The sequence below is a fragment of the Nocardioides sp. YIM 152588 genome (assembly GCF_040191335.1).
GTDB lineage: Bacteria > Actinomycetota > Actinomycetes > Propionibacteriales > Nocardioidaceae > Nocardioides.
This window is the reverse complement of record NZ_JBEGDJ010000019.1, coordinates 1-55,712: the sequence shown is the minus strand read 5'-3', so window position 1 is coordinate 55,712 and position 55,712 is coordinate 1. Positions and strand designations below refer to the sequence as shown.

The 55,712-nt window shown below is 72.2% G+C and carries 55 protein-coding genes, 1 tRNA gene and 1 pseudogene (1 of these 57 running past the window's edge); 12 read left to right on the top strand and 45 right to left on the bottom strand.

What is annotated here, in order from left to right; translation table 11 throughout:
• The 6 genes from ABLM29_RS11445 to ABLM29_RS11420 form a co-directional block, all read left to right on the top strand.
• Positions 1 to 873: the 3' portion of a lipase family protein gene (locus ABLM29_RS11445; RefSeq protein WP_349714234.1), read on the top strand. 525 nt of this gene lie to the left of the window's left edge; 873 of the gene's 1,398 nt are visible here — the last part of the coding sequence; the start codon falls outside the window, past its left edge; its stop codon occupies positions 871 to 873.
• Between the two features lie 150 nt (positions 874 to 1,023).
• Positions 1,024 to 2,466: a hypothetical protein gene (locus tag ABLM29_RS11440; protein WP_349714233.1), complete on the top strand. Its 1,443-nt coding sequence runs from the start codon at positions 1,024 to 1,026 to the stop codon at positions 2,464 to 2,466.
• Positions 2,466 to 3,860, top strand: coding sequence for a lipase family protein (locus tag ABLM29_RS11435; protein WP_349714232.1), 1,395 nt, complete (start codon positions 2,466 to 2,468; stop codon positions 3,858 to 3,860). Before ABLM29_RS11440 ends, ABLM29_RS11435 begins: the two co-directional genes overlap by 1 nt.
• A 175-nt stretch (positions 3,861 to 4,035) precedes the next feature.
• Complete coding sequence (locus tag ABLM29_RS11430) at positions 4,036 to 4,824, top strand: ABC transporter substrate-binding protein (protein ID WP_349714231.1); 789 nt, start codon at positions 4,036 to 4,038, stop codon at positions 4,822 to 4,824.
• Positions 4,825 to 4,828: 4 nt separating this feature from the next.
• The gene (locus tag ABLM29_RS11425) at positions 4,829 to 5,635 is read left to right on the top strand and encodes an amino acid ABC transporter permease (RefSeq protein ID WP_349714230.1); all 807 of its coding nucleotides are present in this window, start codon (positions 4,829 to 4,831) and stop codon (positions 5,633 to 5,635) included.
• Between the two features lie 5 nt (positions 5,636 to 5,640).
• Positions 5,641 to 6,402: an amino acid ABC transporter ATP-binding protein gene (locus ABLM29_RS11420; protein WP_349714247.1), complete on the top strand. Its 762-nt coding sequence runs from the start codon at positions 5,641 to 5,643 to the stop codon at positions 6,400 to 6,402.
• Between the two features lie 206 nt (positions 6,403 to 6,608).
• Here ABLM29_RS11420 and ABLM29_RS11415 read toward each other — a convergent pair whose 3' ends face one another.
• The 6 genes from ABLM29_RS11415 to ABLM29_RS11390 form a co-directional block, all read right to left on the bottom strand.
• Positions 6,609 to 7,328, bottom strand: a complete 720-nt coding sequence (locus tag ABLM29_RS11415; RefSeq protein ID WP_349714229.1) for an ABC transporter ATP-binding protein — start codon at positions 7,326 to 7,328, stop codon at positions 6,609 to 6,611.
• The gene (locus ABLM29_RS11410) at positions 7,318 to 8,169 is read right to left on the bottom strand and encodes an ABC transporter ATP-binding protein (RefSeq protein ID WP_502889216.1); all 852 of its coding nucleotides are present in this window, start codon (positions 8,167 to 8,169) and stop codon (positions 7,318 to 7,320) included. Before ABLM29_RS11410 ends, ABLM29_RS11415 begins: the two co-directional genes overlap by 11 nt.
• On the bottom strand, positions 8,162 to 9,295 hold the full coding sequence (locus ABLM29_RS11405) for a branched-chain amino acid ABC transporter permease (protein ID WP_349714228.1): 1,134 nt from the start codon (positions 9,293 to 9,295) through the stop codon (positions 8,162 to 8,164). Before ABLM29_RS11405 ends, ABLM29_RS11410 begins: the two co-directional genes overlap by 8 nt.
• Positions 9,292 to 10,281: a branched-chain amino acid ABC transporter permease gene (locus ABLM29_RS11400; protein ID WP_349714227.1), complete on the bottom strand. Its 990-nt coding sequence runs from the start codon at positions 10,279 to 10,281 to the stop codon at positions 9,292 to 9,294. The genes ABLM29_RS11405 and ABLM29_RS11400 overlap by 4 nt, the downstream gene beginning before the upstream one ends.
• Before the next feature lie 92 nt (positions 10,282 to 10,373).
• The gene (locus ABLM29_RS11395) at positions 10,374 to 11,456 is read right to left on the bottom strand and encodes a branched-chain amino acid ABC transporter substrate-binding protein (protein WP_349714226.1); all 1,083 of its coding nucleotides are present in this window, start codon (positions 11,454 to 11,456) and stop codon (positions 10,374 to 10,376) included.
• Positions 11,457 to 11,722: 266 nt separating this feature from the next.
• Positions 11,723 to 12,337, bottom strand: a complete 615-nt coding sequence (locus ABLM29_RS11390; RefSeq protein ID WP_349714225.1) for an ANTAR domain-containing response regulator — start codon at positions 12,335 to 12,337, stop codon at positions 11,723 to 11,725.
• A gap of 138 nt (positions 12,338 to 12,475) precedes the next feature.
• Here ABLM29_RS11390 and ABLM29_RS11385 point away from each other — a divergent pair.
• Positions 12,476 to 12,548: transfer RNA gene (locus tag ABLM29_RS11385), tRNA-Leu, on the top strand.
• Between the two features lie 53 nt (positions 12,549 to 12,601).
• On the opposite strand, the gene pyk is transcribed toward ABLM29_RS11385, so the two are convergent.
• From pyk to trpC, 8 genes are all read right to left on the bottom strand, one after another.
• A complete protein-coding gene (gene pyk, locus ABLM29_RS11380; protein WP_349714224.1) occupies positions 12,602 to 14,062 on the bottom strand; it encodes a pyruvate kinase in 1,461 nt (486 codons plus the stop codon).
• A gap of 137 nt (positions 14,063 to 14,199) precedes the next feature.
• Entirely contained in the window at positions 14,200 to 15,669 is a 1,470-nt protein-coding gene (locus ABLM29_RS11375; protein ID WP_349714223.1) for a glutamate synthase subunit beta, read from the bottom strand.
• Positions 15,662 to 20,230: a glutamate synthase large subunit gene (gltB, locus tag ABLM29_RS11370; RefSeq protein ID WP_349714222.1), complete on the bottom strand. Its 4,569-nt coding sequence runs from the start codon at positions 20,228 to 20,230 to the stop codon at positions 15,662 to 15,664. Before gltB ends, ABLM29_RS11375 begins: the two co-directional genes overlap by 8 nt.
• Before the next feature lie 134 nt (positions 20,231 to 20,364).
• Positions 20,365 to 21,315: a prolipoprotein diacylglyceryl transferase gene (gene lgt, locus ABLM29_RS11365; protein WP_349714221.1), complete on the bottom strand. Its 951-nt coding sequence runs from the start codon at positions 21,313 to 21,315 to the stop codon at positions 20,365 to 20,367.
• Between the two features lie 3 nt (positions 21,316 to 21,318).
• Positions 21,319 to 21,978: an SCO family protein gene (locus ABLM29_RS11360; RefSeq protein ID WP_349714220.1), complete on the bottom strand. Its 660-nt coding sequence runs from the start codon at positions 21,976 to 21,978 to the stop codon at positions 21,319 to 21,321.
• The gene (gene trpA, locus ABLM29_RS11355) at positions 21,971 to 22,801 is read right to left on the bottom strand and encodes a tryptophan synthase subunit alpha (protein WP_349714219.1); all 831 of its coding nucleotides are present in this window, start codon (positions 22,799 to 22,801) and stop codon (positions 21,971 to 21,973) included. Before trpA ends, ABLM29_RS11360 begins: the two co-directional genes overlap by 8 nt.
• Positions 22,798 to 24,045 (bottom strand): tryptophan synthase subunit beta, encoded by a 1,248-nt coding sequence (gene trpB / locus ABLM29_RS11350; protein ID WP_349714218.1) that lies wholly within the window; start codon positions 24,043 to 24,045, stop codon positions 22,798 to 22,800. The genes trpA and trpB overlap by 4 nt, the downstream gene beginning before the upstream one ends.
• Positions 24,042 to 24,848, bottom strand: a complete 807-nt coding sequence (trpC, locus tag ABLM29_RS11345) for an indole-3-glycerol phosphate synthase TrpC (RefSeq protein WP_349714217.1) — start codon at positions 24,846 to 24,848, stop codon at positions 24,042 to 24,044. Before trpC ends, trpB begins: the two co-directional genes overlap by 4 nt.
• A 139-nt stretch (positions 24,849 to 24,987) precedes the next feature.
• Here trpC and ABLM29_RS11340 point away from each other — a divergent pair, with 139 nt between their 5' ends.
• The gene (locus tag ABLM29_RS11340; RefSeq protein WP_349714216.1) at positions 24,988 to 25,389 is read left to right on the top strand and encodes a DUF4190 domain-containing protein; all 402 of its coding nucleotides are present in this window, start codon (positions 24,988 to 24,990) and stop codon (positions 25,387 to 25,389) included.
• Positions 25,390 to 25,482: 93 nt separating this feature from the next.
• Here the strand turns inward: ABLM29_RS11340 and ABLM29_RS11335 are convergent, their stop codons facing one another.
• Entirely contained in the window at positions 25,483 to 27,153 is a 1,671-nt protein-coding gene (locus tag ABLM29_RS11335) for a hypothetical protein (protein ID WP_349714215.1), read from the bottom strand.
• A 40-nt stretch (positions 27,154 to 27,193) separates the two neighbouring features.
• The gene (locus tag ABLM29_RS11330; RefSeq protein ID WP_349714214.1) at positions 27,194 to 28,213 is read right to left on the bottom strand and encodes an AraC family transcriptional regulator; all 1,020 of its coding nucleotides are present in this window, start codon (positions 28,211 to 28,213) and stop codon (positions 27,194 to 27,196) included.
• A gap of 179 nt (positions 28,214 to 28,392) precedes the next feature.
• Here ABLM29_RS11330 and ABLM29_RS11325 point away from each other — a divergent pair, with 179 nt between their 5' ends.
• On the top strand, positions 28,393 to 29,181 hold the full coding sequence (locus ABLM29_RS11325) for a DUF4386 domain-containing protein (protein ID WP_349714213.1): 789 nt from the start codon (positions 28,393 to 28,395) through the stop codon (positions 29,179 to 29,181).
• A 37-nt stretch (positions 29,182 to 29,218) separates the two neighbouring features.
• Positions 29,219 to 30,490 (top strand): alpha/beta hydrolase family protein, encoded by a 1,272-nt coding sequence (locus ABLM29_RS11320; RefSeq protein WP_349714212.1) that lies wholly within the window; start codon positions 29,219 to 29,221, stop codon positions 30,488 to 30,490.
• A 47-nt stretch (positions 30,491 to 30,537) separates the two neighbouring features.
• Here the strand turns inward: ABLM29_RS11320 and ABLM29_RS11315 are convergent, their stop codons facing one another.
• From ABLM29_RS11315 to hisD, 17 genes are all read right to left on the bottom strand, one after another.
• Positions 30,538 to 30,870 (bottom strand): YciI family protein, encoded by a 333-nt coding sequence (locus tag ABLM29_RS11315; RefSeq protein WP_349714211.1) that lies wholly within the window; start codon positions 30,868 to 30,870, stop codon positions 30,538 to 30,540.
• 94 nt (positions 30,871 to 30,964) lie between these two features.
• On the bottom strand, positions 30,965 to 31,318 hold the full coding sequence (locus tag ABLM29_RS11310; protein ID WP_349714210.1) for a VOC family protein: 354 nt from the start codon (positions 31,316 to 31,318) through the stop codon (positions 30,965 to 30,967).
• Between the two features lie 52 nt (positions 31,319 to 31,370).
• Complete coding sequence (locus tag ABLM29_RS11305) at positions 31,371 to 31,802, bottom strand: DUF2752 domain-containing protein (protein WP_349714209.1); 432 nt, start codon at positions 31,800 to 31,802, stop codon at positions 31,371 to 31,373.
• Positions 31,803 to 31,824: 22 nt separating this feature from the next.
• Positions 31,825 to 32,025, bottom strand: coding sequence for an HGxxPAAW family protein (locus tag ABLM29_RS11300; protein WP_349714208.1), 201 nt, complete (start codon positions 32,023 to 32,025; stop codon positions 31,825 to 31,827).
• A gap of 54 nt (positions 32,026 to 32,079) precedes the next feature.
• Entirely contained in the window at positions 32,080 to 32,736 is a 657-nt protein-coding gene (locus ABLM29_RS11295; RefSeq protein WP_349714207.1) for a Trp biosynthesis-associated membrane protein, read from the bottom strand.
• Positions 32,729 to 33,082 (bottom strand): phosphoribosyl-AMP cyclohydrolase, encoded by a 354-nt coding sequence (gene hisI, locus ABLM29_RS11290; protein WP_349714206.1) that lies wholly within the window; start codon positions 33,080 to 33,082, stop codon positions 32,729 to 32,731. The genes ABLM29_RS11295 and hisI overlap by 8 nt, the downstream gene beginning before the upstream one ends.
• On the bottom strand, positions 33,079 to 34,917 hold the full coding sequence (locus tag ABLM29_RS11285; RefSeq protein WP_349714205.1) for an ABC transporter ATP-binding protein: 1,839 nt from the start codon (positions 34,915 to 34,917) through the stop codon (positions 33,079 to 33,081). Before ABLM29_RS11285 ends, hisI begins: the two co-directional genes overlap by 4 nt.
• Complete coding sequence (locus tag ABLM29_RS11280) at positions 34,914 to 36,776, bottom strand: ABC transporter ATP-binding protein (RefSeq protein WP_349714204.1); 1,863 nt, start codon at positions 36,774 to 36,776, stop codon at positions 34,914 to 34,916. Before ABLM29_RS11280 ends, ABLM29_RS11285 begins: the two co-directional genes overlap by 4 nt.
• Positions 36,777 to 36,884: 108 nt before the next feature.
• A complete protein-coding gene (locus tag ABLM29_RS11275) occupies positions 36,885 to 37,289 on the bottom strand; it encodes a secondary thiamine-phosphate synthase enzyme YjbQ (RefSeq protein WP_349714203.1) in 405 nt (134 codons plus the stop codon).
• 218 nt (positions 37,290 to 37,507) lie between these two features.
• The gene (locus tag ABLM29_RS11270) at positions 37,508 to 37,969 is read right to left on the bottom strand and encodes a VanZ family protein (RefSeq protein WP_349714202.1); all 462 of its coding nucleotides are present in this window, start codon (positions 37,967 to 37,969) and stop codon (positions 37,508 to 37,510) included.
• Between the two features lie 110 nt (positions 37,970 to 38,079).
• Positions 38,080 to 38,448, bottom strand: a complete 369-nt coding sequence (locus ABLM29_RS11265; RefSeq protein ID WP_349714201.1) for a hypothetical protein — start codon at positions 38,446 to 38,448, stop codon at positions 38,080 to 38,082.
• 36 nt (positions 38,449 to 38,484) lie between these two features.
• Positions 38,485 to 39,255, bottom strand: coding sequence for an imidazole glycerol phosphate synthase subunit HisF (gene hisF, locus ABLM29_RS11260; RefSeq protein ID WP_349714200.1), 771 nt, complete (start codon positions 39,253 to 39,255; stop codon positions 38,485 to 38,487).
• A 3-nt stretch (positions 39,256 to 39,258) separates the two neighbouring features.
• The gene (gene priA, locus ABLM29_RS11255) at positions 39,259 to 40,008 is read right to left on the bottom strand and encodes a bifunctional 1-(5-phosphoribosyl)-5-((5-phosphoribosylamino)methylideneamino)imidazole-4-carboxamide isomerase/phosphoribosylanthranilate isomerase PriA (RefSeq protein ID WP_349714199.1); all 750 of its coding nucleotides are present in this window, start codon (positions 40,006 to 40,008) and stop codon (positions 39,259 to 39,261) included.
• 10 nt (positions 40,009 to 40,018) lie between these two features.
• Positions 40,019 to 40,663: an imidazole glycerol phosphate synthase subunit HisH gene (gene hisH / locus ABLM29_RS11250; protein WP_349714198.1), complete on the bottom strand. Its 645-nt coding sequence runs from the start codon at positions 40,661 to 40,663 to the stop codon at positions 40,019 to 40,021.
• A gap of 112 nt (positions 40,664 to 40,775) precedes the next feature.
• Entirely contained in the window at positions 40,776 to 41,384 is a 609-nt protein-coding gene (gene hisB, locus ABLM29_RS11245; RefSeq protein WP_349714197.1) for an imidazoleglycerol-phosphate dehydratase HisB, read from the bottom strand.
• On the bottom strand, positions 41,381 to 42,535 hold the full coding sequence (locus ABLM29_RS11240; protein ID WP_349714196.1) for a histidinol-phosphate transaminase: 1,155 nt from the start codon (positions 42,533 to 42,535) through the stop codon (positions 41,381 to 41,383). The genes hisB and ABLM29_RS11240 overlap by 4 nt, the downstream gene beginning before the upstream one ends.
• On the bottom strand, positions 42,532 to 43,833 hold the full coding sequence (hisD, locus tag ABLM29_RS11235; protein ID WP_349714195.1) for a histidinol dehydrogenase: 1,302 nt from the start codon (positions 43,831 to 43,833) through the stop codon (positions 42,532 to 42,534). The genes ABLM29_RS11240 and hisD overlap by 4 nt, the downstream gene beginning before the upstream one ends.
• A gap of 98 nt (positions 43,834 to 43,931) precedes the next feature.
• Here hisD and ABLM29_RS11230 point away from each other — a divergent pair, with 98 nt between their 5' ends.
• Together ABLM29_RS11230 and ybaK are read left to right on the top strand one after the other, a co-directional pair.
• Entirely contained in the window at positions 43,932 to 44,597 is a 666-nt protein-coding gene (locus ABLM29_RS11230) for an LON peptidase substrate-binding domain-containing protein (protein ID WP_349714194.1), read from the top strand.
• A gap of 10 nt (positions 44,598 to 44,607) precedes the next feature.
• On the top strand, positions 44,608 to 45,099 hold the full coding sequence (gene ybaK / locus ABLM29_RS11225) for a Cys-tRNA(Pro) deacylase (protein ID WP_349714193.1): 492 nt from the start codon (positions 44,608 to 44,610) through the stop codon (positions 45,097 to 45,099).
• Here the strand turns inward: ybaK and ABLM29_RS11220 are convergent.
• The 12 genes and pseudogenes from ABLM29_RS11220 to ABLM29_RS11165 form a co-directional block, all read right to left on the bottom strand.
• A complete protein-coding gene (locus tag ABLM29_RS11220) occupies positions 45,062 to 45,697 on the bottom strand; it encodes a hypothetical protein (RefSeq protein ID WP_349714192.1) in 636 nt (211 codons plus the stop codon). The genes ybaK and ABLM29_RS11220 overlap by 38 nt on opposite strands.
• A gap of 14 nt (positions 45,698 to 45,711) precedes the next feature.
• Positions 45,712 to 49,284 carry a DNA polymerase III subunit alpha gene (dnaE, locus tag ABLM29_RS11215; RefSeq protein WP_349714191.1) on the bottom strand — a complete coding sequence of 1,191 codons (3,573 nt, stop codon included), beginning with the start codon at positions 49,282 to 49,284 and terminating at the stop codon, positions 45,712 to 45,714.
• 149 nt (positions 49,285 to 49,433) lie between these two features.
• Complete coding sequence (locus tag ABLM29_RS11210; RefSeq protein ID WP_349714190.1) at positions 49,434 to 49,922, bottom strand: GNAT family N-acetyltransferase; 489 nt, start codon at positions 49,920 to 49,922, stop codon at positions 49,434 to 49,436.
• On the bottom strand, positions 49,909 to 50,838 hold the full coding sequence (locus ABLM29_RS11205) for an RluA family pseudouridine synthase (RefSeq protein WP_349714189.1): 930 nt from the start codon (positions 50,836 to 50,838) through the stop codon (positions 49,909 to 49,911). The genes ABLM29_RS11210 and ABLM29_RS11205 overlap by 14 nt, the downstream gene beginning before the upstream one ends.
• Entirely contained in the window at positions 50,835 to 51,458 is a 624-nt protein-coding gene (gene lspA / locus ABLM29_RS11200; RefSeq protein ID WP_349714188.1) for a signal peptidase II, read from the bottom strand. The genes ABLM29_RS11205 and lspA overlap by 4 nt, the downstream gene beginning before the upstream one ends.
• The gene (locus ABLM29_RS11195; protein ID WP_349714187.1) at positions 51,431 to 52,180 is read right to left on the bottom strand and encodes a TraR/DksA family transcriptional regulator; all 750 of its coding nucleotides are present in this window, start codon (positions 52,178 to 52,180) and stop codon (positions 51,431 to 51,433) included. Before ABLM29_RS11195 ends, lspA begins: the two co-directional genes overlap by 28 nt.
• Before the next feature lie 146 nt (positions 52,181 to 52,326).
• Positions 52,327 to 53,076 (bottom strand): DivIVA domain-containing protein, encoded by a 750-nt coding sequence (locus ABLM29_RS11190; RefSeq protein ID WP_349714186.1) that lies wholly within the window; start codon positions 53,074 to 53,076, stop codon positions 52,327 to 52,329.
• Between the two features lie 162 nt (positions 53,077 to 53,238).
• Entirely contained in the window at positions 53,239 to 53,532 is a 294-nt protein-coding gene (locus tag ABLM29_RS11185; protein ID WP_349714185.1) for a YggT family protein, read from the bottom strand.
• A gap of 63 nt (positions 53,533 to 53,595) precedes the next feature.
• Positions 53,596 to 54,075 (bottom strand): cell division protein SepF, encoded by a 480-nt coding sequence (locus ABLM29_RS11180; RefSeq protein WP_349714184.1) that lies wholly within the window; start codon positions 54,073 to 54,075, stop codon positions 53,596 to 53,598.
• Between the two features lie 52 nt (positions 54,076 to 54,127).
• Entirely contained in the window at positions 54,128 to 54,835 is a 708-nt protein-coding gene (locus ABLM29_RS11175) for a YggS family pyridoxal phosphate-dependent enzyme (protein ID WP_349714183.1), read from the bottom strand.
• The gene (locus ABLM29_RS11170; RefSeq protein WP_349714182.1) at positions 54,832 to 55,524 is read right to left on the bottom strand and encodes a purine nucleoside phosphorylase YfiH/LACC1 family protein; all 693 of its coding nucleotides are present in this window, start codon (positions 55,522 to 55,524) and stop codon (positions 54,832 to 54,834) included. The genes ABLM29_RS11175 and ABLM29_RS11170 overlap by 4 nt, the downstream gene beginning before the upstream one ends.
• Positions 55,525 to 55,527: 3 nt before the next feature.
• A pseudogene (locus ABLM29_RS11165) lies at positions 55,528 to 55,712 on the bottom strand (hypothetical protein); the annotation flags it as partial.

Below are 55,712 nucleotides of genomic sequence, written 5' to 3'. Positions count from 1 at the left end.
GCGCTGGGCCCGCTGGCCCAGATGTTCGACGCCGGTGCCGCGGTGATGATCAGCGACGTTGGCAACGACGGCGACCCGGCGCCGCACGGCGTGTTCGGCGGCCGGTTCGCCGGCGCCGCGCTGCTGGACGGGGTGCGCGCCGCGATGCGGCTGGGCACCAAGAAGCGCGGACTCAGGTCGGACCCGCTCGACCGGAAGGCGCCGATCGGGAGCTTCGGCATCGCCGGCGGAGGCGTCGGCGCCGGCTTCGCCGCCGAGATGGCCCGGACCTACGCCCCGCGGCTGAACATCAGGGCGACCGTGCTGGAGGGGATGGTCGTCGACATGGAGAACTTCCTGCGGACCTCCGACGGGACCATCGGCTCCGGGTTCGGGTTCGCGACGCTCCTCGGCCTGGAGAAGTGGTACCCCGAGTGGGACCTCGACTCCCGGCTCAACCTCGTCGGCCGCACGATCGCGAAGGTGTGGCGGACGCAGTGCCAGACGCCGGCGTACTTCACCCTCCCGCTGGTGCCGCTGAGCCTGCTGTTCAAGGACGGCGTGGCGCCGGCCGACAACTCGCTCTTCGCCCGTGCCTTCGACGAGGCGCTGCTCGGCCGACCGGGGAAGAACCCGAGGAAGGCGGCGTCGCCGCCCCAGCGGCGCAACCGGATCCTGATCTCCTCGTGCGCCAAGGACGACTCCCCCATGTCGCTGGTCCCCGCGAAGGACGCCCGGGACCTCGCCCGCCGATACCGGCGGGCCGGCGCCCGGGTGACCTACGCGCCGACGGACTGCTCCATGGAGCGCTTCGTCACCGACCTCTACGGCTGGGGCACCGACCTGTTCGGGATGCAGACCATCCCCTGGCTCTTCGAGCGGATGCGCCGCTGACAGACCCGCCGCGCGCCGCCGCCGGCAGCCCGGCGACTCCGACAACCGAGAACCGAACGATCACTCAATTCGGGGATACCGACACCACCGCGACGCTCGTTGGCGCTGGTAGCCCCCTTCACTCCACCGCAACACGAAGGACGTGGACAGATGCGACACCGGATGGCCGTCGGCCTCGCCGCCGCCCTGACGACCGGGATGCTCAGCGTCCTGGTACCCGCCCCAGCCACCGCCTGGCCGGGCCCGATCGACTGGACCTTCCCGTCCGTCCCGTGGTTCCCGTCCGCCCCGACGACCCCGACCCCGACGCCCACGCCGGAGCCGGTCAGCTCCTCGGGCCTGTCCAGCGCCGCCGATGCCGCGCTGGACCTCCCGCTGACGAACCGCGACGCCTCGGTCGGGACCGGCGGGGTCAACCCGGCCCTGCCCACCGACTCGGCGACGCTCGGCCCCCTGCTCGACGAGGTCCGCGCCGCGGGCATCGCCCCGACCCGCTACGCGGCGCTGCTCTACCAGTACTGGCTGGCCCGCTCCACCGAGGCCGCCGGCATCAAGCTGGCCAGGTGGAACCCGCACACCACCGTCCGGGCCAACCGCAGCAACCTGGTCAAGTCCTACCGGTACTACGAGGACTTCCAGCTCGAGCACCGCGAGCTGCAGTGGGCCGGCATGGCCGGCCAGGTCGGCGCGGACTTCGGCGGCGGCCTGGAGGACTTCGAGCTCGCCACCAACCTGCTCGACTGGTCCCGCCTCTCGACGCTGGTCAACCGCCTGGTCAAGAAGGTGGCCGCGGCCGCCGGCCAGGACGCCGTCGACCAGCTGCCCGAGGGTCTTCCCGCCGTCGTCAACGGATTCAAGACGATCAGGCCGGCCGACTTCCGGTGGTTCCTCTCCCAGGTCCTGATCATGCAGAAGAACATCTTCGGCGACCTGATGCCGCTGCACACGGCGTACGTCGCGGACGGCGGCACGCTGACGTCGGTGGAGGAGATGATCGACGCCGGCCTCTACGACGACGTCGACACCTTCGCCGGCACGGGCACCGACGAGGACGAGGACGGCAACGGGGTCCACGACATGCTGGACACCTGGCGGGTCATCGCGACGGGCTGGGACGGGATCTCCGCCGCGGAGGCCGGTCCGATCGCCGCGGCGAACAAGGAGCTCCTGCGCCGCGAGCAGTACGACGTGATCAACACCCAGTGGGACGGGGCCCGCGCCTACAAGGGCGACATCGGCGAGGGGCTGACCTACCTGATGACGATCATCGCGCACCCGTCGATCGCCGGCGTCCTGCCGCCGCGCGAGGCGAACCCGGTGGTCGTGGAGAAGAAGCGCGCCGACGGCAGGACCGTCGTGGTCACCCTGCCGCTGCCGGACTGGAACTGGTCGGTGTTCGACGAGCGCTGGTCGTGGATCGAGGCACAGCTCCTGCCCAAGTACGCCGACATGGTGATCAACGACTGGGAGGCGCTCGAGGAGATCCTCGTCCGGCCCTACGACTACCAGCTCGAGTCGGGCCGCCCGCTCCTCAACCTGCCCAAGATCCTGCTCTCGATGATCCGGACCCTCGACGTGAAGGTGGTCGACTGATGGGGAAGCTCCGCACCACGCTCGCGGCGACCGCGGCCATCGCGATCGCCGGCCTGCTCGGCTCCACGGCGATCGCCCCGGCGACCGCCGCGGACGACGACACGGTCTCGGTCACCCCGGGGGTCGACGACGTCGTCAACGCGTTCGCCGTCGGCTCGCTGCTCTCGGGCACGCTCGGCAGCCCCAGCGCCAACTTCGAGGCGCTCACGAACAGCGACCCGTTCTACGACGAGACCGGCGTCGACGTGAGCGCCGAGCACGGCACGCTGCTCAAGTCCAAGAAGGTCGACGTGATGTTCCTCGGCGTCCAGCCGGGCAACATCCGGGCCTGGAAGGTCATGTACACCACCCAGGGCGAGCGCGAGGGCGCCGACGGCGTGCGCCCGAACGTGATCAGCACGGGGATCCTGATGGTCCCCGACGACGGCCGCAAGGACCGCCGCCGCAAGCTGATCGGCTACCAGATGGCCAACGACTCCCTCGGCCCGAACTGCCACCCCAGCGGGACGCTGACCGGCTCGAAGCCGATGGACGCCGCCACCTGGTCGGCCCTGGGGCCGCTGTCGATGTTCTTCGACCGCGGCGCCGCGGTGATGATCAGCGACGTCGGCAACAACGGCTCGGAGGAGACCCACGGGGTCTTCGCGGGCAAGTTCGCCGGCTCGGCGATGCTGGACGGCCTGCGCGCCGCGCTGGCCCTGTCGAAGCAGGACAGGACCGACGACCTGCGCCTCAGGAAGAACCCGCGGATCGGCCTGTTCGCGGTCGCGGGCGGCGCCGTGGGCGCCGGGTTCGCCGCCGAGCTCGGCCCGAAGTACACCCCCGAGCTCGACATCCGGGCGACCGTGCTCGAGGGCATGGTCGTCGACATGAAGACCTTCTTCGAGTACGCCGACGGCACGCTCGGCTCCGGCTTCGCGTTCGCGACCCTGCTCGGCCTGGCCGAGTGGTACCCGGAGTGGGAGATCGACCAGCGCTTCAACCTGGTCGGCCGCACGCTGGCGAAGGTCTACCGGAACGTCTGCCAGTCCCCGGCCTACTTCCTGCTGCCGTTCGTGCCGTTGAAGTCGCTGTTCAAGGACCGGATCAGCCCTGCCGACCGGCCCGAGTTCCAGGAGGCGTTCCACGACAGCCTGCTCGGCCAGCCGGAGACCGGGACGCCCTCGTCGAAGGTCCTGGTCGCGTCCTGCGAGGAGGACAACTCCCCGATGCAGCTCATCCCCGCGGAGGACTCCCGCGACCTGGTGCGGTGGTACGCCGCCCAGGGGGTCGACGTCACCTACGACCCGACCGACTGCTCGGTGGTCCGGCTGCTCACCAACCCCTACGGGTGGGCCACGGACCTGTTCGGGATGCAGACGATCCCGTGGCTGTTCAAGAACATGAGGCGCTGAGCCCCCGCGCCACCCGGGTGATCCTCGCGGCCCGGTCGACCAACCCGGTCGGCCGGGCCGCGGCGCATCCCCGTCCCCTGTCTGAGGGACCGGCGGTGACGATTAGGTCACGATCGTGCACCGGTCATCGGCCTCCGCTCCCGCCCGGCGCCGCGCCGCCCTAGTCTGCCGTGCCATGCACAAGCCGCGTATCGCCGCTCTGACCCTGACCACCCTCGCCGCTCTCGCCCTGGGCGCGTGCGGCTCCGATGACGGTGGCACCACCGAGTCCGGCGCCGAGCTCATCAAGGACGGCACGCTGACCGTCTGCTCCGACGTGCCCTACCCGCCGTTCGAGGACTTCGACGAGTCGACCCCGACCGGGTTCACCGGGTTCGACATCGACATCGTCACCGAGATCGCCTCGCGCCTCGAGCTCGAGCTCGTCGTGCAGGACTCCTCCTTCGACGCCCTCCAGAGCGGCACCGCCCTCAACGCCGGCCAGTGCGACATGGCCGCCTCGGCGATGACCATCACCGACGACCGCAAGGAGAACATCGACTTCTCCGAGGGCTACTACGACTCCGAGCAGTCCCTGCTCGTCCCCTCCGGCAGCGACATCGCCGCGATCGGCGACCTCGACGGCGTCAAGCTCGGCGTCCAGCAGGGCACCACCGGCAAGGCGTACGCCGAGGAGAACGCCTCCGGCGCCGACATCGTCTCCTTCCCCAGCGACGCCGAGATGTTCCAGGCGATCAAGGCCGGCCAGGTCGAGGCGCTGCTCCAGGACCTCCCGGTCAACCTCGACCACACCAAGAACGGTGACTACGAGGTCGTCGAGACCTACGCGACCGACGAGCAGTACGGCCTGGCCATGAAGAAGGGCAACACCGGCCTCGTCGACGACGTCGACGGCGCGCTCGACGACATGCGCGGCGACGGCACCTACGACGAGATCTACAACACGTACTTCGCGGTGAACTGACGCCATGAAGCGGACCACCCGGGCTCGGGCCTGGCGCTGGGGACTCAACGCTGCCGTCGTCGCCGTGATCGCGCTGATCGCGCTGGCGGCCAACTGGGAGAACATCCACGAGAACTTCTGGAACTCCGGCGGCGTCGCGCTGGACGGTGGCAACTGGGGTGACCTGATCACCATCGGTGCCGTCAACACCGTCCAGTACACGGCCATCGCGTTCGCCGGTGGTCTGGCGTTCGCGCTGGTCCTGGCGCTGATGCGGTTGTCCCCGATCGCGACCATGCGGTGGCTGGCGACCGGGTACGTGGAGTTCTTCCGAGGACTCCCGGCCCTGATCGTCATCATCTTCATGGGCCTGGGCGTGCCGATCGCGTTCAACTGGCAGCCGCCGGGCGGGCTCGTCGGCGCCGGCCTGATCGCGCTGATCATGGTCGGCAGCGCCTACATGGCCGAGACCCTGCGCGCCGGCATCCAGGCCGTGCCGAAGGGCCAGATGGAGGCGGCCCGGTCGCTCGGGATGAAGCCCACCGCGACGATGTTCAAGGTGATCCTCCCGCAGGCGTTCCGGATCGTGATCCCGCCGCTCACCAACGAGTTCGTGCTGCTGATCAAGGACACGGCGCTGCTCTCGGTGATCGGGGCCTCGTTCGACGAGCGGGAGCTCACCACCGTGGCGCGGGACTTCCTGGCGTCCGGGCCGTCGGCCGGCACGGCGACCGCCCTGGTCCAGGCCGCGCTGATCTACCTGGTGATCACCATCCCGTTGACCCAGCTCGTGGCGTGGCAGGAGCGCCGGCAGAGGAAGGCGACCCGATGACCGCGATGCCCGCCAGGCAGGCACCCGAGGCGGGGTCCGTCCCCGCGATCGACGTCCGCGGCCTGCACAAGTCCTTCGGCGAGAACGAGGTGCTCACGGGCATCGACTTCCACGTCGACCCCGGCCAGGTGGTCTGCGTGATCGGCCCCTCGGGGTCGGGCAAGTCGACCCTGCTGCGCTGCGTCAACCGCCTCGAGGAGCCGACGTCGGGCGAGATCCTGATCGAGGGGATCGACATCTGCGACCCCGAGGTCGACCTCGACGAGGTCCGCTCCCGGATCGGCATGGTGTTCCAGCAGTTCAACCTCTTCCCGCACCTGTCGGTGATGAAGAACCTGACGCTGGCCCAGCGCTCGGTCCACGGCCGCGGCAAGGCGGAGGCGGTCGAGATCGCCCGCCGCAACCTCGCCAAGGTGGGGCTGGACCACAAGGAGGACGCCTTCCCGGCGCACCTCTCGGGTGGCCAGCAGCAGCGCGTCGCGATCGCACGGGCGCTGTCGATGGAGCCGGACATGATGCTGTTCGACGAGCCGACCAGCGCGCTGGACCCCGAGCTCGTCGGCGACGTGCTCGGCGTCATGAAGGACCTCGCCAGCGAGGGCATGACGATGATGGTCGTCACCCACGAGATGGGCTTCGCCCGCGAGGTCGGCGACAAGCTGGTCTTCATGGACGGCGGCGTCGTCGTCGAGGAGGGCGTGCCCGAGGAGGTCCTCAGCGACCCCCAGCACGAGCGCACGCAGGCGTTCCTCTCCAAGGTGCTCTGACCACTCCGCGAGCCGGCACAGACTGACAGCCCGGCGGCCACGATCGTGGCCGCCGGGCTGTTGGTTTGTGCCGGCTCGCCCGTCAGTTTGTGCCGACTCGCGCGTCAGTTCGTGCCGGCTCGGGGAAGCAACAGGGCCCCGGACGGAAGGTTCTCCGTCCGGGGCCCTGCTGGTGCTCAGAGCACCTGCTCAGCGGCGGCGACGTCCTACAGGTCGCCACCGAGGTAGGCGGCCTTCACGGCGTCGTCGCCGGCCAGGGCCGCACCGGAGCCGGAGCGGATGATCTCGCCCGTCTCCAGGATGTGCGCCTCGTGGGAGCGCTTGAGCGCCTGGGCGGCGTTCTGCTCCACGAGGAGCACGGTGGTGCCCTGCTCGTTGATCTCCGTGACGATGTTGAAGATCTGCTGGATGAGCTTGGGGGCCAGGCCCATCGACGGCTCGTCCAGCAGGAGCAGGCGCGGCCGCGCCATCAGCGCCCGGCCGATGGCGAGCATCTGCTGCTCGCCGCCGGACATCGTGCCCGCGATCTGGTCGATCCGCTCCTCCAACCGCGGGAAGAGCGACAGCACCCGGTCCATGTCCTCCCGGTAGGCGGCCGACTTGCGGTCGCTCCGGTGGTAGGCGCCCATGTCCAGGTTCTCGCGGACCGTCATGCCGACGAAGCACCGCCGACCCTCCGGCGACTGACCGATGCCGAGCTTGACGCGGTCGTAGGGCGGGATGTGCGTGATGTCCTTGCCCTCGAACTTGACCGTGCCGGCCCGCACCTTCCGCAGCCCGGAGATCGTCTTCAGCGTCGTCGTCTTGCCCGCGCCGTTCGCGCCGATCAGCGTGGTGACCGTCCCCTCCGGCACGCCGAAGGTGATGTCACGGATCGCCTCGATGTGTCCGTAGTTGACACAGAGGCCCTCGACCTCAAGAAGCATCTTCTTCGTCCACTCCCAGGTAGGCGGCGATGACCGCCGGGTTGTCACGGATCTCGTCGGGGCGTCCCTCCGCGATCTTGCGTCCGAACTCGAGCACCACGATCCGGTCGGTGACGCCCATGACCAGCTTCATGTCGTGCTCGATGAGCAGCACGGTGTAGCCCTGGTCGCGGACCTTGCGGATCAGCTCCATGAGCTGCACCTTCTCCGCCGGGTTGAAGCCGGCGGCCGGCTCGTCCAGGCAGATCAGCTTCGGCTCGGTCGCCATGGCGCGGGCGATCTCGAGTCGCCGCTGGTCACCGTAGGAGAGGTTGGAGGCCAGCTCGTCGGCCTTGCCGGCGATGCCCATGAAGCGCAGCAGCTCCATGGCCCGGCGGTGGCCCCGCTCCTCCTCGTGGCGGTGGCGCGGGAGCCGGAACAGCGCGCTCAGGATGCCGGTCTTGTGCTGGGCGTCGGTGCCGACCAGCACGTTCTCCAGCGCCGTCATCGCCGGGAACAGCCGGATGTTCTGGAAGGTGCGCGCGATCCCCTTCTGGGTGACCTTGTGCTTCTTCAGCCCGACGACGGACTCACCCTCGAAGACGATGTCCCCGCTGGTGGGCCGGTAGACGCCCGTGATCGCGTTGAAGCAGGTCGTCTTGCCGGCGCCGTTCGGGCCGATGAGGCCGAGGATCTCGCCCTTGTGGATCTGGAACGACACGTCGTCGAGGGCCGTGAGGCCGCCGAACTTCAGGGTGAGGTTCCGCACGTCCAGCACCTCGGGGTCGTCCGCGGTGGCCGGGTTGGCGGAGCTCACCGGGTTGGTGCCGTACATGTCGTAGTCAGGGGTCTCCTCAGACACGGGCGTTCTCCTCTCCCCCGGAACCATCATGACCTTCCTCGAGGTCCTCCAGCTCGTGCTCCATGTGCTTGGCCCGCACCGTGCGCTTGGGGGGCAGCAGGCCCTCCGGGCGCAGCGCGGCGAGGGCCACCAGCGCCAGACCGAACGCCAGCACCCGGAAGTCGTCGAACTCCCGGAACCGCTGCGGCAGGTAGGCCACCAGGACCGCACCGACCAGCACGCCCCACCGGTTGCCCTGGCCGCCGACGACGACCGCCGCCAGGAACAGGATCGAGTAGAGCAGCAGGAACGAGAGCGGGTTGATGAACCCCTGGCGGCTCGCGTAGAGGCCGCCGGCCAGGCCGCCGACGAACGCACCGGTGGCGAACGCGAGCAGCTTGAACTTGAACGTCGGCACGCCCATCAGCTCCGCCGCGTCCTCGTCCTCGCGGGTCGCCTCCCAGGCCCGGCCGACCCGGCTGTTCTTGATCAGGATGTCGGCGATGAGCACCAGGATGACCGCGGTCAGCGCCATCCAGTAGTAGGGGATCTGGTCCAGCACGCCGAACTTGAGGAAGGTCGTGGTGTCCTTCGTGTCGAGCAGGACCGTGCCGTCGCCCCAGAACAGGTGCGGGATCTCGAACAGGCCGGATTCGCCACCGATGCTCGGCGGCTTGGCGACGCCGGGGATGCCCTTCGACGCGCCGAGCCACTCGGTGTTGACCGCGACCAGGCGGATGATCTCACCGAAGCCGAGGGTCACGATCGCCAGGTAGTCGCCGCGCACGCGCAGCGTCGGCCACCCGAGGATCACACCCGAGATCATCGCCACGACGACACCCGCGGGGATCGCGAGCAGCAGCGGCCAGCTGGCGTGGAAGGACGTCAGGATCGCCACCGTGTAGGCGCCGATCGCGTAGAAGCCCACGTAGCCGAGGTCGAGCAGGCCGGCGTAGCCGACCACGATGTTCAGGCCGAGAGCGACCAGGCCGTAGATCGAGACCGTGAACAGCACGCCACCGAAGTCGACCCCGGGGGTCGAGAGCAGCGGCGGCTCCAGCAGCGGCAGGGCGTAGGCCAGCAGGGCCAGCAGGACCCAGACGACGACCTTGACCGGCGTGGGCAGTGCGCTCCAGTTCGCCTTCATGCGCGTGCCTTTCCGAGAGACTCTCCCAGCAGACCGGTGGGCCGGAAGAGGAGGATCAGGACCAGCAGCACGAACGCGACCACGTCGCGCCACTCGGTGCCGAACAGCGCCGAGCCCCAGTTCTCGGCGACGCCGAGCACCAGGCCGCCCAGCAGCGCGCCGCGCAGGTTGCCGATGCCGCCGAGCACGGCGGCGGTGAACGCCTTGACGCCCAGCAGGAAGCCGATGTCGTACCGGGTCACGTCGATCTTGAGCATGTAGAGGAACGCCGCCACACCTGCCATCAGACCACCGATGAGGAAGGTCATCTGCACGGTCCGGGTCGGGTTGACGCCCATCAGCGACGCGGTCTCGGGGTCCTGCGCCGTGGCGCGGATGCCCCGGCCGAGCTTGGACCGGCGGACGAACTGGTCGAGCGCCACCATCATCGCGACCGCGGAGACGATCACGATGATGTCGATGCTGGAGATCGAGATCCCCAGCAGGTCGAAGCGCGGCTTGTCGATCGCGCCCGCGATGCTGTTGTTGATGCGCGCGGCCGACACGTACTTGTCGAGAGCGTCGCCGGCGCCGAAGAACTCGGCGACGCGGTCGCGCAGGCCCATCAGCTCGGCGAGCACGAAGGAGGCGCCGATCGCGGAGATCAGCGCCACCAGACGGGGCGCGTTCCGCTTGATGAGCGGCCGGTAGGCGACGCGCTCCAGGATCAGCGCGATCGTCGCCGACATCGCCATGGACGCCACCAGCGCGGCGATCAGGATCGCGATCAGGCCGACGCCGCTGGCGTCGGCCGCGTTGAACGCCGTGATCACCCAGAACGTCGCGAAGGTGCCGTACATGAACACCTCGGAGTGCGCGAAGTTGATGAGCTGCAGCACGCCGTAGACCATCGTGTAGCCGAGGGCGATCAGCGCGTAGATCGCACCGAACGCGAGCCCGGTGATGGTCAGCTCGGGAAGATTGTTGAAGAAGAAGTCGAAGTTCACCCAGGCCTCCTGGCCCTTGGTTCCGGACAGGAGACGCGGCCGGGGACATCGCCCCCGGCCGCGCCTCCGGTCATGCTGGACCGATCAGCGGATCACTTGATCTCGCTGTCGGCGACGATCGCGCCGTCCTCCACCGTGTAGGCGTAGACGTGCACGTCGGAGGGCTCACCGGTCTCGTCGAAGACGAGCTCCTTGGTGATGCCGGGCTCGTCGTAGTCGTTGATGAACGCCAGCATGTCCTCGCGGTTGTCGATGCCCTCGCCGATGCCGTCGAGGAAGATGCTCGCGGCGTCGTACGCCTCGGCGGCGTAGGTACCGGCAGCCTCACCGAACGCGTCCTCGTACGCCGACGCGAACTCGGCCACGGCCGGGTCGGTGTCCGGGATGCAGGGGCAAGTGATGATGGTGCCCTCGGCGGCCTTGCCGGCGTCCAGGTAGGCCGGGTCCTTCACGCCGTCGGCGACGACGAAGACGCCGTCGTAGCCGCCGTTGCGGAGCTGGCCGACCAGGATGGTCGCCTCGGCGTAGTAGCCACCGAAGAAGACCGCGTCCGGCTTGGCGGACTTGACCTTGGTCACGGTCGCCGAGAAGTCGGTCTGACCGGCCTGGATGGTGTCGGTGCCGGCGACGGCGTCACCGAGGGTGTCGGAGACGATCTCGGCCAGGCCGGCGCCGTACTCCGAGGCGTCGTCGATCACGAAGGTCGACTTGGCCTGGACGGTGTCCATGATGTACTTCGCGGCCGCCGGGCCCTGGGTCGCGTCGTTGCCCAGCGCACGGTGGAAGGTGTCCCAGCCGTTGGTGGACAGCGCCGGGTTGGTGGCCGACGGGCTGATGGTCGGCAGACCCGCCTCGGCGAAGATCGGGCCGGCAGCCGCGGACTCACCGGAGAACGCGGGGCCGACGACACCGATGACCGACTCGTCGCCGGCGAGCTCGGTCGCCAGGGACGGGGCCTCGTCGGGCGAGCCCTGCGAGTCGCTGATGGTGAGCTCGACCTCGCAGTCGGCGTCCTCGTTGTACTGGTCCACGGCGAGCTGCGCGCCCTGGATGATCGGCTTGCCGAGACCCGCCGCGGGGCCCGTCTCCGGGCCGAAGAAGGCGAGCTTGAGGTCGCAGGCGGCGTCGCTGCTGCTGCCGCCGTCGCTGTCCTCCGTGGTACCGCACGCCGTCATGGACAGGCTGAGGGCAAGTGCCGCCGCGCCCAGTCCGATTACCTTGTTTCGCCTCAAGACGATCCCGCTTCCTAGCTCGGTCCGAGGGCAACACTCATTGCCCCGGAAGGAGGTTTCCTGGCGCGGGAAACTACACCGGCATCGGCCCGGCTGTATGCAGCAATCGGCCGAACGGGCCGAATCCTGACCGATCTGTTACATATCGGGCCCGCCGAGTGCAAGTCGTCACAGCGGTGACGTGCCCCGCACACCCGGGCGATGCGTCCTCAGGCGCCGGGGACGCCGTGGGTGACCACGCCGTCGGCGACCTCGCGCATCGACATGCGCAGGTCCATGGCGGTCTTCTGGATCCACCGGAAGGCCTCGGGCTCGGTCAGCGACAGCTTCTCCTGAAGGATGCCCTTCGCCCGGTCGACCGACTTGCGGGTCTCCAGGCGCTCCTTGAGGTCGGTGACCTCGCGCTCCAGCTGGGCGATCTCGGCGAACCGGCTGACCGCCATCTCGATCGCGGGCACCAGGTCCGACTGCGTGAACGGCTTGACCAGGTACGACATCGCGCCGGCCTCCCGGGCCCGCTCGACCAGCTCGCGCTGGGAGAAGGCGGTCAGCATGACCACCGGCGCGATCCGCTTGCCGGCGATCGCCTCGGCTGCGGCGATGCCGTCGAGGACGGGCATCTTCACGTCGAGGATGACCAGGTCCGGGCGCAGCTCCTCGGCCAGCTCGATGGCCCGCGCGCCGTCCGCGGCCTGGCCGACGACGTCGTACCCCTCCTCACCCAGCATCTCGGCGAGGTCCATCCGGATCAGGGTCTCGTCCTCGGCGATCACGACGGTGCGGGCCGGGGTGTCGGACGGGGAGGTCGGGGCTGCTTCGCTCACGGGGACAGGCTAACCGGCGCGGGGCACGCGTCGCAGGCGAGTCCCCGGCGCCCAGCCGTGCCCCCGGTCACCCCGCGTGGCCCGATCGGGGACCGCACGGCGCCGTCGGCTAACGTTCCCCTCGCGCGCAGGCGCAACGCCCCGGTAGCCCAACGGCAGAGGCAGTGGTCTCAAACACCATCCAGTGTGAGTTCGAATCTCACCCGGGGCACCCAGCGGCGGGACCGCTCCCCCACGGACGGCCGGCGGCCGTCGGCGGCCCCGTCAGCCGCGGCGGTAGGCCGGCGAGACCTCGTTGATCGCGTCGCCCATCCGGTGGATCCGCAGCGCGTTGGTGGAGCCGGGGATGCCCGGCGGGCTGCCGGCGACGATGACGACCAGGTCGCCCTCCGAGACCCGGCCGATCCGCAGCAGCTGCTCGTCGACCTGGCGCACCATCTCGTCGGTGTGCTCGACCTCGCCGGTGCGGAAGGTCTCCACCCCCCAGCTCAGCGCCAGCTGCGAGCGCACCCGCGCGTGCGGCGTGAACGCCAGCACCGGGATCCGGCTGCGCAGCCGCGAGAGCCGGCGGGCCGCGTCACCGCTGGTGGTGAACGCGACGACGTACTTGGCGTCGACGCGGTGCGCCACCTCCTCGGCGGCCTTGGTGATCACGCCCGAGCGGGTGTGCGGGTCCCAGTCGATGCGGCCGAACCGGTCCAGCCGGTTCTCCTCGAAGGCATGCGCCTCGGTGGCCGAGACGATCCGGGCCATCGTCTCGACCACGTGGATCGGGTGGTCGCCGACGCTCGTCTCCCCCGACAGCATCACCGCGTCGGCGCCGTCGAGCACCGCGTTGGCCACGTCGGAGGCCTCCGCGCGGGTCGGCGCGGGGTTGGAGACCATCGACTCCAGCATCTGGGTCGCCACGATCACCGGCTTCGCGTAGAGCCGCGCCTTCTCGATCACCTGCTTCTGCAGGAAGGGGACCTCCTCCAGCGGGCACTCCACGCCGAGGTCGCCGCGGGCGACCATGAAGCCGTCGAAGGCGTCGATGATCTCGTCGAGGTTGTGGATGGCCTGCGGCTTCTCGATCTTCGCGATCACCGGCAGCATCACCCCCTCCTCGCGCATGATCTCGCGGACGTCGTCGGCGTCCGCGGCGTTGCGCACGAAGCTGAGCGCGACGAAGTCGACGCCGAGGCGCAGCGCGAAGCGCAGGTCCTGCGTGTCCTTCTCCGAGAGCGCGGGGACCGAGACCGGCACCCCGGGGAGGTTGATCCCCTTGTGGTTGCTGACCCGTCCGCCGACCAGCACCTCGGTGACCACGTTGGTGTCGGAGACCTCGACCACACGCAGGCGGATCTTGCCGTCGTCGATCAGGATCGGGTCGCCGGGCTTCACGTCGCCGGGCAGGCCCTTGTAGGTGGTGCCGCAGATCTTGTCGTCGCCCTCGACGTCGCGGGTGGTGATCGTCCACTGCTGGCTGCGGCGCAGCAGCGCCGGGCCGTCGGCGAACGTCTCCAGCCGGATCTTGGGGCCCTGCAGGTCCGCGAAGATGCCGACGCTGTGGCCGCTGGCGTCCGACGCCTCGCGGACCAGCCGGTAGGCCTCGGCATGGTTCTCATGGGAGCCGTGGCTCATGTTGAGGCGGGCGATGTCCATCCCCGCATAGACGAGCTCGCGGATCCGGCGCTCCGTGTTGGTGGCCGGTCCGAGGGTGCACACGATCTTGGCTCTCCGCACGGGCATCAGCCTATCGGTCCGCGGTTGGATCGTTCAGAGTGCCGGGCCCACCAGCTGGGTGGGTGTCGCCGGAACGCCACGAGCCGGCAGAAACTGACGGTCAGTTTCTGCCGGCTCGCGCTCAGCGGGGTGCCGCGTCAGACCACGACGGGCCGCGCGGTCGGCGGGATCGGCGCCGGCAGGGTGGTCGAGCCGGTGAGGAACTCGTCCACCGCCGAGGCGGCGGCGCGCCCCTCGGCGATCGCCCACACGATCAGCGACTGACCGCGGCCCGCGTCGCCGGCCACGAAGACGCCGGGCACCGAGGACTGGTAGCCCTTGTCGCGCTCGACGTTGCCGCGCGGGTCCAGCTCGACGCCGAGCTGCTCGACCAGGCCGGGCTGCTCCGGGCCGGTGAAGCCCATCGCGAAGAGCACCAGGTCGGCCGGGATCTCGCGCTCGGTGCCCTCGTGCTCGACGAGCTTGCCGCCCTCGAACGCGACCTCGACCAGGCGCAGCGCGCGCACGTTGCCGTCCGCGTCGCCCAGGAACTCCTTGGTGGAGACCGAGTAGACCCGGTCGCCACCCTCCTCGTGCGCCGAGGAGACCCGGAACAGCATCGGGTACGTCGGCCACGGCTGCCCCGCGGGACGCTCGTCCGTCGGCTGCGGCATGATCTCCAGCTGCGTGATCGAGGCCGCGCCCTGGCGGATCGAGGTGCCCAGGCAGTCCGCACCGGTGTCGCCGCCGCCGATGATGACGACGTGCTTGCCGTCGGCGCGGATCTGGCCCTCGACGGTCTCCCCCAGCGCGACCCGGTTGGCCTGCGGGAGGAACTCCATCGCCTGGTGGATCCCGTTCAGCTCGCGGCCGGGGACCGGCAGGTCCCGCGGCACGGTCGAGCCGATGGCGAGCACGACGGCGTCGTACCGGTCGCGGAGCCGCTCGGCGGTCAGGTTGCCCTGGCCGACCTCGACGCCGCAGCGGAAGACCGTGCCCTCGCGCTTCATCTGGTCGATGCGGCGGTCGAGGTGCTGCTTCTCCATCTTGAACTCGGGGATGCCGTAGCGCAGCAGGCCGCCGGGCTTGTCGGCCCGCTCGTAGAGCGCGACGGTGTGACCCGCCCGGGTCAGCTGCTGGGCGGCGGCCAGGCCGGCCGGGCCCGAGCCGATCACCGCGACGGTCTTGTCCGAGAGCCACTCCGGCGGCTGGGGACGGACGTTGCCGTCGGCCCAGGCGCGGTCGATGATCGAGACCTCGACGTTCTTGATGGTGACGGGGTCCTGGTTGATGCCCAGCACGCAGGCGGTCTCGCAGGGCGCCGGGCAGAGGCGACCGGTGAACTCCGGGAAGTTGTTGGTCGCGTGCAGGCGCTCCATCGCGCCCTCCCAGTCGTCCCGCCAGACCAGGTCGTTCCACTCCGGGATGAGGTTGCCCAGCGGGCAGCCCTGGTGGCAGAACGGGATGCCGCAGTCCATGCAGCGGCTGGCCTGGAGGTTGACGATCGGGAGCAGCGCGCGCCCGATGCCGTCGGGGTAGACCTCGTTCCAGTCGTGCACCCGCTCCTCGACCGGACGCCGGGTCGCGACCTCGCGACCCGCCTTCAGAAAGCCCCTGGGGTCAGCCATGGAGTGCCTCCATCATCGCGTTGGCCACGCCGTCCTCGTCGAGCCCGTCGGCCTCGGCCTTCGCCTTGGCCTCGAGCACGATCCGGTAGTCGCGCGGCATGACTTCGGTGAACCGGGAGAGCGACGCCTGCCAGTCGTCGAGCAGCGCGCCCGCGACCTCGGAGCCGGTCTCCTCGTGGTGGCGGCGCACCAGCGCCTCGAGCTCGTCGGCGTGCGCCGCGGAGACCGGGCCCAGCTCGACCAGCTCCGGGTTGACCCGGAACGTCTTGAGGTCGAGCACCCAGGCGACGCCGCCGGACATGCCGGCCGCGAAGTTGCGCCCGGTCTTGCCCAGCACGACCACCCGGCCGCCGGTCATGTACTCGCAGCCGTGGTCGCCCACGCCCTCGGTGACGATCGAGGCACCCGAGTTCCGCACGCAGCAGCGCTCGCCGACGCCGCCGCGGATGAAGATCTCACCCGCGGTCGCGCCGTAGGCGATCGTGTTGCCGGCGATGATGTGCTCGTTCGCCTTGAAGGACGCGGTGCGGTCCGGCCGGATGGCGATCCGGCCGCCGGAGAGGCCCTTGCCGACGTAGTCGTTGGCGTCGCCCTCCAGCCGGAGCGTGATGCCCGCGGGCAGGAACGCGCCGAAGGACTGACCCGCCGAGCCGGTGAAGGTGACGTCGATCGTGCCGTCGGGGAGCCCGGCGCCGCCGTACCGCTTGGTGACCTCGTGGCCGAGGATCGTGCCGACGGTGCGGTTGACGTTGCGGATCTCCAGCTGGGCCCGGACGGGCTCGCCGCTCTCCAGCGCCGGCGCCGCGAGCGGCACCAGCTGGGTCACGTCGAGCGACTTCTCCAGTCCGTGCTCCTGGCCGGTCGTGTTGCGCACGTCCTGCTCCGGGAAGTGGGTGTCCGCGACCTCCACCTTGTGCAGGATCGGCGCCAGGTCCAGCCCGGAGGCCTTCCAGTGCTCGATCGCCTGGACCACGTCCAGGGTCTCGACCTGGCCGATCGCCTCCTCGATGCTGCGGAAGCCGAGCTCGGCGAGCAGCTCGCGGACCTCCTCGGCGATGAACTCGAAGAAGTTCACGACGTAGTCGGCCTTGCCGGAGAAGCGCGAGCGCAGCACCGGGTTCTGGGTCGCCACGCCCACCGGGCAGGTGTCGAGGTGGCAGACGCGCATCATGATGCAGCCCGAGACCACCAGCGGCGCGGTAGCGAAGCCGAACTCCTCGGCGCCGAGCAGCGCCGCGATGACCACGTCGCGGCCGGTCTTGAGCTGGCCGTCGGTCTGCACCACGATCCGGTCGCGCAGGCCGTTGAGCAGCAGGGTCTGCTGGGTCTCGGCCAGGCCGAGCTCCCAGGGACCGCCCGCGTGCTTGAGCGAGGTCAGCGGCGAGGCGCCGGTGCCGCCGTCGTGGCCGGAGATGAGCACCACGTCCGCGTGCGCCTTGGAGACGCCCGCGGCGACGGTGCCGACGCCGACCTCGGAGACCAGCTTCACGTGGACCCGAGCCGCCGGGTTGGCGTTCTTCAGGTCGTGGATCAGCTGCGCCAGGTCCTCGATCGAGTAGATGTCGTGGTGCGGCGGCGGGCTGATCAGGCCCACGCCCGGCGTGGAGTGCCGGGTCCGGGCCACCCACGGGTAGACCTTGTTGCCGGGCAGCTGACCGCCCTCGCCGGGCTTCGCGCCCTGCGCCATCTTGATCTGGATGTCGTCGGCGTTGGTCAGGTACTCGCTGGTCACGCCGAAGCGGCCCGAGGCGACCTGCTTGATCGAGCTGCGCCGCTCGGGGTCGTAGAGGCGCTCGGGGTCCTCGCCGCCCTCACCGGTGTTGGACTTGGCGCCCAGCCGGTTCATGGCGATGGCGAGGGTCTCGTGCGCCTCCTTGCTGATCGAGCCGTAGGACATCGCGCCGGTGGAGAACCGCTTCACGATCTCCGAGACCGGCTCCACCTCCTCGATCGGGATCGGGCCGCGCCCGCTCTCCTCGGCGTCCCGGAACCGGAACAGGCCGCGCAGCGTCATCAGCCGCTCGGACTGCTCGTCGACGGCCTTCGTGTACTGCTTGAAGATGTCGTAGCGACCGGTCCGGGTCGAGTGCTGGAGGCGGAAGACCGTCTCCGGGTTGAACAGGTGCGGCTCGCCCTCGCGGCGCCACTGGTACTCGCCGCCGACCTCGAGCTCGCGGTGCGCCGGCGAGATGCCGCCGCGCGGGTACGCCGTGGCGTGCCGCAGCGCGACCTCCTCGGCGATCGTGTCGAGCTCGATGCCGCCCAGCTTGGAGGTGGTGCCGGTGAAGTACTTGTCCACCACGGCCTGCGAGAGACCGATGCACTCGAAGATCTGGGCACCGGTGTAGGAGGCGACCGTCGAGACGCCGATCTTGCTCATCACCTTGACCACGCCCTTGCCGAGCGCCTTGATCAGGTTCTTCACGGCCTGCTCGGGCTCGCTCTTGACGTAGTAGCCCTCGCGCGCCAGGTCCTCGACCGTCTCCATCGCCAGGTACGGGTTGACCGCGGCCGCGCCGTAGCCGACCAGCAGCGCGACGTGGTGCACCTCGCGGACGTCACCGGCCTCGATGAGGAGGCCGACCTGCGTCCGGGTCTTCTCCCGCACCAGGTGGTGGTGGACCGCGCCGGTGAGCAGCAGCGACGGGATCGGCGCCAGGTCCGCGGTCGAGTGGCGGTCCGAGAGCACGATGATCCGCGCGCCGTCGGCGATCGCCTCGGAGACCTCGCGGCAGATCTCGTCGATCCGGGCCGCCATCGCCTCGCCGCCGCCGTCGACCTCGTAGAGGCCGCGGGAGACGTGCGTGATGAAGCCCGGCATGTCGCCGTCGCGGTTGATGTGGCGGATCTTGGCCAGGTCGTCGTTGGAGATCACCGGGAACGGGAGCACCACCTGGCGGCAGGAGGCCGGCGAGGGCTCCAGCAGGTTGGACTCGGGACCGATGCTGCCGTTGAGGGAGGTGACCAGCTCCTCCCGGATGGCGTCCAGCGGCGGGTTGGTGACCTGCGCGAACAGCTGGCTGAAGTAGTCGAACAGCTGGCGCGGCTTGTCGCTGAGCGCCGCGATGGGCGAGTCGGTGCCCATCGAGCCGATCGCCTCGGCGCCGGTGTTGGCCATCGGCGTGAGCAGGACCCGCAGCTCCTCCTCGGTGTAGCCGAAGATCTGCTGGCGGCGGGTGACCGAGGCGTGGGTGTGCACGATGTGCTCGCGCTCGGGGACGTCGTCGAGGTGGATCAGCCCACCGTGCAGCCACTCGCCGTAGGGGTTCTCCGAGGCGAGCTGGGACTTGATCTCCTCGTCCTCGATGATCCGGTGCTCCTCGGTGTCGACCAGGAACATCCGGCCCGGCTGCAGCCGGCCCTTGCGGACCACGGTGGCCGGGTCGAGGTCGAGCACGCCGACCTCGGAGGCGAGCACCACGAGGCCGTCGTCGGTGACCCAGAAGCGCGAGGGGCGCAGGCCGTTGCGGTCCAGCACGGCGCCGATCTGCGCGCCGTCGGTGAAGACGACGCAGGCCGGGCCGTCCCAGGGCTCCATCATCGTGGAGTGGAAGCGGTAGAAGTCGCGCCGCTGCTCGTCCATCTCGGCGTGGTTCTCCCACGCCTCGGGGATCATCATCAGCACCGCGTGCGGCAGGCTGCGCCCGCCCATGTGCAGCAGCTCGAGCACCTCGTCGAAGGAGGCCGAGTCCGACGCCTCCGGGGTGCAGATCGGGAACAGGCGCTCCAGGTCGCCGGGGATCTCCTCCGACGACAGCAGCGCCTCGCGGGCACGCATCCAGTTGCGGTTGCCCATCACGGTGTTGATCTCGCCGTTGTGGGCGATGAACCGGAACGGGTGCGAGAGCGGCCAGCTCGGGAACGTGTTCGTGGAGAACCGCGAGTGGACCACCGCGAGCGCGGAGGCCATCCGCTCGTCGACCAGGTCGGGGAAGAAGTTGTCGAGCTGGTCGGTGGTGAGCATGCCCTTGTAGGCCAGGGTGCGCGAGGAGAACGACGGGAAGTAGACGTCGGTCTCGCGCTCGGCGCGCTTGCGCAGGCAGAAGGCCAGGCGCTCCAGCGGCATCCCGGTCAGCTGCTCGCCCGCGGCGGCGCGGACGAAGAGCTGGCTGAAGGTCGGCATCACGCTGAGCGCCATCGTGCCGAGGATGCTCGGGTCGATCGGCACCTCGCGCCAGCCGAGGACCACGAGGCCCTCCTCGGCCGCGATCTCCTCGATCCGGCGGCGGGTCTTCGCGACCTCGCCGTCGTCGCCGGGCAGGAACGCCGTGCCGACGGCGTACGCGCCCGCGGCCGGCAGGTCGAAGCCCGCGTCGGAGGCCACGGCGCGCAGGAACGCGTCCGGGACCTGCATGAGGATCCCCGCGCCGTCACCCGAGTTCACCTCGGCGCCGGCGGCGCCGCGGTGGTCGAGGTTGCGCAGGGCGGTCAGTGCCTTGGCCACGATGTCGTGGCTGGCCTCTCCGGTCATCGTCGCGACGAAGGCGACACCGCAAGCGTCACGCTCGTGACGCGGGTCGTAGAGGCCTTCCGGCGGCGGGAACGCGTGCGAGTAGGGCACCAAGGTTCTCCCGTCGACTACGTCTGGGGTCCGGACTCGATGATCCGGCCCCAGAAGGTGGGGCGCAAGGGACGTCACTGGCCCACGCGGCGGAGACGTCAGGTTACCACCGTGTTGCGTGGCCGCGCGCCGGGCTATTCGGCCGTGGACTCCCTGTCCGGTGTGGTCTCGCTCTCGCCGTCCGCCGCCGGCCCGCGACCGGGAAGGTAGACGCTCTCCTCACGGCCCGGGTGGCGGCGTCGCGACCACTCGAAGAACGCCGCCGCGGCCACGAACAGCACGATCGAGGTCCACACGTTGAAGCGCAGGCCCAGCACGTTCTCGAGCTGCACGTCGTCGATGCGCAGGTACTCGATCCAGCCGCGGCCCAGCGTGTAGGCCATCACGTAGACGGCCAGCACCCGGCCGTACCCGAGCCGGTAGCGGCGCTCGAGCCAGAGCACCACGGCGAACGCCGCCAGGTTCCACAGGGACTCGTAGAGGAAGGTCGGGTGGAACGTGGTGCCGACCTCGAAGGTGCAGGTGCCGGAGCCGGGCGGGTAGTCGCAGCCGGTCGGCCAGTGGTCCGGGTCGATCTCCAGGCCCCAGGGGAGGTCGGTCGGGCGGCCGTAGAGCTCCTGGTTGAACCAGTTGCCCCACCGGCCGATCGCCTGCGCCACCAGCACCCCCGGCGCCAGGGTGTCGACCAGCGGCAGGAACCGGATCCCCTTGCGGCGGGCGCCGATGTAGGCGCCGAGCGCCCCGAGCGCGATCGCGCCCCAGATGCCGAGGCCGCCCTTCCACACGTAGAGGGCGGTGATCGGGTCCTTGCCCTCCCCGAAGTACTTCTCCCAGTCGGTGGCGACGTGGTAGAGCCGGCCGCCGACGAGGCCGAACGGGACCGCCCAGATGGCGATGTCCTGGATGTCGCCGTAGCTGCCGCCGCGGGCCTGCCACCGCCGCTCGCCGATCCAGATCGCCGCGACGATGCCGAGGATGATGCACAGCGCGTAGCCGCGGAGCGGCACCGGGCCGAGGTACCAGACGCCCTGCGAGGGGCTCGGGATGGTCGCGGTGATGAGCCCCGCGGTGAACTCGGTCAGCATGCGTCAGTCCTCTTCGAGCCGGTCGTCGAGCAGCGTGTGGATGTCGGCGGCGTACTCCGGCGCCGTGGTGTTCTCGTTCCAGAGGACGACCGCCTCGCCGTCCTCCAGGCCGAGCACCGAGGTGGTGTGGCCGCCGAGGTCGTAGCCGCCCGTCGGCAGCTCCTGACCGTCGCTCACGTAGACCTTGAGCGGCTTCCCCACCTCGATGATGGCGGAGAGGTCGCCGGTCAGGCCGACGAACGACGGATCGTAGCCGTCGAGGTAGCGGCGCAGCGCCGCCTCGTCGTCGCGGGCGGGGTCCGTGGTGACGAAGACCATGCCCACCTGGTCGCGGTCCTCGTCGTCGAGGCGGTTCATCGCGGCCGCGATGTTGCTCATCACCAGGGGGCAGAGGTCCGGGCAGTGGGTGTAGCCGAAGAAGACCAGCGTCAGCGGCTCCTCGGCGTCGCCGGCCAGCGAGTACGCGTCACCGGCGGTGTCGGTGAGCGCGATGTCGGCGGCCCGCCAGGGGTGCTCGAGCCGGCGGCCGGTGAACTCCTGGGGCTCCGTCCCGCACGCGGCCAGCGCGCCCAGGGTCACCAGGGCGAGCCCGACGGCCAGCACCGACCGCACCGAGCGGGTACGACGACGTGCCCAGCGCCCGGCGTGACGTCGCTCAGGCACGCACCGCTCCCCCGCGCGGCGTCCCCGCGGCGACGCCGGTGGCCAGGTCCTCGGTCAGCGCGGTGAGCGCCCTCAGGCCCGCGGCCCGGTCCCCCGGGTGGTCGGCCAGGGCGCGCACGAACGCGGAGCCGACGATCACGCCGTCGGCGTACCCGGCGACCTCGGCGGCCTGGGCGCCGTTGCTGACGCCGAGCCCGACGCCGACCGGGAGGTCGGTGGTGGCCTTGGTCCGCGCGACCAGCGGGCCGGCGAGGTCGCTGGTGCTGGTGCGGGCGCCGGTCACGCCCATCACGGCCGTGGCGTAGACGAAGCCGCGGCAGGCGGCGGTGGTCATCGCGATCCGCTCGTCGGTCGACGACGGCGCGACGAGGAAGACCTTGTCCAGGCCGCGCTCGTCGGCCGCGGCGATCCACTCCGGCGCGTAGTCCGGCGTCAGGTCGGGCGTGATCAGCCCGGCGCCGCCGGCGTCCAGCAGGTGCTGGGCGAAGCGGTCCACGCCGTAGGCCTCGACCGGGTTCCAGTAGGTCATCACCAGGGTCGGGGTGCCGGTCGCGGCGACCGCCTCCACCGTGCGGAGCACGTCCCGGATCCGGACCCCGCCCTCCAGCGCCTGCTGGGCGGCGGCCTGGATCGTCGGCCCGTCCATCACCGGGTCGCTGTAGGGCAGACCGATCTCGATCACATCGCAGCCGGCGGCGACCATCGCCCGCAGCGCCTCGATGCCGCCGTCCACGTCCGGGTAGCCGGCCGGCAGGTAGCCGACCAGGGCGGCCCGTCCCTCGGCGTCCGCCTTCGCGAAGGCGGCGCTGGTGGTCTGGCTCATGCTCGTCCCGCCTCCCGGCCCGCGCGGCCCAGGTCGAAGTACTCCAGGGCGGTACCCATGTCCTTGTCCCCACGCCCCGACAGGTTGACCAGGATCGTCTGCCCCGGTCGGTCCTTCGCCACCCGCAGGGCGCCCGCGACGGCGTGCGCCGACTCGATCGCGGGGATGATCCCCTCCGTGCGCGCCAGGAGGGACATCGCGTCCATGGCCTCGGCGTCGGTCACCGGCAGGTAGGTCGCGCGGCCGGACTTCGCCAGCTGCGCGTGCTGGGGGCCGACCCCCGGGTAGTCCAGGCCGGCCGAGATCGAGTGGGACTCGATCGTCTGGCCGTCCTCGTCCTGGAGCACGTAGGTGCGGGCGCCGTGCAGGACGCCGACGCTGCCGGCGTGGATGGTCGCGGCGTGGCGGCCCGTCTCCACGCCGTCGCCGCCGGCCTCGAAGCCGTAGATCGCGACCTCGGGGTCGTCGAGGAACCCGGCGAAGAGGCCGATCGCGTTGGAGCCGCCGCCCACGCAGGCCGCGACCGCGTCCGGCAGCGCGCCGAACTGGTCGAGGCACTGGCGCCGGGCCTCGTCGCCGATGCCCCGCACGAACGAGAGCACCAGGCTCGGGAACGGGTGCGGGCCCGCCGCGGTGCCGAACAGGTAGGCGGTGTGGTCGACCGAGGCCACCCAGTCCCGCAGCGCCTCGTTGATCGCGTCCTTCAGGGTCGCGCTGCCGGACTCCACCGGGATCACCTCGGCGCCCAGCAGCTGCATCCGGGCCACGTTGAGCGCCTGGCGCTCGGTGTCGACCCGCCCCATGTAGACGGTGCAGTCCAGGCCCAGGTACGCCGCCGCCGTCGCCGAGGCGACGCCGTGCTGGCCGGCCCCGGTCTCGGCGATCACGCGGGTCTTGCCCATCCGCTTGGTCAGCAGCGCCTGGCCCAGCACGTTGCGGATCTTGTGCGCGCCGGTGTGGTTGAGGTCCTCGCGCTTGAGCAGGATCCGGGCGCCGGCGTGCTCGGAGAGGCGGGTGGCGTCGTAGAGCATGCTCGGCACGCCCGCGTACTCGCGCAGCAGTCGGTCGAACTCGGCCGTGAACGCGGGGTCCGCCAGCGCCTCGCGCCAGGCGGTGTCGAGCTCGTCGAGCGCCGCGATCAGCGCCTCCGGCATGAACCGGCCGCCGAACGCGCCGGCACCGCCGAACCAGCCGAGGTCGTCGGCGTCGAAACCGGCTCCCGGGGACGTGCTCTGCGTGGTCACGACTTCACTCCTGTCGTCAGTCCGGTCATGGCGGCGACCGCCTCGCGCGGCGCACCGTCCTTCACCAGCGCCTCGCCGACCAGCACGGCGCGCGCGCCCTCGTCGACGTAGCGCGCGACGTCGGCCGGGCCGGTGATGCCGGACTCGGCGACCAGCACCCGGTCCGCCGGCACCAGCGGCGCCAGCCGGCCGAAGGTCGCCGGGTCGACGGCGAGGGTCTTGAGGTTCCGGGCGTTGACGCCGACCAGCTCGGCGCCCAGCTCGACGGCCCGCTCGGTCTCCTCCTCGTCGTGCACCTCGACCAGCACGGTCAGCCCGAGCTCGCGGGCCGTGTCGTGCAGCCGCGTCAGCAGCTCGCCCGGGAGCGAGGCGACGATCAGCAGGGCCAGGTCGGCGCCGGCGGCGCGCGCCTCGACCAGCTGGTACTCGGTGACGATGAAGTCCTTGCGCAGGATCGGGGTGTCCACCGCGGCACGGACCTCGCGCAGGTCCTCGAGGCTGCCGCCGAACCGGCGGCGCTCGGTGAGCACGCTGATCGCGGCGGCCCCGCCGGCGGCGTACTCCCGGGCCAGGGCCGCCGGGTCGGGGATGTCGGCCAGGTCGCCCTTGCTCGGGCTGCGCCGCTTGACCTCCGAGATCACGCTCGACCCGGGCCCGCGGAGGTGCGGCATCGGGTCGCGCGGCGCCGGGGCGTCGGCGAGCATGGCGCGCAGCTCGGCCAGCGGCAGCGCCGCCTCGCGGGCGGCGAGATCCTCGCGAACCCCGGCGACGATCTCGTCGAGCACGGTGCTGTGCGCCGACATCTCGCCTCCGTCTTCTCTGAAACGCCGATGGCCTTCATCGCAGCGTCCTGTCGAGTGTGGCACGCGACCACTAGTGTCTCGGACACCGCCCGGCAGATGGCCGGGTCCCGACGATCGTCCGCTGACGAAAGGCAGACCTGTGAGCTACAACGAACCGCCCCCGGGCAGCGAGCCCCCTCCGTACGGCACGCCCCAGCCGGGCGGCTACGGCACGCCCCCCGGCGGCTACGGCGGCCCGCCGCCGCCCCCGGGCTACGGCGGCGGCTACGGCGGCCCCGTCAACCACCCGCAGGGCACCACGATCCTGATCCTCGGCATCCTCAGCCTGGTCTGCTGCGGCCCGCTCGGCATCGCGGCCTGGGTGATGGGCAACAAGGCCATCAAGGAGATCGATGCCTCCGGCCAGGCCTACAGCAACCGCGGCATGGTCCAGGCCGGCCGGATCTGCGGCATCATCGCCGTCGCCCTGATGGTCGTCGCCATCGTGTTCTACATCATCCTGTTCGCCGTCGCGGGCAGCTTCGAGGTCAGCACCGGCTGACCACACCACCGATCGCGCGCCTCCACGGCGCATCGGCGACGGCGGGGCCCGGGCAGCACGCCCGGACCCCGCCGTCGCTGCGTCCCGTGCCGGCTACCGGTCCCCGAGGGCCTTCAGCTCGTCCATCGCCTCGGCCGCGCTGCGCCGGGCCGCCTCGAGGGCGACGCGCGCGCCCTCGGCGAGCGCCTCGTCCATCACCTCGTCGAGCTTGCCGGACTCGATCTCCTCGGGCGAGGCCTCCGAGAGCCTCTCGTACATCGCCACGACGGCGCCGCCGAGCACGATGTCGACGTACCGGGTCGGGTCGAACCACGGCACCGGGTCCGGGCCCCGCGGGGGCCGCTTCGGCCCCGGGTCCCAGGGGTCGAACCGGCGCACCAGCGTCGGCAGGTGCGGCGCGATCAGGTCGAGCACGATCCGCAGCGACTGGCAGGAGCTGGTGCTGCGCCCGAGCACGTCGCGGGCGTGCTTGCCGATGCCGAAGAGCAGGCTGACGTGCGCCTCGCGGAGGTCGACCCGGGACGCCGTCGCCACGGACTCGATGGCCCGGCTGTGCGCGACCAGCCACCACAGCCAGCGGCGCCGCATGCAGCGGATCAGGCTCGGCCGGCTGATCCAGGTCGCGATGTTGCGGTAGTAGGTCTTGATCGCGTCGAGGTGGTCCTGGCCCGCGGCCGAGGCCAGGAAGCCGACGTTCTTGGGGAACGCGGCACCGCTGTCGCCGACCAGGTTGATGTTGATGAAGTGGTGCCAGGTCGCGTCCGTGACGACCCGGCCGACGCCGGCGCGGTGGCCGTCGTAGGCGCAGATCCCGCCGAAGGAGTGCCCCTCGGTCGCCGCCTTGCCCGAGGACGTCGTGCCGGGCAGCACCGTGGAGGTCGAGATGACCTCGGGCTCCGGCCGGGCACCGCCGTCGACGGCGGCGGGGTACTCGGTGAAGGTCTGGCCGTCGAAGGTGACGTCGAGGTCCAGGTCGTCGGGCGTGCGGCACTCCCCCTCGTGCGGGTGGTCGGGCATCACGTCGATGACGCCCTTCGGACCGCACAGCAGCGGGTGCGGGTAGACGGCCTCGAAGATCCCGACCCGGGTGCTGTACGGCGTCCACTGGATCTTCTGCGGGATGTCGTCGGACTGGTCGTCGAACGTCGACGCGAGGTCGTGGCCGCGCCGGTTGGTGTCGTTGCGGCGGGGCCCGGACATCGACACCTCGTCGGGGTTGTCGAAGCTGTCCCAGTGCCGCATCGAGCGCACCCGCGGCACCTTGCCGCACAGCCGCTTGCCGAGCGCGGCGTGGTCGCCGGTGGCGAAGACGCCGCCGCCGTCGTCCATGAACTGCGCGAGCGCCCGCAGCTCGCTGTCGGGGAGGTCGCCGAACGAGTCGATGCCGAAGAGCCAGACCTGGTCGTAGGCGCCGGCCGGGAAGTCCGCGGCGTCGTCGAACCGGAAGCCGGTCACCCGGTTGGCGATGGTGGCGTCGCCGGGCAGCATCGCGTCGCCGCCGGGCGCGGCCCGGTGGGCGATGCTGACCAGGAACCGGGTGGTGAGCGTCGACCCGCCCTGCAGGGTCTTGACCAGCGTCCGCAGCCCGAAGTCGGCGCTGCCGAACGTCAGTCCGCCGTCGGCGACCAGGAGGATCCGCACGGTGCAGCGTGGGAACAGCGGCACCAGCAGCTTCTCGGGTGCGTCGCGCAGGACGTGGTCGCGCCGGTGGACGGCGTCGAGGAGCTCACGGTTCTCGAGCGTGAGGTGGTCGAAGCTGGGCATGGTGGCCTCCTGGGGCTCCTGGGAAACGTCGGAAGGTTTCTCAGAGGAGGTGCGGGGCGGCGTCGTGATACGCCGCCCGGAACCCCAGGGGGGTCCGCCCCGTCCAGGTCTTGAACGCCCGCTGGAAGGCGCTCTGGTCGGCGAAGCCGGTGAGGAACGCGACCTCCGCCAGGGTGTGCCGGTCGTCGGAGAGCAGCGTCTCGGCCGCCTCCTGCCGGGCCCGGCGGACGATCTCCTGAAACGTCTCCCCCTGGTCGGCCAGCCGCCGGTGCAGGGTCCGCTCGCTCATCCCCAGCCGCCGGGCGATGACCACCTTCTTCGGCAGCCCGTCGGGCAGCAGGTCGGTGACGGTCGCGCGCACCGACGACACCAGCGAGCGGTCGGCCCGCTCGGCCCGCAGGCCCTCGAGGTGGGCGAGGAGGAACGACGAGAGGCCGGCGTCGGCGAGCTTCGCGGGGGTGTCCAGGGTCGCGGCGTCGAAGGTCAGGGCGTTGGCCCGGGCGTCGTACTCGACCGGGCGGCCGAACCAGGCGTGCGCCTCGGCGACCGAGTCCGGCCGGCCGTGGCAGAACGCCACCGCGACCGGCGCGATCCGGCGGCCGGCGGCCTCGCGGAGCACCGAGACCACCGCCGCCAGCGCGCACTCGTTGGCCAGCCGCGCCCCGCGCCGGTGGTGCGGGCGGAGGAGGACCAGGGTCGCGGCCCCGCCGGGGTCGTCGCGCAGCTCGTACTCGAGGGTGTCGCTGAGCAGGAGCACGTAGCGCACCAGCCGCCGCAGCGAGTCCCGCAGCGTCGGGGCCGTCTTCAGCGCCAGCCCGAGCGCGCTGAAGTCGTCGGGGTGCAGCGCCGCGCCGTACCGGTAGGGCAGCCCGTCGTCGCCCGGGGCGACGGCCCGCTCCAGGAACGCGTAGTAGGCCTCCTCGTCCACGCTCTCCCGGGACGCCTCCAGCGGGTCAGCCGCCGGCGCCAGTCCGACGCTCGCGAGCAGCGCCTCGGGCTCCTCGGCCGAGCTGGCCACCCGCGCGACGACCCGCAGGACCGAGCTCCGCACGGTGCTCACGGTGGTCTCCCTCGGGTGCTCGACGGCCGGTCCGACCAGCGTAGGAGAGCCCCCGGACGGGCGGTGGCCGGAACGGTCAACGGATCGGCCGCGGATGCCAAGACCCGGGCGGCGCCGGATCCGTAGCTTCCGAGGTGTCAGCAGTCCTCACCACCAGACACCCACCCGCAGGAGGAGCCATGACCGCGACCGCCACCACCTCGCCCGCCCCGTCGCACGAGGCGGGCCCGACCGGACCCGCGCCGTCCCGGCGGCTGCGACGCCTGAGCAGGGCCGCCGGGGTGCTGTACCTCGCGATCTTCGTGATCTACCCGCTCGCCGTCGCCGTGCGCTCGACCCTCGTCGTCCCCGGCGACGCCGCGACGACGGCCGCGAACATCGCCGCCGACGAGACGCTCTTCCGCTGGGGACTCGCCGGTGAGTCCGCGGTCGTGCTGATCGAGGTCCTGCTCGCGGGGGTGCTCTACGCCCTGCTGCGCCCGGTCAGCCGCGCCGGGTCGCTGGCCGCCGCGCTCGCCCGGGTGGCCGAGGCGGTCGTGATGGCCGCCGGCCCCATCGCGGCCGGTGTGGTCACCCTGGTCCTGGTCGGCGGTGGCGGCTACCTCGCGGCCTTCGAGCCCGACCAGCGCGACGCGCTCGTGATGGTCTTCCAGGAGGCGAACGACGGGATGGTGCTGGTCTGGGGCTTCTTCTTCGGCCTCTCCCTGGTGCTCACCGGGTGGCTGGTGCACCGCTCCGGCTTCCTGCCGCGCCTGCCCGGCGTGCTGCTGGCGCTCGCCGGCGCCGCCTACCTGCTGCAGAGCTTCGGCACCTTCGTCGCCCCCGGGGCGGCCGACCTGTGGGACGCGGTCGTGCTGGTCGCGGCGATCCCCGGCGAGCTGGTCTTCGCGCTGTGGCTCCTGGTCAGGGGCGTCGACGCGGACCGCTGGGCCGCCGCGGCGGACCGTGCCCGGGACGCCCGGGTCTGAGCCGGCCCGGCTCGGAACGATCGAGGAGGGGACGACGATGAGCACGGTACGACGGGTGCTGGGCCGCTCGATCCGCGCCGCGGGTCGCGGGGCGCTGGTCGCCGGGGTCGCGGGCGTGGTGCTCGTGGGCCTCGTCGCCCAGTCGGCGGCGTACCTGCTGGGCTATGCGGCGCCCACCGCGGACGGCGCGGCGGAGCGGGCCGCGTACGTCGGGCTCGATCACGCGGCGCCGGGTCCCCACCGCGTCGGCGTCCGGCGGATCGGCTCCGACGACGCGCCGATGGACCTGACGGTGTGGTACCCGGCGGTCGGGTCGACCGACGACGCCGAGCCGCTGACCTACTCCTACGCGCTGACCGCGCTCGGCGGCACCGCGACGGCGCTGGCCACCTACGAGGGCCGCGGGCGGCTCGGCGCGGCGCCCGACCTGGCCCGCGGGCCGTACCCGCTGGTGCTGCTCTCCGCCGGGTTCGCGATCACTCCCGAGAGCTACGCCTGGCTGGCCGAGCACCTGGCCTCCCACGGCCTGGTGGTGGCGGCACCGGCCCACCCGGAGACCCTCGACCCGCGGACGCTCTGGCGCTCGACGATCGAGCGGCCCGCCGCGGTCGCCCGGGCCCGCGCGTACCTCGAGGCCGAGGCCCGCCCCGGCGGCGACCTTGCCGGGTCGGTGGACCCGCGGCGGGTGGCGGTGATCGGCCACTCCTACGGCGGCTACACGGCGCTCGCCTCGGGCGGCGCCCGGCTCGACGCGGACGCCTTCGCCGCGGGGTGCGTCGAGGCCCGCGCGACCGACGACCCGCTGGTCTTCCTCTGCGACGCGCTGGAGCCGCGGATGCCGGAGGTCGTCGCCGCGACCGGGAACGGCGGACCGGCGCCCGAGCCGGTCGACGCCGTGGTCTCCCTGGCCGGGGACGCCGCGATGTTCGGTGGGGCCGGCCTCGCCGGGGTGACCGCGCCGGTGCTCACCGTCGGCGGCACCGGGGACGACGACTCACCGTTCCGATGGAGCACCCGGCTGGCCTACGAGGGCGTCGCCAGCGTCCGCAAGGCCGAGGTCGCGCTCGAGGGCGCCGCCCACTTCGTCTTCACCGGCGAGTGCGACCGCGCGCGTCGGGTCGTGGCCCTGGTCCCCAACGGGTTCTGCGGCGACCCGGCCTGGGACCGCGCCCGGGCGCGGGCGGTGGTCCGGCACTACGTGGCGGCCTTCCTGCTCGCCGAGCTCGGCGGCGACGGGTCCGCCCGCGGGGCGCTCGCCCCCCGCCGCGGGTCGCCCGAGGGCGTCGGCTACCGCGCCGTCGGGTACTGAGCTCCGCCGTGCCGCCCGGCTGCCGGTGTCGTCCGCGCACACGCGGGTCACCCGACCAGGAACGGACGCACCTCGACGACGCGGGCGCAGGACCTCGACCCGTCGGCGCCGACCTCCAGGGCGACGTCGAGGTCGGGGACGTCGATCACCCAGAAGCCGCCCAGGTACTCCTTGGACTCCAGGAACGGCCCGTCGGTGAGCAGCGGGCCGTCCGGGCGCCGGTTGTCGACCACGGTGGCGGACTGCGGGTCGGCGAGGCCGCCCGCGAAGACCCAGTAGCCGGCGGAGCGGAGCCGGTCGTTGAAGCCGCGGATGGCGGTCATCTCGTCCTCGGTGGCCGAGTCGGAGGTCTCGTCGATGACGGAGAGCAGGTACTGCACGGGGACTCCTCGTGGTCGCGGTCGGGCTGTCACCCTCTCCACGAACGGTGCCGGCCCGATCCGACACCCGCCGTACCGACCGCGTCCGGCGGTCTCAGGCGGGCTGCCAGAGCTCGATGCGCCGGCCCTCGGGGTCGGTCACCCACCCGAACCGGCCGACCCCCTCCATCTCCTCCGTCTCCTCGGCCACGTCGGCACCGAAGTCGCGCAGCTGGGCGAGCATCGCGTCGAGGTCACGGACCCGGAAGTTGAGCATCGTCTGCTGCTCGCGGGCGCCGAAGTAGTCGGTGTCGGGCTCGAAGGTGGCGAACACGGTCGGCCCGGCCTCCTGCTGCCACAGGCCCTCGCCGGCGTCGTCCAGCCCGAGGCAGTCGCGGTACCAGGCGCTCAGGGCGTCGGGGTCCGCCGCACGGAGGAAGTAGCCGCCGATGCCGAGCACGCGCTCCATGCGCCCAGACTGCCAGCACCGGCGCGGACCGACCACCCGGTCCGCTCGGGGGTCAGGGCGCGAGCCAGGCCCCGGCCGGGGTGTTCCGGAGGACGCTGAAGACCACCATGGCCACGATCAGCACCGCGGAGGCGCGGTTCGTCGCCTCCGCCGACGGGCTCCACGACCGGCCGGTCCAGCGCCCGGCGCTCCACCGGTAGAAGAGGTAGGCGAGCAGCGGGATCGAGGCGACGAACAGCAGGTTGCTCGACGCGGCGTCGACGATCCGCAGGTTGCCGAGGTCGTTCACCGCGCGCAGGCCGCCGCAGCCGGGGCACCAGAAGCCCATCGCCGCCGTCGGGCACAGGCCCCACGACCCCTGCTCGTGCGGGTCCCGCAGGTGCAGCGCCAGGGTGGCCGCGGCCAGCCCACCGGCGACGGCCGCCGGCGCCACCATCCGGCGCCACCTGGCGGTGGCGCGGAGGGCGACCGGCGCTGCCGTCATCCCAGCGGCTCGCGGGCAGGCCTCAGTGGGCGGACTCGTGCAGGCCCATCTTGGCCATCACGAGGAACGCGACGGCGGCCACACCGACCAGGCCCGCGCCCACCCAGAACAGGACGTAGTTGATCGGCGAGAGCGCCACGCCGACGCCACCGACGACGAACCCCACGAGGGCGATCAGGACAGCGGTCCAGGCCGCCGGGGTGTTGCCGTGGTTGTCGGCCATGTGTCAGCTCCTCGTGCTCAGTGGTGACGCCCGGGAAGAGCGCCGCGGCAGATTCTACGCAGTCGGGTCGGAGCCCTCGTCGAGGGACTTCCACACATCGAGGTGCGAGCGCTCCTCCGGCGGTACGGCGGCGTCCTCGGCGGGCTCCGCGTCGTCCCCCGCGGAGCCGCCCGGGGCGTCGTAGCGGCTGCCCATCTCGGGCCACGCCGGCGCGAACCGGACCGCGGCGACGCCGGCCGCCGCGGCCAGCAGGCCGCCGACCAGCGTCGCCCACATCCACGAGGTGGGGTCCAGCGGCACGTCGGTCGCCACGGCCGTGCCGATCCGGTCGGCGATGTCCGCCGCGGCGTCGTCGTCCTGGACGAACCCGCCGACCACGACCACGGCGACGATGCCCAGCCCGGCCAGCGCGGCCAGCGCCGCCACGATCCGCCGGAACGTCCCGCGGGCGACCAGCACCACGCCCCAGCAGGCCAGCGCGACCAGCGCCAGGGCCCCGGCCAGCGGGAACTCGACGCGGTTGACGTCGGCGTACGCCTCGCCGCCGAAGACGGCGGAGCCGACGCCGGCCCAGTAGGAGTCGGGCACCGTCAGCATCGCCCGGTGGCCGCCGACGGCCGCCAGCCCGGCGCCGGCGAGCCCGGCCAGGACCACCGGCCCGAACGTACGGCGGGGCGAGCGCCCCGGCTGGGCGTCGTCGGCGTCAGCCACCGAGCAGCCCCTCGTCGAAGCAGGTCCGCGCGCCGGTGTGGCAGGCCACGCCGACCTGGTCGACCTTGACCAGCAGCGTGTCGCCGTCGCAGTCGAGGCGCACCTCGTGGACGTGCTGCGGGTTGCCCGAGGTCTCCCCCTTGACCCAGTACTCCTGCCGCGAGCGGCTCCAGTACGTCGCCCGGCCGGTCGTCAGCGTGCGGTGCAGCGCCTCGTCGTCCATCCATGCCAGCATCAGCACCTCGCCGGTGTCGTGCTGCTGCACCACCGCCGGCACCAGCCCGTCGGCGGTGCGCTGGAGGCGGGCGGCGATCGCGGGGTCGAGCACGGGGTCGGGCGTGGTCACCGGTCGATGATAGGCGTGCTCTCCTGGGCCCCGTGCTGCGCCACCCACGAGCGGTACAGCCCCGCGTAGACGCCGTCGGGGTCCGCGACCAGCGCCGCGTGCGGGCCCTGCTGCACGATCCGGCCCTGGTCGACCACGACCACCTCGTCGGCGGCCTCCGCGGTGGAGAGCCGGTGGGCGATCGTGACCGAGGTGCGGCCCGACATCAGCCGCTCCAGCGCCCGGCCGATCCGCATCTCCAGCTCCGGGTCCACCGCGCTGGTCGCCTCGTCCAGGACCAGCAGGTCGGGGTCGGCGAGCTGGGCGCGCAGCAGCGCGACCAGCTGGCGCTCACCGGCCGAGAGCGACTCGCCACGCTGGCCGACCGGCGTGGCCAGGCCGTGCGGCAGCCCGTCGAGCCAGTCCCCCAGGCCGAGCTCGGCGGCCGCCGCGGTGATCTGCGCGTCCGTGGCGTCCAGCCGCCCGTAGCGGACGTTGGCGGCGACCGTGTCGTCGAAGAGGAAGCCCTCCTGCGGCACCAGCACCACGCTGGCCCGGAGGCTGGACTCGGCGACCCGGCGCAGGTCCGTGCCGTCCAGCAGCACGCGCCCGGAGCTCGGGTCCATCAGCCGGGTCAGCAGCTTGGCCAGCGTCGACTTCCCGGACCCCGTCTCGCCGACCACCGCGACCCGGCGCCCCGCCGGGATCGAGAGGTCGATGTCGCTCAGCACCGGACGCCCACCCGGGTAGGCGAAGCAGACGCCCTCGAAGTCGACGTCCACCGCGCGGTGCGGCAGCGAGACCCCGTCCGGACCGGGGTCGACCAGGTCGGCCGGGGTGTCCAGGATCCCGATCACCCGGCGCCAGCCCGCGATCGCGTTCTGGGCGTCGGTGAGGATCTGGGTGCCCATCTGCACCGGCCCCACGAACAGCGTCACCAGGAACGCGAACGCCAGCACCTCGCCGGCGGTGATGCTGCCCTCGCTGCTCCCCCACAGCCGGCCCTGGCCGAGCCAGATGCCGACGATCAGCACGCCCGCGTTGGCCAGCCCCGCGGAGATGCCGCCGAGGGAGAACGAGAACGCGGTGAACCCCTGGGCGCGGGTGCTGGCCGCCTTGTGCGCGTCGATGGCGGCGTCGATCCGGCGCTGCGTGCGGTCCTCGACCGCGTAGGAGCGAACCACCGCGGCGCCGACCACCGGCTCGGAGACCGCGGAGAGCAGCACGCCGACCTGGCGTCGTACCGTGCCGTAGGCGGCGGAGAGCTTGCGCTGGAAGTAGCGCAGGCTGAGGAAGAGCGGCGCGAAGCAGAGCCACACCACGAGGGCGAGCTGCCAGCTGTAGACGACCATCACCACGGTCGCGACCAGGACCTGGCCGACGCTGACCACGGCGAGCAGGCCGCCGAAGACGAGGAACTGGCTGATCTGGTCCACGTCGCTGGTCACCCGGGAGACCAGGGCCCCGCGGCGCTCGGTGTTCTGGGTGAGCAGCGGCAGGTCGTGCACGTGCCGGAACGCCTTGACCCGGAGCGTGGCCAGGCCGCGCTCGGAGGTGTCGAAGAGCCGGGCCGTCATCTTGTACGACGCCCAGCCGGCGACCACGATGCCGCCGGCCGCGAGCAGCGCCATCGTCGTCGTGTAGCCGACGTCCGGGCCGCCGGACGCCCGCAGGCCGCGGTCGACGGTCTGCTGCACCGCGATCGGCACGACGATCTGGCCGAGCGCGGCGACGAGGGCGAGCAGCAGCGTGACGCCGATGCCCTCGGCCAGCTCCGGGGAGTGCCGCACGCCCTTGCGCAGGGTCTCCCAGGCGCCGATCTCCTCGCCGGTGCTGAGGCTGGTCCCGCTGCTCATGCGGTCACCTCCTCGGTCTCGTGGTGCTCGGCCTCGTAGGCGTTGACCAGGCGGGCGTAGTCGGCGTTGCGGGCGACGAGCTCGGCGTGCGGGCCGCGGTCCACGATCGCCCCGCCGGAGAGGAAGAGCACCTCGTCGGCCAGGCCGATCGTCGCCTTGCGGTAGGCGACGACGACCAGCGTCGCGTCCTCGCCGGTGGCGTCCGCCCCGGGGGCCTCGGGCCCGTCGGGGTCGCCGCCCCGCTTGAGCGCGGCCAGGATCCGGGCCTCGACCTCGGGGTCGACCGCGGAGGTGGCGTCGTCGAGGAGCAGCAGCCGCGGCCGGCGGACCAGGGCGCGGGCCAGCGAGATCCGCTGCCGCTGGCCACCGGAGAGCGACGTGCCACGCTCGCCCAGCCGGGTGTCGAGCCCGTCGGCCAGCGCCGCCACGAAGCCGTCGGCCTGGGCGGTGCGCAGCGCGGACCAGATCTCCGCGTCGGAGACGTCGGCACCGAGCGTGATGTTGCCGCGCACGGTGTCGTCGAAGAGGAAGGCGGTCTGCGGGACCATGCCCAGCACGCGCGCCAGGGCGCCGCGGTCGAGGTCGCGCAGGTCGGTGCCGTCCACCCGGATCGCGCCGGCGTCGACGTCGACCAGCCGGGTGAGCAGCGTGGTGAGGGTGCTCTTGCCCGACGCGGTGGCGCCGACCAGGGCGACCGTCCGGCCGGGTTCCACGGTGAAGGTCAGGTCGCGCAGCAGCGGCCGGGAGGCGTCGTACCCGAAGCCGACGCCGTCGACCTCGAGCCGCACGCCCGAGCGCGACGGCGCGACCACGCCGTCGCCGTACGCCATCGAGCCGGTGGCGGCGAGCACCGAGGAGACCCGCTGGTAGCCGACCACGCTGCGCGGGAACTCCCCCAGCAGCCAGCCGATCGACCGGATCGGGAACGAGACGACGGTGAGCAGGTAGGAGACGGTGACCACGTCGCCGGCCTCGGTGGCACCGCTGAGGACCCGCTGCACGCCGATCACCAGCACCACCAGCACGGCCAGGTTCGGCAGCGCGGCGAGGGTCGGGTCGAAGGCGGCCCGGATCCGGCCGACGCGGATGTTGGCCTCGCGCAGCTCGGCGGCCTTGGCGGAGAAGCGGGCGGTCTCCTCGGGCTCGCGGCCCAGGGTCTTGACCACCATCGCGCCGTCGAAGGACTCGTGGGCGATCTCGCTGAGCTCGGCGCGCAGCTGCTGGGCGCGGGTGGCCCAGCCCTGGGCGAGCCGCTGGTAGACGACGTTGGTGAGGATGACGAGGGGGAAGACCAGCAGGCCGACGGCGGCCAGCACCAGGTCGGCCAGCAGCATCTGGACGACCGCGATCACCATCATCGCGATGGTGCCCACGGCCATCGGCAGCGGCGCGATCGGCCCCCACGCGGCCTCGACGTCGGCGTTGGCGTTGGAGAGCAGCTCGCCGGTCGGGTGCCTCTGGTGCCACGACATCGGCAGTCGCAGGTACTGGCGGGTGACCGCGCGGCGGCTGTGCGCCTGCATCCGGTACTGCATCACGCCCGCGCCGAGGCGGCGCGCGACGATGCCGACCGCACGCAGGATCGCGACGCCGACGAAGAGGCCGAGCACCGCCCAGAGCATGTCGGCCCCGATCTCGCCCGTCTTGAACGCCGGCAGCACCACGTGGTCGGTGGCCCAGCCCAGCACCCAGGCGTCGGCGACGGTGAGCGCGCCGAACAGCACGCTGCCGATGGTCGAGACCGTGAAGATCAGCGGCTCGCGCTTGATCGCGACCCACAGGACCCGGAATCCGGCACTCGTCGTGCCCCGGACCTTCCCGTCGGGTCGACCCCGCCTTGCCGTCCGCTGTTCCGCCACCCGCTCCTGCTCTCCCGATTCGCGTGCGCCCGATCGCGCGCAACTCGGGACAACGCCGCACCCGGGCCCGCGTATTCCGGCCCCGGCCGGTCGTCGCCCCGGTGGGTGTCACCCTGCCAGGAAGCTGAACCGCACCTCACGCCGGGTGTTGTCGACGTTGAGGTCGACCAGGCAGACGCTCTGCCAGGTGCCCAGCGCCAGCCTGCCGTGGAGCACGGGGACGGTCGCGTACGGCGGCACCAGGGCCGGCATCACGTGCGAGCGGCCGTGCCCGGGGCTGCCGTGACGGTGCCGCCAGCGGTCGTCGGCCGGCAGCAGGTCGTCGAGCGCCGCCAGCAGGTCGTCGTCGCTGCCCGCGCCGGTCTCCAGGATCGCCAGCCCGGCGGTGGCGTGCGGCACGAAGACGTGCACCAGCCCGTCGCCGCGGCCGGCGACGAAGGCCGAGACGTCGCGGGTCAGGTCGAGGACCACCTCGTCGCCGCCGGTGATGTAGGTGTGCACCTCGGAGTCCATGCCGACGATCCTTGCAGGTGGCGCCGTCGCGGCGTCCCGTCGGCGGCGGGTCGTGTGCCTGAGGCATCGGGATAGAGGGTTGCCGGGCACACGACGCGGTCCGCACCCGCGCCCAGCTTGGGTCGTGTGCGCCAGGCACCGGCCTAGCGGGTTCTCAGGCACACGACTCACGCCACCGCGGCTTGTCCTTGGGGCGCGGCGGCCCCGCGGGCACCTCCTCAGGCCCGGCCGGCCAGGTCCCGGGTGCGCGCCCGCGCCCGTCGCCGCCGGAGGGTGGCGGGAGCGGTGAGCACCAGCGCGAACGCGACGCCGACCACCGCGCCGAGGCCGTTGGCGAGCAGGTCGCGGTCGTCGGGTACCCGGCCGGGGATCTGCGTCTGCAGCGACTCGATGCCGATGGTCATCGCGAACGAGGCGAGGATCGCCAGCCACCACCCGCCGGCGCCGAAGAGGAGCAGCAGGAAGACGCCGATCGGGACGAACAGCGCGATGTTGGCGAGGAACTCGAACTCCGCGTAGCCGACGGACTCGAGGTATCCGCGCCGGTGCAGCGCGTCGAGCACCCGCTGCACGAGCTCGGCGGTGCGCGCGTGGTCGGCCTGCGGCGTCAGGGTCAGCCAGCCGACGAAGACCAGGTAGGCGCCCGTGAGCAGGCTGAGCAGCGGATGGCGGTGGAGCATCGGTCCAGTGTGCCGGGGCACCCGCGAGTCGGCACAAACTGACGCTCCCGGATGGCCGAGTCGGCACAAGTTCACGCTCGGCGAGCGTCAGTTTGTGCCGACTCGCGGGCTCAGGGGAGGTGGTGCGGCTTCGGGAGGGGCCGGACGATCCGCACGGTCATGTGGAACGACTTGGACGAGGCGCCCTGGATGACGGCCAGGAAGCCGTCGGCGCCGTCGGCGAAGACCTCGCGACCCTGCGGCGACCACGGGTCGGGCGGGTTGAACTCCCAGGCGGCCCGCAGGGCGGCCTCCATCGCCTCGTCCCGGCTCTGGAAGGTCAGCCGGCCGAACTGGAGCTTGGTCGGCGGCTTCGCGTCGCCCCGGCTCGTGAACTCGATGACCACCCGCCAGGGCCCGACGGCCCCCGGCTCGGGCGGGGCGGGCGCGGCTGCGGGCCCGCCGTCGGACCCGTCCGGGTCGTAGACCTCGTACCCCATGCCGCCCCCAGCGAGTAGACGTTCCCCGGTCGCGCGTCAGCGCACCGGCTGCCCGGCGTCGCGCAGGGCGTCCTTGACCTCGCCGATCCGCAGCGTGCCGAAGTGGAACACCGTCGCCGCCAGTACGGCGTCGGCGCCGGCCTCGACCGCCGGCGGGAAGTGTTCCACGGCGCCGGCGCCGCCGGAGGCGATCACCGGGATCGACACCTCCGCGCGGACCGCGCGGATCAGCTCCAGGTCGAACCCGTCGGTGGTGCCGTCGGCGTCCATCGCGTTGAGCAGGATCTCCCCCGCACCCAGCTCGGTGGCGCGCACCGCCCACTCCAGGGCGTCGAGCCCCGCGGAGGTCCGGCCGCCGTGGGTGGTCACCTCGAAGCCCGACTCGGTGCGGGCGTCCCCCTGGACGCGGCGGGCGTCGACGGAGAGCACCAGCACCTGGTTGCCGAACCGGTCGGCGATCTCGGCGATGAGCTCGGGCCGGTCGATGGCGGCGGTGTTGACCGCGATCTTGTCGGCGCCGGCCCGCAGCATCCGGTCCACGTCGTCGACCGAGCGGATGCCGCCGCCGACGGTGAGCGGGATGAACACCTGCTCGGCGGTGGCGGAGACGATCTCCAGCGTCGTCGCCCGACCCTCGTGGGAGGCGGAGATGTCGAGGAAGGTCAGCTCGTCGGCGCCCTCGGCGTCGTAGGTGCGGGCCAGCTCGACCGGGTCACCGGCGTCGCGCAGGGACTTGAAGTTGATCCCCTTGACGACCCGGCCGGCGTCGACGTCGAGGCACGGGATCACCCGGACCGCGAGGCTCATCCGTCAGCCCTGCCCGGCGGGTGCCGCGGGGAGGGTCAGCGCGAGCGCCTCCTCCAGCGTGAACTGGCCGGTGTAGAGCGCGGTGCCGGCGATGGCGCCCTCGACGCCGACGTCGACCAGCCCCATCAGCGCCCGGATGTCGTCCAGGGTGGTCACGCCGCCCGAGGCGACCAGCGGCCGGTCGGTGGCGGCGGCGACGTCGCGCAGCAGCTGCAGGTTCGGGCCCTGGAGCATGCCGTCCTTGTTGACGTCGGTGACCACGTAGCGGGCGCAGCCCTCGGAGTCGAGGCGGGCCAGCGTCTCGTACAGGTCGCCGCCGTCGCGGGTCCAGCCGCGCGCGGCCAGCGTGCGGCCGCGGACGTCGAGCCCGACGGCGACCCGGTCGCCGAAGGTCGCGATCGCCTTCGCGCACCACTCGGGCTGCTCCAGCGCGGCGGTGCCGATGTTGACCCGCCGGCAGCCGGTCGCCATCGCGGCCTCCAGCGACTCGTCGTCGCGGATGCCGCCGCTCATCTCGACCTTGATGTCGAGGCGGCCGACGATCTCGGCCTGCAGCTCACGGTTGTTCCCGTGGCCGAACGCGGCGTCGAGGTCGACCAGGTGGATCCACTCCGCGCCGGCCTCCTGCCAGCGCAGCGCGGCCTCGATCGGGTCGCCGAACGTCTTCTCCGAGCCGTCGACGCCCTGCACCAGCTGGACGGCCTGGCCGCCCTTGATGTCGACGGCCGGCAGCAGCTCCAGGTACGCGCTCACCAGGTCCTCCTCACAGGGTGTCCACCCAGTTCCTCAGCAGTGCGGCGCCCGCGTCCCCCGACTTCTCCGGGTGGAACTGCGTGGCGCACAGGGGGCCGTTCTCGACGGCGGCGACGAAGCGGTCCCCGCCGTGCTCCGCCCACGTCACCCGCGGCTGGTGCGAGTCGGGCGTGCGGTCGTTGGTGACCAGCGTCCAGTCGCGCACCCCGTAGGAGTGCACGAAGTAGAACCGCTCGTCCTCGATGCCGGCGAAGAGTCGGGTGCCGTCGGGGGCGTCGACGGTGTTCCAGCCCATGTGCGGCACGATCGGCGCCCGCAGCCGCTCGACGACGCCGGGCCACTCGCCGCAGCCCTCGGTCTCCACGCCGTGCTCGATCCCCTTCGCGAAGAGGATCTGCATGCCGACGCAGATGCCGAGCACCGGGCGGCCGCCGGAGAGCCGGCGCGCGATGATCCGCTCGCCGCGGATCGCCCGGAGGCCCTTCATGCACGCCTCGTAGGCGCCGACGCCGGGCACCACCAGGCCGTCCGCGGCGAGCGCGGCGTCCAGGTCACCGGTCAGCGTGACCTCGGCGCCGGCGCGCTCCATCGCGCGCACGGCCGAGCGCAGGTTGCCGGAGCCGTAGTCGAGGACGACGACGGACGGCTTGGTCATCGCGCCCCCCGGTGGTTGAGGTGCGAGCGAAGCGAGCCTCGAAACCACCCCGAGGCACCAGTGGTTTCGAGGCTCGGCGCCAGGGCGCCTCGCACCTCAACCACCGGTGGCGTCACAGGGCACCCTTCGTGGACGGCACCCCGGTCTCGCGCGGGTCCAGCGCGACCGCGTCGCGGAACGCCCGGGCGAAGGCCTTGAACTGGGTCTCCACGATGTGGTGCGGCTCGCGGCCGGCGAGCACCCGCACGTGCAGCGTGAGGTGAGCGTGGTGGGCGATGGAGTCGAAGACGTGCTGGGTGAGCGAGCCGAGGTACGGCACGCCGGTACCGCCGAGCTGCACGTACTGCTGCCCCTCGGGCTCGCCGACGTGCACGGAGAACGGCCGGCCGGAGACGTCGACGACGCACTGCACCAGCGCCTCGTCGAGCGGCACCGTGGCGTCGCCGTACCGGCGGATGCCCTTCTTGTCGCCCAGCGCCTCGCGCAGCGCCTGGCCGAGCACGATCGCGGTGTCCTCGACGGTGTGGTGGGCGTCGATGTGCAGGTCACCGGCGGTCTGCACGGTCAGGTCGACCAGCGCGTGCCGCGCGAACGCGGTCAGCATGTGGTCGTAGAAGCCGACTCCGGTGGAGATGTCGTGGCGACCGGTGCCGTCGAGGTCGACCTCGACGAGGACCTTCGACTCGCTGGTCTGGCGCTCGATCCGGGCGGTCCGGCTCATGCTCGTTCTCCGTTCACTTCATCCAGGGCGTCTCGGAAGGCCGCCATCTCCTCGGGGGTCCCGACGGAGACCCGCAGCCATCCGTCCGGGCCGGTCTCCCGGATCAGCACGCCCCGGTCCAGCAGACCCTGCCAGACCGCGTGCCGGTCCGCGAAACGGCCGAACAGCACGAAGTTCGCGTCCGAGTCCGCGACCTCGTACCCGCATCCTCGCAGGTGGGAGACCAGGGCATCGCGCTCGACGCGCAGCTCGTCGACCTTCCCCAGCAGCTCCGGGGCGTGCCCGAGCGCGGCCACCGCGACCGCCTGGGTGACGGCGGAGAGGTGGTACGGCAGCCGGACCACGCGGATCGCCGCGGTGATCGCGGGGTCGGCGGCCAGGTAGCCCAGCCGGAGGCCGGCGCCGGCGAACGCCTTGCTCATGGTCCGGGTGACCACCAGGTTCCGGTAGGTCTCCAGCAGCTCCAGCGCGCTCGGCACGCCCTCGCGGCGGAACTCGCCGTAGGCCTCGTCGACCACGACGACCCCGTCGTCGCCGGTCGCCTCGCACAGCGCGGCGACGGCGTCGGGCGGCAGCGCCGTCCCGGTCGGGTTGTTCGGGCTGGGCAGGAGCACCACGCTCGGCTGCTCGCGCTTGACCAGGTCCCGGGCGGCGTCGAGGTCGATCGCGAAGTCGTCGCCGCGGCGCCCGGCCACCCACCGGGTGTGGGTGTCGCGGGCGTACTCCGGGTACATCGAGTACGTCGGCGCGAAGCTGATCGCGGTGCGCCCCGGCCCGCCGAAGGCCTGCAGCAGCTGGAGCATCACCTCGTTGGAACCGTTGGCGGCCCAGACCATCTCCGGCGTGACCCGCACCGGCGTCCCGCTGGAGGCGCGCCCCAGCTCGCCGTTCAGGTACGACGCCAGCCCGGTGCGCAGCGCGGTGAACTCGCGGTCCGGGTAGCGGTTGAGGGTGCCGGCCGCCCGCGCGGCCGCCTCCCCGATGTCCGCGACGCAGGCCGGCGAGGGGCCGTACGGGTTCTCGTTCACGTTGAGCTGCACCGGCACGTCGAGCTGCGGGGCACCGTACGGCTCGATGCCGCGCAGCTCCTCGCGCAGCGGCGGCCAGGCCGAGCCCTCCGTGGTCGCTCCCCCGTCCATGCCGCCGCTCATGCGCGGTCGGTCCGCACCGAGACCGCGGCACCGTGGCCGGGCAGGTCCTCGGCCTCGGCGAGGGTGACCACGTGGCCGCCGACCTCGGCGAGCGCGTCGGCGGAGTACTCGACCACGTGCACCGACTTGGTGAACGCGCGGACCGAGAGGCCCGAGGAGTGGCAGGCGCAGCCGCCGGTGGGCAGCACGTGGTTGGAGCCGGCGCAGTAGTCGCCGAGGCTGACCGGGGCGTAGGGGCCGACGAAGATCGCGCCGGCGTTGCGGACCCGCGCCGCCCAGGCCGGGGCGTCGGCGGTGTGGATCTCCAGGTGCTCGGCGGCGTAGGCGTCGACCACGGCCAGCCCCTGCTCGAGGTCGTCCACCAGGACGATCCCGGACTGGGCGCCCGACAGCGAGGTGCGGATGCGCTCGCTGTGCTTGGTCGCGGGCACCTGCACGGCCAGCTCGGACTCGACCGCGTCGGCGAGCTCGGTGGACGGGGTGACCAGCACGGACGCGGCCAGCGGGTCGTGCTCGGCCTGGCTGATCAGGTCGGCGGCCACGAACGCCGGGTCGGCGGTCCCGTCGGCGAGGATGGCGATCTCGGTCGGGCCGGCCTCGGAGTCGATGCCGATGAGGCCCTTGAGCAGCCGCTTGGCCGTGACGACGTAGATGTTGCCCGGACCGGTGACCAGGTCCACCTTGCGGCAGGGGCCGGTGCCGTAGGCGAACATCGCGATCGCCTGGGCGCCGCCGACGGCGTACACCTCGTCCACGCCGAGCAGGGCGCAGGCGGCCAGCACGGTCGGGTGGATCGAGCCGCCGAACTCCTTCTGCGGCGGGCTGGCCAGCGCGATCGAGCGGACGCCGGCAGTCTGCGCCGGCACCACGTTCATCAGCACGCTGGAGACCAGCGGGGCCAGGCCGCCGGGCACGTAGAGGCCGACCCGGTCGACCGGCACCTTGCGGTGGGTGACCCGGGCGCCGGGCGCCAGGTCGGTGACGACGTCGGACTCGAGCTCGTTGGCGCAGGTGGCCCGGAGGCGGCGGATCGACTCCTCGAGGCCGGCGCGGATGTCCGGGTCCAGCGCGTCGAGGGCGGCCTGCGCCGCGCCCGCGGGGACGCGGATGTCGTCGAGCCGCACGCCGTCGAACCGCTCGCCGAGGTCGAGGATCGCCTCGACCCCGCCGGTGCGGACCGCCTCGCAGATCTCATGCACCGCCGGGACCGCCGCCTCGATGTCGAAGTCGGCACGGGGCACGGCGGCGCGGTAGTCCGCGTCCGGACCGGCGCCCCGCAGGTCGATGCGCTGGATCATGGACCCAATCCTACGGTCGCCGCCATCGCCACCCCGACACGGTTTCAGCCGGTGGCGGCCTCACCGCCGGCGTGCGGCGCGCTGGTTAGGGTCGGGGCGTGACCGACGAGCTCCCGATGTTCCCGCTGAACGCGGTGCTGTTCCCGGGGGTCAGCCTGCCGTTGCACGTGTTCGAGGACCGCTACCGGGCGCTGGTCGAGCACCTGATGGAGGTCGAGGACCCCGCCGAGCGGCTCTTCGGCTCGGTCGCGATCCGCGAGGGCTACGAGGTCGGCGACCACGGCGCGCAGTCGCTGTTCCGGGTCGGCGTGCGCCTCCAGCTGACCGAGGTGGAGGCCAATCCCGACGGCACGTACGACGTCGTCGCGGTCGGCCGGGACCGGATCCAGCTGGACGGACTGCGCGCCGGGGACGCGTTCCCCGTCGGGGAGGTCAGCGTCCTCCCCGAGCCGCCCGTCGAGGTCCCGGCGGAGATCGACGCGCGGGCCCGTGCCACGTTCACCGCCTACCGGGCCATGGTGAGCCAGATCGCGGAGGACCCGCTCACCGGGGACCTGCCGCGCGACCCCGCCTTCCTGGCCTGGACGCTGGCGGCCGTGGCCCCGCTGCCGATGGCCGAGCGGCAGGAGCTGCTGGAGGCGAACGACGCCGGGGAGCGGCTGGCGCTGGTCACCGACCTGCTGCGCACCGAGCTGGAGGCGATGAACGTGATCGCGTCGCTGCCGGCGACCGAGGTCGCCCGCACCCGCTGGTCCCCCAACTGAGAGGCCCCCGATGGCGAAGAAGAAGGCCCCGGGCGGCACCCCGGCCACCAACGCGCTGACCAGCGCCGGCACGGCCTTCACCCTGCACTCCTACGACCACGACCCGCGCTCGGCGTCGTACGGCGAGGAGGCGGCCGCGGCGCTGGGCATCCCGGTGGAGCGGGTCTTCAAGACGCTGCTGGCCGACGTGGACGGCACGCTCACCGTGGCGGTGGTCCCGGTCTCGGGGCAGCTGGACCTCAAGGCGCTGGCGAAGGCGGTCGGGGGCCGGAGGGCCGCGATGGCGGACCCGCAGGCCGCGGAACGGGCCACCGGCTACGTGGTCGGCGGGATCTCCCCACTCGGCCAGAGGCGGCGGCACCGGACCGTGGTGGACGCGAGCGCCCTGGAGCACCCGACGGTGAACGTCTCCGCCGGGCGGCGGGGCCTCGAGGTCGAACTGGCTCCGGCGGACCTGGTCGCGCTCACGGGCGCGGTGACGGCTCCGATCGGCCGGGCCTGACCCGCAGCCGGTCGGCCTCGGCCGGCTCGACCGACTCGGCCGGCTCGACCGCGCTCGCGGTCTCGGCCGCGCGGTCCGAGGACATGATCGTCACCATGACCAGCAGGAAGCCGAAGAACGCGCCCACCGGCCAGGCGAGGTAGGGCGTCCACCCGGAGACCTGCAGGTTCGCCGGGAGAAGGTCCCCCGCCTCGGCGCCGCCCAGCAGCGTGGTCGGGTCGGGCGGGCTGGCCGCGATCCCGACCCGGTAGGTCAGCAGCAGCCCGACCAGCGCGGCCACCGCGACGATGCCCAGCCCGACCAGCGGCCGGTTCCGGGTCACGACGCCGCCGACGACGCCCAGCAGCACGCCGGCCACGAACCCGATGACCACGAACTGCGCGGTGCCGGCGAAGGCGTGCGCGAAGCCGGGGTCGGCCGGGTCGGGGTACCAGGCGAGGCCGTCGGACGTCGCGTAGACCTGGCCCGGCGTGGCCGGGGACCACCAGGCCCACCACAGCCGGCCACCGAGCGCGCCGAGCGCGCCGGCGAGTGCGAGCAGGCCGACGGCGGCAGCCGCGACCGCGAGCGGCGGCCGGCGCGTCGGGCGGGTCTCCATGGGGTGGTGCTCCCTCAGGTCAGGCACCCCGGACCGAGGAGCTGTTTCAGGTCGGCGAAGAGCGCGGAGCTCGGCGTGACCCGGAGGCGGTCGTCCAGCTTCATCAGCTTGACCGAGTCACGCGTGAGCAACCGTAGCCGCACCTCGGTGAGGCCCGGGTGGGTGGCCAGCACCTCCCGGAGCTGCGCGACGACCGGCGCCGTGCACCGGGTGGACGGAAGGCTGATCACCACCGGGCCGTCGCTGGCGACGTCCAGGTCGGGGACCGTGACCTCCTGACCGCGCAGCTGCGCGGTCTCCCGGTCCTTGTCGAGCTGGCCGCGCACGCGGATGATCGCGTCCTCGGTCAGGTACGGCGAGGCGAGCCGGTAGGAGCTCGGGAACAGCAGCACCTCGACGGCGCCCTCGAGGTCCTCCAGCGTCACGGTCGCCCACGGGTCGCCGTTCTTGGTGATCTTGCGCTGCACCGACGTGACCAGGCCGGAGACGGTGACGGTGGAGCCGTGCGGCCGGTCCTCGTCGGTGACGAGCTGGCCGATGGTGCAGTCGGTGCCGGTCGAGAGCACGTGCTCGAGGCCGAACAGCGGGTGGTCGGAGACGTAGAGGCCGAGCATGTCGCGCTCGTGGCCGAGCAGCGTCATCTTGTCCCACTCGTCCAGCTCCGGGATCGCCACGGTGACACCGAAGCCGCCTCCCCCGTCGCCGCCGTCGTCGTCCATCAGGCCGGCGAAGAGCGAGTCCTGGCCGATCGCCTCGTTGCGCTTGATGTCGACGTACTGGTCGACCGCCATCTCGTGGATGGCGACCAGCGCGCGCCGGCGGTGCTTCATGTCGTCGAAGGCACCGGCCTTGATCAGCGAGTCGATCACCCGCTTGTTGCAGACCTGCGCCGGCACCTTCGAGAGGAACTCGTTGAAGTCGCCGTAGCGCCCCTTCTCCTCGCGCGCCGCGACGATGCCGGCCACCACGTTGCCGCCGACGTTGCGGATCGCGGTGAGGCCGAAGCGGATGTCGTTGCCGACGGCCGTGAAGTTCGAGACCGACTCGTTGACGTCCGGCGGGAGCACCTGGATCTTCATCCGGCGGCACTCGTTGAGGTAGATCGCCATCTTGTCCTTGTCGTCCTTGACGGACGTCAGGAGGGCGGCCATGTACTCGGTCGGGTAGTTCGCCTTGAGGTACGCCGTCCAGTACGTGATGACGCCGTAGGCGGCCGAGTGCGACTTGTTGAACGCGTAGTCGGAGAACGGGAGCAGGATCTCCCACAGGGTGCTGATCGCCGCCTGGGGGTAGCCGCGCTCCAGCATGCCGGCCTGGAAGCCGGCGTACTGCTTGTCCAGCTCCTCCTTCTTCTTCTTGCCCATCGCTCGCCGCAGGTTGTCCGCGGCGCCCAGGGTGAAGCCGGCCAGGACCTGGGCGATCGCCATCACCTGCTCCTGGTAGACGATCAGGCCGTAGGTCTCACCGAGGACAGGCTCGAGGGCCTCCTCCAGGGCGGGGTGGATCGGCTCGATCGGCTCCCGGCCGTTCTTGCGGCGCGCGTACTTGTTGTGCGAGTCCGCGCCCATCGGCCCGGGGCGGTAGAGCGCGGAGACGGCGGTGATGTCGGCGAACTTGTCCGGCTGCAGCGAGCGCAGCAGCGCGCGCATGCCGCCGCCATCGAGCTGGAACACGCCCAGGGTGTCGCCCCGGCCCATCAGCTCGTACGTCGACCGGTCGTCGAACGGGAGCTCCTCGAGCACCACGTCCTCGTCGCGGTTGGCCTTGATGTTGACCAGCGCGTCCTCGAGGATGCGCAGGTTGGACAGGCCCAGGAAGTCCATCTTGACCAGGCCGAGCGACTCGCACATCGGGTAGTCGAACTGCGTGATGACGGCCCCGTCCGCGGGGCGGCTCATGATCGGCACGACGTCGATCAGCGGCTCGCTGGACATGATCACGCCGGCGGCGTGCACGCCCCAGTTGCGGATCTGGCCCTCGAGGCCGAGCGCGGTCTCGTAGATGGTGCGCACGTCGGGGTCGGAGTCGTGCAGGGCGCGGAACTCGCCGCCCTCGCCGTACCGCTTGTGCTCGCTGTTGAAGAGCTCCTTGAGCGGGACGCCCTTGCCCATCACGTCGGCGGGCAGCGCCTTGGTGATCTTGTCGCCGATGGCGAAGCCGTGGTCGAGCACGCGTGCGGCGTCCTTGATCGCCGCCTTGGCCTTGAGCCGGCCGAAGGTCGCGATCTGGCAGACGCGCTCGGCGCCGTACTTCTGGGTGACGTACTGGATGACCTCGCCGCGGCGGGCGTCGTCGAAGTCGATGTCGAAGTCGGGCATCGAGGGGCGCTCGGGGTTGAGGAACCGCTCGAAGAAGAGCCCGTGCTCGAGCGGGCAGAGGTCGGTGATGCTCAGCGCGTACGCCGCGATGGAGCCCGCACCGGAGCCTCGGCCCGGGCCGACCCGGATGCCGTTGCGCTTGGACCACTGGATGAAGTCGGCGACCACCAGGTAGTAGCCGCAGTAGCCCTTCTGCGAGATGACCGCGAGCTCCATCTCGACGCGGTCCCTGACGGCCTGGTCGAGCCGGTCGCCGGGGTAGCGCGCCTCGATGCCGCGCCACACCTCCTTGCGGAACCAGGACTCCTCGGTCTCGTCGGCCGGCACGTCGGCGCGCGCCATGTAGCCGCCGGTGGACTCGGTGAAGGAGATCTCGCAGCGCTCGGCGATGGCGAGGGTGTTGTCGCAGGCCTCGGGCATCCCCCACTGGCCCGCCCACAGCTCGCGCATCTCGGCCGCGGACTTGATGTAGTAGCCGCCGCCGTCGAACTTGAGCCGGTTGGTGTCCGAGAGCCGCTTGCCGGAGGCGACGCAGATCAGGGCGTCGTGGGCGGCGGCGTCCTCGGGGTTGTTGTAGTGCGAGTCGTTGGTCGCCAGCGGCGGGATGCCGAGCTGCTTGCCCAGCCGGAGCAGGTCGTCGCGGACCCGCTTCTCGACCGAGATGCCGTGGTCCATCAGCTCCAGGAAGACGCTGTCGGCGCCGTAGATGTCCTGGAGCTCGCCGGCCTCCTGGAGGGCCTCGGAGTACTGCCCGAGGCGGAGCCGGGTCTGGATGGCGCCGCTGGGGCAGCCGGTGGAGACGATGATGCCCTCGCTGTGCTCGGCGAGGATCTCCTTGTCCATCCGGGGCTTGAAGTAGTAGCCCTCGAGGCTGGACCGGGAGGTGAGCCGGAACAGGTTGTGCATGCCGGTGTTGTTCTCGGCCCACATGGTCATGTGGGTGTAGGCGCCACCGCCGGCGACGTCGTCGCCGCCCTCCTCGGCGGCGTCGCCCCTGCCCCAGCGGACCCGGCGGCGCTCGCCGCGCTGGGTGCCCGGGGTGATGTAGGCCTCGATGCCGATGATCGGCTTGACGCCATACTTCTTCGCCTTGCTGTAGAAGTCGTAGGCGCCGTGCATGTTGCCGTGGTCGGTCATCGCGATCGACCCCATGCCGAGGTCGGCGGTGCGCTGGAAGAGCCCGTCCAGGAGCGAGGCGCCGTCGAGCATCGAGTACTCGGTGTGCACGTGGAGGTGGGCGAAGTCCCCGCCCGATCCGGCTGCTGCCATCGGTTGCTACTGACTCCTCGCGGCGATGGTGGACGGACGGGGCGAGCGCCCGAAGCCGGCTCTGGGCCTGGCACGTGCGTCGCCGGGGAAGGCCTTCAGCCTACGGGACGGGGCCGACGGAACGTGGCACCACCCGCCCGCTTCAGGGATCAGCCGCCGTGCTCGCGCGGGGCGGTCGCGGAGCCCGGCCAGTGGAGGTGGATGTCGGGCATCCCCTCCTCGTTGTCGGCGCCGTCCGTGCGCGCCAGCTCGACCAGCCCGTGCCGCGCGTAGAACGCGCGGGCGGGCCCGTTCGACTCGAAGACCCACAGCCCGAAGCCGCCCGGCCGCAACGCCTGGGCGAGCTCCAGGAGGGCCGTGCCGACGCCCTGTCCCTGCGCCCGGGGCGCGACGTAGAGGTGGTCCAGCCAGGTCGCCGTCAGGTGGACGAAGCCGACCACCCCGTCGTCGTCCTCGGCGACCCAGGTGCCGCCGGCGGACGGATCCAGCCGGGCGAAGAACGCCACCACGTCGTCGTACGGGTGGACCGGCGGCGGCATCGCCGGACCGGCGGCGCGCCGCGCCGACCAGAACACGTCGGCGACGGTCGCCAGGTCGGCGACGGTCGCCGGTCGGAGCGCGAGGTCAGTCGAGGTCACGGACGACGTCGAGCGCGTGCTGCAGGTCGGCCGGGTAGCTCGACTCGAACTCGACGTACTCGCCGCTGTCCGGGTGCTCGAAGCCCAGCCGGACGGCGTGCAGCCACTGCCGGGTCAGCCCCAGCCTCCGCGCCAGCACCGGGTCCGCGCCGTAGGTCAGGTCGCCGCAGCAGGGGTGCTTGAGGGCGGACATGTGGACCCGGATCTGGTGGGTCCGCCCGGTCTCGAGGTGGACCTCCAGCAGGCTGGCGAACCGGTGCGCCTCGAGGGTCTCGTAGTGGGTGACGCTGGGCCGCCCACCGTCGATCACCGCGAACTTGTAGTCCGCGCCCGGGTGCCGGCCCAGCGGGGCGTCGACGGTGCCGGAGAGCGGGTCGGGGTGGCCCTGGACCAGCGCGTGGTAGGTCTTGTCGACCGTGCGCTGCCGGAAGGCGTTCTTGAGCACCGAGTAGGCGTGCTCGGACTTGCAGACCACCATCACGCCCGAGGTGCCGACGTCGAGGCGCTGCACGATCCCCTCGCGCTCCTTGGCGCCGGACGTGGAGATCCGGAAGCCGGCGCCCGCGAGGTGACCGACCACGGTCGGCCCGCGCCAGCCCGGCGACGGGTGGACGGCGACGCCGACCGGCTTGTCGATCACCACGATCGAGTCGTCGTCGTAGATGATCCCGATCCCCTCGACGATCTCGGGGACCACCTCGAGCGGGCTCTCCTGCGGGATCTCGACCTCGAGCACCGCGCCGGCGAGCACCCGCTCGCTCTTGGCCACCGGGGAGCCGTCGAGGCGCACGCGGTCGCCCGCGATCAGGTCGGCCGCCTTGCTGCGCGAGACGCCGAAGAGCTGGGACATCGCCACGTCGACCCGCTCGCCGTCCAGGCTCTCCGGCACCGGCAGCGTGCGCAGGTCGACCGTCATGACGGGGAGTCCTCTCCGAGGTCGGCGTCGGCCGTCGTCCGGGAGCCGTCGAGGCCCACACCGCGGAAGACCTGGATCAGCACCAGGGCGGCGCCGACGTTGATGCAGATGTCGGCGACGTTGAAGATCGGCCAGTGCGGCAGCATCAGGAAGTCGACCACGTGGCCGTGGAACGCCTGGGGCTCGCGGAACAGCCGGTCGAAGAGGTTGCCGGTGATGCCGGCCAGCAGCAGGCCCAGGGAGACCGCCCAGAGCCGGTCGCGCAGCCGGAGGCTGAGCACGACGACCACCACCGAGGCGACGATCGCGAGCACGGTGATCGCGGCGGTCAGCTCGGTGCCCATGCTGAACGCGGCGCCGGGGTTGAACGTCAGCCGCAGCTGGAGCAGGTCGCCGATCAGCGGCTTGTCGGGCTGCCCGGTGAGGTGCTCGATCGCCAGGTGCTTGGTGTACTGGTCGGCAGCGAGCATCGCCGCGGCCACCAGGGCGAAGATCGGCCACACCGTGCGACGCCGTCGTCGCGTCACCGCCATGTCGTCCTCGGGCTGCTCGCTGGGGTCCGGACCTCGGTCCAGGTCGCCGTCGTCCCCGCCTACCGGCGTTCCTCGCGCTGCTTGCATGTCATGCACAGTGTGGCACGCGGGAATGCCATCAGCCGCATCTTGCCGACCGGGTTGCCGCACGACTCGCAGGCCCCGTAGGTGCCGTCGTCGAGCCGGCCCAGGGCCCGGTCGATCTGCGCGATCTTCTCGCGCTCGTGGTTGACCACGGTGAGCTCGTGGTCGCGCTCGAAGCTCGTCGCGCCGACGTCGGCCTGGTCGTGGCCGGCGCCGTCACCGGCGTCGCGGAGCAGGCCGCTGAGGTCGGCCTCCTGGTCCGCCAGCAGCTCCGCGCTGTGCTCGCGCTGCTCGTGCAGCTCCTCGATCACCTCGGCCAGCTCGTCGGCGGTCCACGGGTCCTCGCCCTCGCGGACGACGAGGTCCGACGTCGACAGGCGCGTCGCCGCCTTCTTGGCGGCGCTCTTCCGAGCCGCGGCGGTCCGCTTCGACGCGGTCTTCTTGGCGGGGGCCGACTTCTTCACCGCAGGTGCAGCCTTCTTCGCAGGTCCGGAGGTCTTCGCCGCGGGCGCGGCCTTCTTCGTCGCGGCCTTCTTGGCCGGGGCCTTCTTCGCCGGGGCCTTCCGGGCCGGCGTGGCCGCGGGGGCCGACGCGGCGGCCTCGCCGTTGGCGGCCGGGGCCACGGCGCCCGACTCCTCGGCCCCGGTCCTGGGGCGCTGCTTGATCACGCGTCGGGCGGCGGTCGCGGCCTGACCGGCCAGCGACTTCTTCGGTATCCGAGCCATGGGCGTCTCCTCCGGACTTCCGTCGGCCTCCCGACGGCGTGGCACGGAGGTTAGCCGTTGTGCGCAAGGTCACCAAGAACGAAACACCGGCCGGCCCCTACTCGGGCCGGCCGGTGTCGCGGTCGATCAGGCTGCGAGGGCCGTGATCAGCCCTCCTCGCCGAGGATGGAGCGCAGCCGCTTGGGGGCCGGCGACTCCTCGTTCGGGGCCATCGAGTCGCCCGGGGTCTTGAGCGACTCGAGCTGCTGGGAGAAGTAGCTCTTCAGGCGCGAGCGGTACTCGCGCTCGAACGAGCGCAGGTTCTCCACCTCGACGCTGAGCTTGTCGCGCTCCTTCTCCAGCTCGCCGAAGAGCTGGGTACGGCGCTCGGCGGTCTCGCTGTCGAGCATCTCGGCGCGGGTGCGGGCGTCGGACTCCAGGCGGTCGGCCTTGCCCTTCGCCTCGTTCTCGAGGCGCTCGGCCTTGGTCTTCGCCTCGCCGATGATCTTGTCGGCCTCGTTCTTGGCGTCCTCGACCAGCTCGTCCGCGTTGCGCGTGGCGATCTCCAGCAGGCGCGCGGCGGCGTTGGAGGCCTCGGGGACCGTCTCGACGCGGATCGTCTCGACACCGCCGGAGACGATCGGCGCGGCCGGCTCGGGGGTCGGCGCGGGCGCCTCGACGACGGGCGGCGGGGTGGGCTCGGGAACGGGCGCCAGGGTGGGCGCCTCGAACGCCGCCGGCGCGCCCGACTGGGCCGCCGCGAGCTTGGCGCGAAGGTCGTCGTTCTCCTGGGTCAGCCGGGCGAGCTCGGCCTCGACCTCGTCCAGGAACTGGTCGACCTCACCCATGTCGTAGCCCTCGCGGAGCCGGACGGGAGTAAAGCGCTTGTTGCTCACGTCCTCGGGCGTCAGCGGCATGACCTCACCTATCTGTTGAGAGCGTGGATGGTCTATCTCAGCGAACTTTAGCGCCTGGCGCAGTCGTACCGTGAGTCACCAGGCGACCCACGGCGCTGTCACGCCTGCACCCGGCGTGTCGTGCAGCCCCCTCAGGGGCTCGAAGAGGACCCCGGCGGGGCCTCAGGCGAGCAGTGCGGAGCGATTCACGGCGAGCAGCACGTAGGCCGCGATCATCACCAGGATGAAGCTGAGGTCAAGCGCGAAGTTGCCGATCCGGATCGGCTTGATCACTCGGCGCAGCGCCTTCACCGGCGGGTCGGTGACCGTGAACGCGCTCTCCAGCAGCACCAGGACGACGCCGCTGGGCTCCCACGACCGGGCGAAGGCCAGGACCCAGTCCGTGATGAACCTCACCCAGAGCAGCCCGATGAAGGCGAAGAGGATGCCCTCGATGATCCAGCCCACTGTCGTCACGCGGCCAACCTATCTCCGCGCGCCACAGTCACCGGCACCGCCCCACCCAACCCGAGCGTCCGATCAGCTCTGGTTGAAGAAGCCGCCGTCGGCGATCCGCTGCTTGTCCTCGGCGGCCACCGTCACGTTCGGCGGGGAGAGCAGGAACACCTTGTTGGTGACCCGCTCGATGCTGCCGCGCGTGGCGAAGATCAGGCCGGCGGCGAAGTCGACCAGACGCTTGGCGTCGGAGTCGTCCATCTCCGAGAGGTTCATGATCACCGGCGTGCCGTCGCGGTACTGCTCGCCGACCGTCCGCGCCTCGTTGTAGGTGCGCGGGTGGACCGTCGTGATCCGCGACAGCTCGGCCACCACCGACGTCGCCGGGGCGGGCGCGGCGGCGACGTTGCGCCGGCGCTCGCTGATGTCGGCGACGGAGGCCTCGCGCACCGGCCGGGCCGGGCGTGCCGGCTCCTGGGCGACGGTGTCGTCGTCGTACTCGTCGTAGCTGGTGTCCTCGAGCAGGCCGAGGTACTCACCGATCCTGCGCATCGCACCGCTCATGGGACTTGCCTCCGGTTCTGGGCCCGTGGGGCCGCTGATCGTGTTCGGGACATTACTGGACCGCGGGCCTCGAACCGAGGACCGCGGTGCCGACGCGCACGTGTGTCGCGCCGGCGGCCACGGCCGCCTCGAGGTCACCACTCATCCCGGCTGACAGGACGTCTGCCTCCGGGTGCTCGGCGAGGAACGAGGAACGGATCCCCGCCAGCCGGGCGAACGCGTCGCCCGGCTCCTCGCCGAGGGGTGCGACCGCCATCAGGCCGCGTAGCCGCAGGTGCTCGGCCTCGGCCACGCGCGCGGCCAGCGCGGGCAGGTCGTCCGGATCGGCGCCGGCCCGCTGGTCGCGGCCCGGCGGGTCGAGGCTGACCTGGAGCAGGACGTCGAGGGGCCGGCCACGCTGGTCGGCCCCCCGGTCCAGCGCCGTGACCAGCTTGGGCCGGTCGACCGACTCCACCACGTCCGCCCAGCGGGCGACCGCGGCGGCCTTGTTGCTCTGCAGGCCGCCGATGAAGTGCCACCGGAGCCCGGTGGCACCGGCCGCGTCGCACTCCTCGCGCTTGGCGGCCGCCTCCTGGTGCCGGTTCTCCCCCACCTCGGCCACCCCGAGCCGGGCGAGGGCCTGCACGTCGGAGGCCGGGAAGTACTTCGTGACGACGACCAGGGTGACCTCGTCCGGATCCCGGCCCGCGGCGCGCGCCGCGGCGGCGATCCGGGCGTGGACCCGGTCGAGGTTGGTGCGCAGCTGCGCCTCGCGGCTCACGTCCACCACACCAGCCCCGCCATCCTGCCGGCGCGGTCCGCGTCGCGGCGGTGGGAGTGGAAGCGGGGGTCCTCGAGGGAGCACCCGCCCACCACGGTGGTCGGCACGCCGGCCTCCTCGAGCTGGGCGAGCACCCCCGCGCCGAGGTCGAGCGACGGCGTGCCCCAGCGGGTCTCGGCGCGCGCCGCCGGCACCTCCGAGGCCACCTCGGCGCGCATCGCCTCCGGCACCTCGTAGCAGCCGCCGCACACGTGCGGACCCAGCCAGGCCCGTACGCCGTCCGCGCCGAGGTCCCGCATCCGCCGTACCGCCGCGGGGACGACGCCGAGCGCGGTGCCGACGCGGCCCGCGTGGACCGCGGCGACCACGCCGGCCTCGGCGTCGGCCAGCAGGATCGGCACGCAGTCGGCGACGCGGACCATCAGGCCGGTGCCGGGCCGGGTGGTCACCAGCGCGTCACCGGTGGGCAGCTCCCCACCCTCGCCGGTCGGGCCGTCGACCTCGTGCACGTCGGTGCCGTGCACCTGGCGCATCCGCGCGAACCGGACCCCGGTGGCCGCCTCCAGCGCCGCCGTGGCGGCGGCGCGGCCCGGGGAGCCCTCGGCGAGGTCGAGCGAGGCGTCCGTGAACGCCACCTCGACCCGGGGGTGGCCCGGGCCGAGGTCGTGGTGGTCACGGAAGGCGAACACGCGTCACTTCAGGAAGTCCGGGACGTCCAGGTCGTCGTCGTCGAACTGCATCGGCTCGCGCGTCGGCCGGATGCCGACCGGCTGGGGCGCCGGCGGCGCCGGCGGGGCCGGCGGCGCGACGGGATGCTGATGAGCGAGACCCCGCTCAACCCGACCCGCGAGGGCGAGGTCGTGGAGGAGCGCACCGT

Bases quoted from the DNA above. Each gene is read 5' to 3' on its own strand.
- ABLM29_RS11440 (WP_349714233.1), top strand. From the start codon at position 1,024: ATGCGACACCGGATGGCCGTCGGCCTCGCCGCCGCCCTGACGACCGGG.
- ABLM29_RS11435 (WP_349714232.1), top strand. From the start codon at position 2,466: ATGGGGAAGCTCCGCACCACGCTCGCGGCGACCGCGGCCATCGCGATC.
- ABLM29_RS11430 (WP_349714231.1), top strand. From the start codon at position 4,036: ATGCACAAGCCGCGTATCGCCGCTCTGACCCTGACCACCCTCGCCGCT.
- ABLM29_RS11425 (WP_349714230.1), top strand. From the start codon at position 4,829: ATGAAGCGGACCACCCGGGCTCGGGCCTGGCGCTGGGGACTCAACGCT.
- ABLM29_RS11420 (WP_349714247.1), top strand. From the start codon at position 5,641: ATGCCCGCCAGGCAGGCACCCGAGGCGGGGTCCGTCCCCGCGATCGAC.
- ABLM29_RS11415 (WP_349714229.1), bottom strand. From the start codon at position 7,328: ATGCTTCTTGAGGTCGAGGGCCTCTGTGTCAACTACGGACACATCGAG.
- ABLM29_RS11405 (WP_349714228.1), bottom strand. From the start codon at position 9,295: ATGAAGGCGAACTGGAGCGCACTGCCCACGCCGGTCAAGGTCGTCGTC.
- ABLM29_RS11395 (WP_349714226.1), bottom strand. From the start codon at position 11,456: ATGACGGCGTGCGGTACCACGGAGGACAGCGACGGCGGCAGCAGCAGC.
- ABLM29_RS11375 (WP_349714223.1), bottom strand. From the start codon at position 15,669: ATGGCTGACCCCAGGGGCTTTCTGAAGGCGGGTCGCGAGGTCGCGACC.
- lgt (WP_349714221.1), bottom strand. From the start codon at position 21,315: ATGCTGACCGAGTTCACCGCGGGGCTCATCACCGCGACCATCCCGAGC.
- trpA (WP_349714219.1), bottom strand. From the start codon at position 22,801: ATGAGCCAGACCACCAGCGCCGCCTTCGCGAAGGCGGACGCCGAGGGA.
- trpC (WP_349714217.1), bottom strand. From the start codon at position 24,848: ATGTCGGCGCACAGCACCGTGCTCGACGAGATCGTCGCCGGGGTTCGC.
- ABLM29_RS11335 (WP_349714215.1), bottom strand. From the start codon at position 27,153: ATGCCCAGCTTCGACCACCTCACGCTCGAGAACCGTGAGCTCCTCGAC.
- ABLM29_RS11325 (WP_349714213.1), top strand. From the start codon at position 28,393: ATGACCGCGACCGCCACCACCTCGCCCGCCCCGTCGCACGAGGCGGGC.
- ABLM29_RS11320 (WP_349714212.1), top strand. From the start codon at position 29,219: ATGAGCACGGTACGACGGGTGCTGGGCCGCTCGATCCGCGCCGCGGGT.
- ABLM29_RS11310 (WP_349714210.1), bottom strand. From the start codon at position 31,318: ATGGAGCGCGTGCTCGGCATCGGCGGCTACTTCCTCCGTGCGGCGGAC.
- ABLM29_RS11305 (WP_349714209.1), bottom strand. From the start codon at position 31,802: ATGACGGCAGCGCCGGTCGCCCTCCGCGCCACCGCCAGGTGGCGCCGG.
- ABLM29_RS11300 (WP_349714208.1), bottom strand. From the start codon at position 32,025: ATGGCCGACAACCACGGCAACACCCCGGCGGCCTGGACCGCTGTCCTG.
- ABLM29_RS11285 (WP_349714205.1), bottom strand. From the start codon at position 34,917: ATGAGCAGCGGGACCAGCCTCAGCACCGGCGAGGAGATCGGCGCCTGG.
- ABLM29_RS11275 (WP_349714203.1), bottom strand. From the start codon at position 37,289: ATGGACTCCGAGGTGCACACCTACATCACCGGCGGCGACGAGGTGGTC.
- ABLM29_RS11270 (WP_349714202.1), bottom strand. From the start codon at position 37,969: ATGCTCCACCGCCATCCGCTGCTCAGCCTGCTCACGGGCGCCTACCTG.
- ABLM29_RS11265 (WP_349714201.1), bottom strand. From the start codon at position 38,448: ATGGGGTACGAGGTCTACGACCCGGACGGGTCCGACGGCGGGCCCGCA.
- hisF (WP_349714200.1), bottom strand. From the start codon at position 39,255: ATGAGCCTCGCGGTCCGGGTGATCCCGTGCCTCGACGTCGACGCCGGC.
- hisH (WP_349714198.1), bottom strand. From the start codon at position 40,663: ATGACCAAGCCGTCCGTCGTCGTCCTCGACTACGGCTCCGGCAACCTG.
- hisB (WP_349714197.1), bottom strand. From the start codon at position 41,384: ATGAGCCGGACCGCCCGGATCGAGCGCCAGACCAGCGAGTCGAAGGTC.
- ABLM29_RS11240 (WP_349714196.1), bottom strand. From the start codon at position 42,535: ATGAGCGGCGGCATGGACGGGGGAGCGACCACGGAGGGCTCGGCCTGG.
- hisD (WP_349714195.1), bottom strand. From the start codon at position 43,833: ATGATCCAGCGCATCGACCTGCGGGGCGCCGGTCCGGACGCGGACTAC.
- ybaK (WP_349714193.1), top strand. From the start codon at position 44,608: ATGGCGAAGAAGAAGGCCCCGGGCGGCACCCCGGCCACCAACGCGCTG.
- ABLM29_RS11220 (WP_349714192.1), bottom strand. From the start codon at position 45,697: ATGGAGACCCGCCCGACGCGCCGGCCGCCGCTCGCGGTCGCGGCTGCC.
- dnaE (WP_349714191.1), bottom strand. From the start codon at position 49,284: ATGGCAGCAGCCGGATCGGGCGGGGACTTCGCCCACCTCCACGTGCAC.
- ABLM29_RS11205 (WP_349714189.1), bottom strand. From the start codon at position 50,838: ATGACGGTCGACCTGCGCACGCTGCCGGTGCCGGAGAGCCTGGACGGC.
- lspA (WP_349714188.1), bottom strand. From the start codon at position 51,458: ATGCAAGCAGCGCGAGGAACGCCGGTAGGCGGGGACGACGGCGACCTG.
- ABLM29_RS11195 (WP_349714187.1), bottom strand. From the start codon at position 52,180: ATGGCTCGGATACCGAAGAAGTCGCTGGCCGGTCAGGCCGCGACCGCC.
- ABLM29_RS11190 (WP_349714186.1), bottom strand. From the start codon at position 53,076: ATGCCGCTGACGCCCGAGGACGTGAGCAACAAGCGCTTTACTCCCGTC.
- ABLM29_RS11180 (WP_349714184.1), bottom strand. From the start codon at position 54,075: ATGAGCGGTGCGATGCGCAGGATCGGTGAGTACCTCGGCCTGCTCGAG.